General features: G+C 71.2%; 34 protein-coding genes and 1 pseudogene. 16 read left to right on the top strand and 19 right to left on the bottom strand.

Translation table 11 applies throughout. The features are described 5' to 3' along the window. The 3 genes from ACFW2Y_RS15830 to ACFW2Y_RS15820 all read right to left on the bottom strand — a co-directional run. On the bottom strand, positions 1 to 798 hold a 798-nt coding region (locus ACFW2Y_RS15830), incomplete at its 3' end, for a transposase (protein WP_384878570.1). Between the two features lie 202 nt (positions 799 to 1,000). Next, a complete protein-coding gene (locus tag ACFW2Y_RS15825) occupies positions 1,001 to 1,528 on the bottom strand; it encodes a flavoprotein (RefSeq protein ID WP_384878567.1) in 528 nt (175 codons plus the stop codon). Then, entirely contained in the window at positions 1,525 to 2,811 is a 1,287-nt protein-coding gene (locus ACFW2Y_RS15820) for a helix-turn-helix domain-containing protein (RefSeq protein WP_384878573.1), read from the bottom strand. The genes ACFW2Y_RS15825 and ACFW2Y_RS15820 overlap by 4 nt, the downstream gene beginning before the upstream one ends. A 170-nt stretch (positions 2,812 to 2,981) precedes the next feature. On the opposite strand from ACFW2Y_RS15820, the gene ACFW2Y_RS15815 reads away from it, so the two are divergent. From ACFW2Y_RS15815 to ACFW2Y_RS15785, 7 genes and pseudogenes are all read left to right on the top strand, one after another. Beyond that, positions 2,982 to 3,434: an ATP-binding protein gene (locus ACFW2Y_RS15815; protein ID WP_384878565.1), complete on the top strand. Its 453-nt coding sequence runs from the start codon at positions 2,982 to 2,984 to the stop codon at positions 3,432 to 3,434. Beyond that, a complete protein-coding gene (locus tag ACFW2Y_RS15810; protein ID WP_384878563.1) occupies positions 3,431 to 4,750 on the top strand; it encodes a UDP-N-acetylglucosamine 1-carboxyvinyltransferase in 1,320 nt (439 codons plus the stop codon). Before ACFW2Y_RS15815 ends, ACFW2Y_RS15810 begins: the two co-directional genes overlap by 4 nt. Continuing rightward, positions 4,747 to 5,961, top strand: a complete 1,215-nt coding sequence (locus ACFW2Y_RS15805; RefSeq protein ID WP_384878561.1) for a bifunctional metallophosphatase/5'-nucleotidase — start codon at positions 4,747 to 4,749, stop codon at positions 5,959 to 5,961. The genes ACFW2Y_RS15810 and ACFW2Y_RS15805 overlap by 4 nt, the downstream gene beginning before the upstream one ends. Then, positions 5,958 to 6,497 (top strand): dCTP deaminase, encoded by a 540-nt coding sequence (gene dcd, locus ACFW2Y_RS15800; RefSeq protein WP_384878559.1) that lies wholly within the window; start codon positions 5,958 to 5,960, stop codon positions 6,495 to 6,497. The genes ACFW2Y_RS15805 and dcd overlap by 4 nt, the downstream gene beginning before the upstream one ends. Further along, entirely contained in the window at positions 6,494 to 7,030 is a 537-nt protein-coding gene (locus ACFW2Y_RS15795; RefSeq protein ID WP_384878556.1) for a deoxycytidine triphosphate deaminase, read from the top strand. Before dcd ends, ACFW2Y_RS15795 begins: the two co-directional genes overlap by 4 nt. After that, positions 7,027 to 8,131 (top strand): annotated as a pseudogene (locus tag ACFW2Y_RS15790) (glycosyltransferase family 4 protein). The gene ACFW2Y_RS15795 and the pseudogene ACFW2Y_RS15790 overlap by 4 nt, the downstream one beginning before the upstream one ends. Before the next feature lie 54 nt (positions 8,132 to 8,185). Beyond that, positions 8,186 to 9,217: a serine hydrolase domain-containing protein gene (locus ACFW2Y_RS15785; RefSeq protein ID WP_384878553.1), complete on the top strand. Its 1,032-nt coding sequence runs from the start codon at positions 8,186 to 8,188 to the stop codon at positions 9,215 to 9,217. A gap of 117 nt (positions 9,218 to 9,334) precedes the next feature. On the opposite strand, the gene ACFW2Y_RS15780 is transcribed toward ACFW2Y_RS15785, so the two are convergent. From ACFW2Y_RS15780 to ACFW2Y_RS15765, 4 genes are all read right to left on the bottom strand, one after another. Then, on the bottom strand, positions 9,335 to 10,861 hold the full coding sequence (locus tag ACFW2Y_RS15780) for a hypothetical protein (protein WP_384878550.1): 1,527 nt from the start codon (positions 10,859 to 10,861) through the stop codon (positions 9,335 to 9,337). A gap of 168 nt (positions 10,862 to 11,029) precedes the next feature. Next, positions 11,030 to 11,509 (bottom strand): ASCH domain-containing protein, encoded by a 480-nt coding sequence (locus tag ACFW2Y_RS15775; protein WP_383435731.1) that lies wholly within the window; start codon positions 11,507 to 11,509, stop codon positions 11,030 to 11,032. Next, positions 11,506 to 13,587, bottom strand: a complete 2,082-nt coding sequence (locus tag ACFW2Y_RS15770) for a GNAT family N-acetyltransferase (RefSeq protein WP_384878547.1) — start codon at positions 13,585 to 13,587, stop codon at positions 11,506 to 11,508. Before ACFW2Y_RS15770 ends, ACFW2Y_RS15775 begins: the two co-directional genes overlap by 4 nt. Positions 13,588 to 13,678: 91 nt before the next feature. Continuing rightward, positions 13,679 to 14,464, bottom strand: a complete 786-nt coding sequence (locus ACFW2Y_RS15765; RefSeq protein WP_384878544.1) for a hypothetical protein — start codon at positions 14,462 to 14,464, stop codon at positions 13,679 to 13,681. 60 nt (positions 14,465 to 14,524) lie between these two features. Here ACFW2Y_RS15765 and ACFW2Y_RS15760 point away from each other — a divergent pair, with 60 nt between their 5' ends. Next, on the top strand, positions 14,525 to 15,010 hold the full coding sequence (locus ACFW2Y_RS15760) for a DUF4265 domain-containing protein (protein ID WP_384878541.1): 486 nt from the start codon (positions 14,525 to 14,527) through the stop codon (positions 15,008 to 15,010). A 73-nt stretch (positions 15,011 to 15,083) separates the two neighbouring features. On the opposite strand, the gene ACFW2Y_RS15755 is transcribed toward ACFW2Y_RS15760, so the two are convergent. From ACFW2Y_RS15755 to ACFW2Y_RS15745, 3 genes are all read right to left on the bottom strand, one after another. Continuing rightward, positions 15,084 to 15,536: a hypothetical protein gene (locus tag ACFW2Y_RS15755; RefSeq protein ID WP_384878538.1), complete on the bottom strand. Its 453-nt coding sequence runs from the start codon at positions 15,534 to 15,536 to the stop codon at positions 15,084 to 15,086. 14 nt (positions 15,537 to 15,550) lie between these two features. Further along, positions 15,551 to 17,200 (bottom strand): restriction endonuclease fold toxin-2 domain-containing protein, encoded by a 1,650-nt coding sequence (locus ACFW2Y_RS15750; RefSeq protein ID WP_384878536.1) that lies wholly within the window; start codon positions 17,198 to 17,200, stop codon positions 15,551 to 15,553. A gap of 66 nt (positions 17,201 to 17,266) precedes the next feature. Continuing rightward, a complete protein-coding gene (locus ACFW2Y_RS15745) occupies positions 17,267 to 17,920 on the bottom strand; it encodes a DUF6928 family protein (protein WP_384878533.1) in 654 nt (217 codons plus the stop codon). Positions 17,921 to 18,652: 732 nt separating this feature from the next. Between ACFW2Y_RS15745 and ACFW2Y_RS15740 the strand changes: the two genes are divergently transcribed. Both ACFW2Y_RS15740 and ACFW2Y_RS15735 read left to right on the top strand, forming a co-directional pair. Next, positions 18,653 to 18,988 (top strand): hypothetical protein, encoded by a 336-nt coding sequence (locus tag ACFW2Y_RS15740; protein WP_384878531.1) that lies wholly within the window; start codon positions 18,653 to 18,655, stop codon positions 18,986 to 18,988. A gap of 40 nt (positions 18,989 to 19,028) precedes the next feature. Then, a complete protein-coding gene (locus ACFW2Y_RS15735) occupies positions 19,029 to 19,565 on the top strand; it encodes a hypothetical protein (protein WP_384878528.1) in 537 nt (178 codons plus the stop codon). Positions 19,566 to 19,626: 61 nt separating this feature from the next. Here the strand turns inward: ACFW2Y_RS15735 and ACFW2Y_RS15730 are convergent, their stop codons facing one another. Then, the gene (locus tag ACFW2Y_RS15730; RefSeq protein ID WP_384878525.1) at positions 19,627 to 20,370 is read right to left on the bottom strand and encodes a helix-turn-helix domain-containing protein; all 744 of its coding nucleotides are present in this window, start codon (positions 20,368 to 20,370) and stop codon (positions 19,627 to 19,629) included. Between the two features lie 380 nt (positions 20,371 to 20,750). Here ACFW2Y_RS15730 and ACFW2Y_RS15725 point away from each other — a divergent pair, with 380 nt between their 5' ends. After that, a complete protein-coding gene (locus ACFW2Y_RS15725; RefSeq protein WP_384878523.1) occupies positions 20,751 to 21,746 on the top strand; it encodes a PhzF family phenazine biosynthesis protein in 996 nt (331 codons plus the stop codon). A gap of 169 nt (positions 21,747 to 21,915) precedes the next feature. Here ACFW2Y_RS15725 and ACFW2Y_RS15720 read toward each other — a convergent pair whose 3' ends face one another. Then, on the bottom strand, positions 21,916 to 23,652 hold the full coding sequence (locus tag ACFW2Y_RS15720) for an IucA/IucC family protein (RefSeq protein ID WP_384878520.1): 1,737 nt from the start codon (positions 23,650 to 23,652) through the stop codon (positions 21,916 to 21,918). 100 nt (positions 23,653 to 23,752) lie between these two features. Between ACFW2Y_RS15720 and ACFW2Y_RS15715 the strand changes: the two genes are divergently transcribed. The 3 genes from ACFW2Y_RS15715 (at position 23,753) to pucL (ending at position 27,812) form a co-directional block, all read left to right on the top strand. Further along, a complete protein-coding gene (locus tag ACFW2Y_RS15715) occupies positions 23,753 to 25,348 on the top strand; it encodes an IucA/IucC family protein (RefSeq protein ID WP_384878517.1) in 1,596 nt (531 codons plus the stop codon). A gap of 70 nt (positions 25,349 to 25,418) precedes the next feature. After that, positions 25,419 to 26,573, top strand: a complete 1,155-nt coding sequence (locus ACFW2Y_RS15710) for a winged helix DNA-binding domain-containing protein (RefSeq protein WP_384878514.1) — start codon at positions 25,419 to 25,421, stop codon at positions 26,571 to 26,573. 321 nt (positions 26,574 to 26,894) lie between these two features. Continuing rightward, a complete protein-coding gene (gene pucL, locus ACFW2Y_RS15705; RefSeq protein WP_384878512.1) occupies positions 26,895 to 27,812 on the top strand; it encodes a factor-independent urate hydroxylase in 918 nt (305 codons plus the stop codon). Positions 27,813 to 27,827: 15 nt separating this feature from the next. On the opposite strand, the gene crcB is transcribed toward pucL, so the two are convergent. Both crcB and ACFW2Y_RS15695 read right to left on the bottom strand, forming a co-directional pair. After that, complete coding sequence (gene crcB, locus ACFW2Y_RS15700) at positions 27,828 to 28,184, bottom strand: fluoride efflux transporter CrcB (protein WP_384878509.1); 357 nt, start codon at positions 28,182 to 28,184, stop codon at positions 27,828 to 27,830. Continuing rightward, positions 28,181 to 28,597 (bottom strand): fluoride efflux transporter FluC, encoded by a 417-nt coding sequence (locus ACFW2Y_RS15695; RefSeq protein WP_384878506.1) that lies wholly within the window; start codon positions 28,595 to 28,597, stop codon positions 28,181 to 28,183. The genes crcB and ACFW2Y_RS15695 overlap by 4 nt, the downstream gene beginning before the upstream one ends. A 442-nt stretch (positions 28,598 to 29,039) precedes the next feature. Between ACFW2Y_RS15695 and ACFW2Y_RS15690 the strand changes: the two genes are divergently transcribed. Next, positions 29,040 to 30,290 carry an IS701 family transposase gene (locus ACFW2Y_RS15690; RefSeq protein WP_384878503.1) on the top strand — a complete coding sequence of 417 codons (1,251 nt, stop codon included), beginning with the start codon at positions 29,040 to 29,042 and terminating at the stop codon, positions 30,288 to 30,290. Between the two features lie 187 nt (positions 30,291 to 30,477). Here ACFW2Y_RS15690 and ACFW2Y_RS15685 read toward each other — a convergent pair whose 3' ends face one another. The 3 genes from ACFW2Y_RS15685 to ACFW2Y_RS15675 all read right to left on the bottom strand — a co-directional run bounded on the left by ACFW2Y_RS15685 (position 30,478) and on the right by ACFW2Y_RS15675 (position 35,887). Beyond that, positions 30,478 to 32,517 carry a helix-turn-helix domain-containing protein gene (locus ACFW2Y_RS15685; RefSeq protein WP_384878500.1) on the bottom strand — a complete coding sequence of 680 codons (2,040 nt, stop codon included), beginning with the start codon at positions 32,515 to 32,517 and terminating at the stop codon, positions 30,478 to 30,480. Between the two features lie 145 nt (positions 32,518 to 32,662). Beyond that, positions 32,663 to 33,604, bottom strand: a complete 942-nt coding sequence (locus ACFW2Y_RS15680) for a BTAD domain-containing putative transcriptional regulator (protein WP_384878498.1) — start codon at positions 33,602 to 33,604, stop codon at positions 32,663 to 32,665. Positions 33,605 to 34,291: 687 nt separating this feature from the next. Further along, a complete protein-coding gene (locus tag ACFW2Y_RS15675; RefSeq protein ID WP_384878495.1) occupies positions 34,292 to 35,887 on the bottom strand; it encodes a von Willebrand factor type A domain-containing protein in 1,596 nt (531 codons plus the stop codon). Between the two features lie 215 nt (positions 35,888 to 36,102). Here ACFW2Y_RS15675 and ACFW2Y_RS15670 point away from each other — a divergent pair, with 215 nt between their 5' ends. Beyond that, positions 36,103 to 36,822, top strand: coding sequence for a DNA-binding response regulator (locus tag ACFW2Y_RS15670; protein ID WP_384878492.1), 720 nt, complete (start codon positions 36,103 to 36,105; stop codon positions 36,820 to 36,822). Positions 36,823 to 36,832: 10 nt separating this feature from the next. Here the strand turns inward: ACFW2Y_RS15670 and ACFW2Y_RS15665 are convergent, their stop codons facing one another. Together ACFW2Y_RS15665 and ACFW2Y_RS15660 are read right to left on the bottom strand one after the other, a co-directional pair. Beyond that, positions 36,833 to 37,711: an ABC transporter permease gene (locus ACFW2Y_RS15665; RefSeq protein ID WP_384878489.1), complete on the bottom strand. Its 879-nt coding sequence runs from the start codon at positions 37,709 to 37,711 to the stop codon at positions 36,833 to 36,835. Continuing rightward, the gene (locus ACFW2Y_RS15660) at positions 37,708 to 40,404 is read right to left on the bottom strand and encodes an alpha/beta fold hydrolase (protein ID WP_384878486.1); all 2,697 of its coding nucleotides are present in this window, start codon (positions 40,402 to 40,404) and stop codon (positions 37,708 to 37,710) included. The genes ACFW2Y_RS15665 and ACFW2Y_RS15660 overlap by 4 nt, the downstream gene beginning before the upstream one ends. Positions 40,405 to 40,450 lie beyond the last annotated feature (46 nt).

The raw sequence follows: 40,450 nt of genomic DNA, 5'->3' as shown, positions 1-40,450 counted from the left end.
CCCCGCTACGACGTCGGCAAAACCGTCAAACGCCCCGAGACCCTCAAGGCCATCGGCAAGCCCGGAAGATCTTGGTAGATAAAGAACAAGCTGAGCTCCGGTCCCGGCGATCTCGGCCAGCAGCCTGCCATCGTCGAACCCGCGGTCGGCCAGGACCAGCATGTCCGGCCGCAGCCGGCGCAGCAGCTGCCTGGCGTAGTGGGACTCGCCACGGGTCTTCGGCCCGAAGGCGGCTCCCAGCAGCCCGCGGCTTCCGGTCTCGATCAGCGTCATCAGCCGCAGCGTCGGATATCCGCCCCACCCCAGCCGGAGCCGGGGCCTGCCCAGCCACCCACGGTTGCGTTCCACGTCGGGCACTTTGAATGAACTGCAGCCGTCGAACGCGACGGTGCGCCATCGCCGGTACCGTGTCCCGGGTGTCCGCGGCTGGGCCAAGGGACCGGCCACCACCTCGAACAGAGCCTTCATCGGAGCAGGCCCCAAGCGCCGCCGCAGGTCGCGCAGAGCCTTCTCCGAAGGGGTGGGCGCCTTCTCTCCGGCCAGGCCGGCAACGAGCTTGCTCCAGACCTTGGCATAGCCCAGGTGCGGGAAGAGCCCCAGTGCCAGCAGGAAGTACACGCCGACCCGCGAGGGCAGCGCCCGCAGCCGGCGCTGCACCGTTCCGGTCTCCGCCAGCACCGCGTCGACGAGCTCGAACGGTAGGCACGCGGTGAGCCCGCCCAGGTGGCCCGGGGCGAAAACCCCGTCGGCAACCGAGGCGGCAGGGGCAACGACACTGGTAGCAGGCTTACAGCGCAAGAGAACCTCGAACTCGAAACGGCCTTCTCGGACCGTCCCTGGTTACCCCTGCCCCACCAGCGCGAAGGTCAGAATCGCCAATCCCGGGAAACCGGTTGACCTGCACTGATAACGCCTAACTTCGCGGCATTGTCGGAACAACGAACCTGTTCCGATTCGGAACACGCTCGCCACGATGGTGAGAAGGTAGGCCGGATCGCGTTCAGTCGATCTTGCCCTCCAGCAGCTCCAACGCCTCCTCCCAACGGAAGCGGTCCGCTCCCCCGCCCGCCTTCGGCCGGTGCGGCTCGTACGACCCGACCATCACGCCCATCTCCCGCAGCTGCTCCAGGCTCCGCCCGTACGCCGGGTGGGCGGCCATGGCGGCGTTCACGTATGGCAGGACCGCGGTCGGGATCCCCATCCCATACGCCTCGCACAGAATCCCCAGCGCAAGGGTGTCGGCGATGCCGGCGGCCCACTTGTTGACGGTGTTGAACGTGGCCGGCGCGACAGCGATGGCATCGGCGGGCGGGAGCGGACGCGAGTCGCCCGGTCTGCGCCAAGCCGAACGGATCGGAAAGCCGGTCTGGGCCTCGATCGCCTCGGTGTCGAGGAAGCCGAGTCCCTGCGGTGTCGCGACGACTCCGACGCCCCAGCCCCGCTCCTGCGCCGCGGTGATCAGCTTGTGGGCGTCGCCCGCGATGCCGGCGGCGCAGACGACGACGTACAGGAACGGCTGTGCGGTCACGCGGGGACTCCCAGTCGGCGGCTGAAGTGGTGGAGCTCGGGCAGCGTACGTCGCCTGTCTCGGGCGGCCATGTCGGCGACCAGGTCGCGGACGGCGGGGCGGCGTACGTCCTGGGCGGCACAGGTCTCGGCGATGCGGAGGGCCTGATAGCCCTCGGCGAGGCGGCCCTGCTGGCTGTAGGCGCGGGCGGCTTCGACCCAGAGCGCTGCCCTGCGTTCGGGGGCGGGGATGTGCCGGCGCATGAGAGGCGCTGCGGCATTCAAAGCGATGCCTGCGTCGCCGAATGACACCGAGGCGCTGACGGCGTGGATCGCAACGTTGGTCGGGCTGAAGTTGGCCCAGGCGTCGGGCTGGTCGAGTGCGACGTACCGGGCGACCTCCCGTGCCTCGTCGAGGAACTCCCGGGTTGCTGCACGGTCGCCGCCGCGGCTGGCCGCAGTCGCTCCTCGTAGGAGCAACAGGCCGACGGCGGCGAGGTATCGGGACGAGTGCCGATCGTAGGAGCCGGCGAGCTGGCCTGCCGTGTGGCGGACGAGGGTAACGGCCTGGGCGGTGTGCTTCTCACGGGTCAGAACGTGAGCGTGAAGGCGGACGCTGGAGGCGAGGACGACGGGATCGCCGGAGCGCTCGGCCTCCGCCATGGCGCGTCCCACCGCCAACCAGGCGTTGCCCTGGTCGCCTTGCTTGAGCAGCAGACTCGTCGAGGTCCGGTACGCGGTGGCCAGAAGCCCGGCCGTCTGCTCGGCGTTGCGATGGTCGCCGGCTGCCTGCCGCAGATCGGTGATGAGACCGGGCAGCATCGCCTCCAGCTCCGCGTAGTCGCAGGTGCAGAAGAGGCGGCGGGCGGCGGTGAGCCTGTCCCGCAGGGGTTGGATCTCTCCGTCCCACGAAGAGGCAGTGGCGGCTCTGGGGCCGGGGAGAAGCGAGCTTACGAGGTCGTCATGGGCGGCGGTAGCGGGCGTGGCCGGGGTCGTGAGGGAGGCGATGCTCGCGGCCAGGAAGGTGCGGCGGCGCATGTCTTCTGTCTCGGGATCGTCGGGATGTGGTGCGGCGGACACGTCGGCGTAGCTCAGGCCGAGGAGGTGTGGCGGAATGCGGAGTTCGGCGGCGACGGCGCGTAAGACGCGGATGTCGTCCGTGCCTCGTCCACCTTCCAGGCGGCTGAGCTTGGACTGGTGGTAGCCCAGGGCGGCAGCTACGTCCTTCTGCGAGCGTCCGCTGAGTTGGCGGGCGCGCTTGATCGTCTCGCCGATCTTCTCGGCTTCGGTCTTCACGTCGGCCATCCATGCCCTTCCGTCCGTGTCGAGCATGCCCGTGCGGGCGAGCGTATGCGAGCCGTACGGGGTCGACATGCAGCTTCTGCATACGCGATGCACCACGGGCACAGGCCATCGCGAACACATCGTGTTCCACGGTTCCTTGGGCTGGTCGATCCCACCCCTGGAGGCCGCTCGTGGAAGCGCACCAGATCACTTTCTCCGTCCTGCCGACGCCGGCCGCCGTGCCCACGGCACGTCAGCGGGTTCGGGACACCATCCAGGACTGGGCGGAGACCCCACCGGATTCCGACGTCGTCCACACGGCCGAAGTGGTGTTCAGCGAGCTCGCGACAAACGCGATCCGGTACGCCGGGCACCACACGATCCTTGTGGATGTCCGTCTGTCCGGCGCGGTGCTGCGAGTAGAGGTCCGCGACCGCGGTCCCGCGTTGCCCGCCCCGACGCTGCCGGAGGACGACAGCGAGGGCGGACGCGGCCTCTTCCTGGTCGGCGTGCTCGCCGACCGCTTCGGTACGACGCCCACGGACTCCGGCAAGTCCTGCTGGGCCGAGATCGACATGGCCGAGCCCTCATCCGTCGCGGCCACGGCCGCCGCGTCCCTTCCCGTACAGAGGAGTTACACGTGAGCACCCGCGTCCCCGCCGTCACATCCCAGGTGATCGCCATCCGGCCCGGCCGGCCCCTCGCCGGTGCAGTGACGGTCGACGGTTCGAAGAACGCCGCGCTCCCGCTCGTCGCCGCTGCGGCTGCCCTCCTTCGCCCCGTACGTCTCGACAACGTCCCCGCCAGCTCGGATGTCCAGACGCTGCTGGGCCTGCTGCACCAGGCGGGCTGGAACACCTCCCACCCCGTGGGTGACAGCCACACCATCCTCGTCCTCCCCGGCGAGGCGACCCCGACGCCCGACGGCCTGGGCGAGGCCGCTTCCAGCATCCGCGCCTCGTACTACCTCGTCCCCGCTCTGATCGCCCTGTGCGGCCGTGCCCGGCTCCCCTGGCCGGGCGGATGCCGGATCGGCGACCGCGGGATGGAGCAGCACTTCAAGGTGTACGAAGCCTTCGGCGACCGCGTCCGCGTGGACGATCGCGGGTACGTGGTCGAAGCCGGCAAGGCTGTTCGTGGCACGGTGTCGCTGGTCCTGCCGTTCCGCTCGCGCGGGGCGACGATCGCCGCGGTGCTGCGCGCCGTGGTCGCGGGTACACCGCTTCGACTCGGGCAGCCGAACCTCTCCCCGGAGGTCCTCTGCGTTCTGGACGCTCTGACGACCGTGGGGTACGCGTACCGTGCCGGCGAGCGCATCCTCACCCTCGCACCGCCGTCTTCCGCCTCTGAGGACGTACCCGCCTGGAAGGTGCCGGGAGACAAGATCGAGGCCGGGACCCTGGCCTGTGCCGTGGCCGCCACCGGTGGCACGGCACGGATCGAGGGCATCCACGCACCCGACATCGCACCATTGGTTGTCGCCCTGAACCGGATGGGCATCCCCACGGCCGATGAAGCCGAGGCACTCGTCGTTCACGGCCGGAACACCCAGCCGACCGGCCGCCCCCTGCGCGCCATGGCCACCCTCGCCCCCAACGGCCTCGACGCCGACTTCGAACCGCCGCTCCTCGGCCTCGCCCTGGGCTTCCCCGGCACGCACCTGTTCTCGGATCCGATCAACCCCGGGCGCCACAGCAACCTCGTCCCGCAGCTCGTCCGCATGGGCGGGGAGATCACCGAACTGTCCTCCACCGAGTGCCGGTTCACCGGACCCCAGCGGCTGACGGGTGCCGGAGTGGAGGCGACCGACATCCGCACGGGTTCGGCGCTGATGGTCGCAGGGCTCACCGCCCGTGGCGTCACCACGCTCGGCGGGGTCGACCAGATCCGTCGCGGGCACGCCGACCTGCCCGGCAAGCTCCTCGCCCTCGGCGCCGACATCTGCGAGGTCACCCCATGACCGCAGCCAGGCACCTCCAGCGAATCATCGCCACCACCGACTTCCACTCGGCCTTCGACGACGCCGTACCGATGCTCGCGCACCTGCACGCCATGAGACACGACAGCTTCGTCGTCGACTCCGGGGACTTCTTCGAGGGCACGGGCTACTACCGGCTCGGTCAAGGCCGGATCGAGCGGGACATCCTGGTCCGTCTCTACGACGCCGTGGCTCCGGGCAACCACGGCTGGGGCCACTACTTCCGACCGGACCTCCAAGCCATCGCAGTGTGCGCGAACGCCGTCGACGCCGAGACCGGCAATCCGCTCTTTCGTCCTGCCCGCCTCGTGCGTGTCGGCACCCGCCGCGTCGCCGTCACGGGTGTCATCGGCCCCCAGGCGTTCAATGCCATCCCCGCCGACCAGCGCGCTGGACACCGTGTCACCGAACCGGTCCAGGCACTGCGCGAGCTGATGCTGACCCACCACCACCGGGCAGACTCCTGGGTGGTGCTCAGCCACTCCGGGTTCGACGAGGACCTCAAGCTGGCCGCTGCCTGCCCGTTCCTGGACATCGTCTTCGCCGGGCACTGTCACAGCGAGCGTCCGAAGCCGGTGTCCGTCGGGGACACACTCGTCCTCAAGGGGCGTGAACTCGCGACCGGGTACGCGCTGGCTGAACCCGTGGGCGCGTGCTGGGCCGCCCAGGTGGGCTCCTTCCCGCCGGCAGCCGCCCTCCCCCACGAACTCGGTCGTACACGGGAGGCCATCGACGCCATCCGCGAGGAACTGCGCGCACCGCTCGGTTTGCTCAGGCCCCCGTACGCGAACGGTCCACTCGACCGTCGCGCCCTACTCTCCAACGTCGCCGACCGCCTCCACAACGGTCTGGGCGCCAAAGCCGTGCTGCTGAACGAGACCGCACTTCGGTCTCCCCGGTTGGGGACCGTACTTACGCAGGGCGATCTCCTGGCCATCGAGCCCTTCGACAACCAGCTCGTACACGCCCACGTGCCGGAGCGCTTCCTCGCAGACCCTGCGGCCCTCCTCGCCCACCTCACCGAGCAGGTGGGCCCGGTCGTGTCCACGCCCCGCCCCCTGCCCGACCGCCTGCCGAGCGTACTGACCACCGGCTATCTCGCCGACTCGTACCTCGGGGGCCGCACCCGGCAGGCCGGCATCCGTCTCAGCCAGGCCGTACAGCGCACGCTCACCGATGGAGACTCCCGATGATCCTCACCGGCCCCGAGATCACCCAGGCCACGGCCGACGGCCGCATCCGCATCTCCCCGTTCGAGCCGGCGCAGGTGAACCCGAACAGCTACAACGTCCGTCTCGGCGGGACCCTGCTCACGTACACCGGACACGCCCTGGACGCCCACCGCCCGAACGCCACCGAGTCGATCGAGATCGGGCCGGACGGCTTCGAGCTCCAGCCCGGCCAGCTCTACCTCGGCCACACGATCGAGGAGGTCGGCTCGGACACCTTCGTTCCTCTGCTGTTCGGCCGCTCCTCGGTCGGCCGCCTCGGCCTGTTCGTCGAGATCACCGCTCCCATCGGGGACATCGGCTTCCACGGCCAGTGGACGCTCATGCTCTCCCCGATCCGGCCGCTGCGCGTCTACCCGGGCATGCGGATCGGCCAGATCATGTTCTTCGTATCGGTCGGCCCGGTGGCCCTCTACGCGGGTAAGTACCAGTCCTCCGCCGGCCCCCAGCCCTCCGCGTACTGGCGCGACCTCGCCGCACTCGGGGCGGTGGCCTCGTGATCCTCACCGGCCCCGCCATCGCCGCCGCCAGAGCCGCCGGCGAGATCACCATCGAGCCGTACGAGCCGCGGAGGATCTCCCCCAACGCCTACGACTGGCGTCTCGGCGACACCCTGCGCTTCCACGGCGGTTCCTTGGACGCGGCGAGGCCGACCGACTTCCAGGAGGTGCCGATCCCCGAGTCCGGGTACGTGCTGCGGCCGGAGGTCCTCTACCTGGGGACGACGTACGAGCGGACCGGCTCGGAGGCGTACGCACAGTTCCTCAACGGCGACCGGACGATCGGCACGCTCGGCATCTGGGTCCACGTGTCCGCTCCCCTCGGGCACCAGGGCCACGCCATCCGATGGACCCTGGAAATCCGGGCGAGCCGGCCGGTCCGGGTCTACCCGCGCATGACGTTCGGCAAGTTGGTCTTCCTCCAGGCCCTCGGTGCCACGGCCAGCTACCAGAACCACGGCCTGAAGTACCGGGCCAGCGAGGGCATCGAAACGTCCCGCCTCTACGAGGAGAACCCGGGAGGCCCCGCGTGAACCCCACCGTCGTCACTGCCCTCGACCTGCCGTTCCCCAGCCCCGGCGGAAGCGTCGAGCTCTTCCTCGACCTGTACACCGGCCGCGCTCCCCTCCTGCCCGCCCGCGCTTTCATGCTCGCGCCCGAGCTCAGGGGGCTGCGACCGCCCATGCCGGCGGGGCTGGAGCTGGTGCAGGCACCGGGAAAGTGCCTGACCGGGTACGCCTTCCGCCGCTACGTCACCACCCTCCAGCGAGTCCTGGCCGAGGCGGTGGATCCGGTCGACGCCGGAGTCCTGCATCTGCAGCACCTGGGCTTCGGTGCCACACCGGCCCTGCTCAGAGCCTTCCCGAAGCTCCCACGGATCGCCCTGGTCCACGGGACCGACCTCCTCTTCGCCGAAACGCACCCCGAACAGTTGGCCACCCTGCGCGAGGCAGCCTGGGCCGCCGACGCGATCGTGGTGCCGACCGGCGCAATGGCGGACCGACTGCTCCTCCTCGCCCCCGACACCCACCGTCGCAAGATCGAGAAGATCCCCTGGGGCATCCCCGACCACCTCGTCGCCACCCCTCCCCCCACGGCGCCGGAACCAGCCCTCCAGCCACCTGCGGATCCTGTACGCCGGCCGCCTCACCCCCGAGAAGGGCTTCGACACCCTCCTCTCAGCCCTCCCCCTCACCCAGTCCGTCGAGCTGTCCATCGCCGCACCCCGAGCCGAATTCCACGCCCTTCGCCCCCGCCTCCACCAGCACGGAGTACACGTCCACTACCTCGGCTGGCTACGCCGGCCACAGCTCTGGAGGACCTTCGCCGACCACGACGTCCTCGTCATGCCTTCCACGACGCTGGAGGCCATGGGCCTCGTCGCGCTCGAAGCCCAGGCATGCGGCCTCCCCGTCCTCTACCAACCCGTTCCCGGTCTCACCGAGGCGCTGGGCGGCACCGGTCTCGCCACCGACTTCGCCGATCCGCACGCCGTCGCCCGCGAACTCGACCGCCTCCGCACCAGCCCCGGCCTCCTGCCGGCGCTCCGCGCGGCCGGCACCACCAACGCGGCCCGCTTCCCCCTGAGCGCCACCGCCGAAGCCCTCGCCGAGCTCGGCAGGCGACTCACCTGATCACCCGTGGCGCACCCCCACCATGACCGGCCGTCTCACTACGATCGGAACACCATGACGCTCGACATCCCGCGCATTGAGCAGCTCCTCCAGGACGGCGTCCGCGACCGGGTCTACCCGGGAGCCGTCTGGGCCGTCGGCAACTCCTCCGGTACGACGGCAAGCGGGGCGGTCGGCCTCCTCGACCCGACCCGCCCCGACGAGCCGATGCGGCTCGACACCGTCTTCGACATCGCCAGCCTCACCAAGATCGTCGCCGTGTGGTCCGTCATCGGCACCCTCGTCGAAGAGGGCAAGCTTCAGCTCCACAGCCCGCTGGGCACCTTCTGGCCCGAGGTCGTCGGCCACCCGCTCGCCCAGGTCACCACGCACGAACTCCTGACCCACACGGCCGGCCTGCCTCTACGCGCCAACCTCAAGAACCTGTACGGCACCGACCCTCAGGACATCCGCGACGGCGTCCTCCACGAGGCACTTCACCGCGCCCCGAGCGAGGCCGTCGAGTACACTGACCGAGCCGCCCTCATCCTCGGCTACCTCGCCGAGTACCTCGCCGGCCAGCCTCTCGACCTCCTAGCGACCACCCGCATCTGGGAGCCCCTTGGCATGGCCGAGACCCGCTTCGGCCCCCTACCGCCCGAACTGGTCGCCCGTTGCGCCCCCACCGAGCTCAACGAGGAGACCGGCACCCACCTCAAGGGCACCGCCCACGACTTCTCCGCGCGCCTGCTCGGCGGCACGTGCGGCATCGCCGGCGCTTTCTCCACCCTCGCCGACCTCAGCCGCTTCCTCCAGCACATGCTCGCCCCGACACAGGCCGCCTTCGGCCCAACCTGGATCGCCGACTCCCTCCGCATCCGCACCGGCGAACTGACACCTGCCCGCGGCCTCTTCTGGTACCCCGCACCTGGCACCGAGCGGCGGGAAGACATCTGGGTCCACTACGGCTTCACCGGCACCGCTATGTGGATCAGTCCAGCCCAACGCCTCTGGGCCGTCCTCCTGACCAACAAGCTCTTCTTCTCTCGCGATCGGGAACCGTTGACCTCTATCCGAGGCGCCTTCCGATCGGCCGCCTTCTCCTGATCCTGCCAACACCGGTACGGCCGACCAGATCGGGACTGCGCCTCGGAGTCGGCAGCCGGGTCTGTGCCCAGCGTGCATCCTGTTTCTGCGCGTGACCCGCAGGGTTCCGCGCTGGATCTACACCCTGCTCGACTCAGGCACCAGCTCCGCCATCACGGCCTGCGGCAGCGACGGGTTGGCGGCAGCCGCCTCCACCACTCGCCAGTCGTCGTCGGCGAGCAGTTCGACGATGACCTGCGGCGGCAGGGCCGGGTGCCCGGCAGCTATCGGCCGTGCCTGCCTGTCTGCCAAGCACGCGAGAAGTGCCGGGCTCGTCGCAGCGCGGTGCCGGGCGACCTCGCGCAGTGCCTTCTGAACCGGTGGTACGTGTCTGGTCAGGTCCTCAAGCAGCGCCGGCGACGCATCCGGGTTTGCCGCCACCTTGGCGACGACCCGGACTCCATGGCGGTCGACCATGGTCCGCAGCTGATCCTCCGAGAGGCCCGGGTGCGGCGCGATGGACTTGACCACCTTCGCGTCTAGGTCGGCGGCCAGCACGTCGCGGATCTCGGGTGGCAGATCGCGCCGCTCGGCCAGGAGCATCCGCACCACCGGATTCGACGACCTCGACAGCTCCTCGACCTCGACGGGAGAAGCAGCGGCAATACGCGGCAGCAGGGCCGAACCGATCTTGACGGTGGCGGCCAGGCCGGCGAGCACGTCGAGCGGCACACGGACGTTGTGCGCGAGCCTGCGCTGTACGTCGTGGCCACGGTCTGCAGCCAGCACCCCGATCAGGGCGTCGTCGATCGTAGGGTTCTCCGCGAGTTCGGCTCGAACGCTGGGAACGGAATCACCGGCGAGCCTCACCCCCACCAGCGGCGGCAGATCTGGGCGGGCGGCGAGCCGACAACGCAGCAGCGTCGACGGGTGCTCGACGAACCGGAGAAGAGCCTCGACAGGCGTGGCGGGGTTCCGCAGCGCCTGCTCCGCCATCTCATGGACGGTGGACTCGTGGGAGCCGTCGCATGAGGCACCAGGCCACAGTTCGCAGTCGAGCCGAGGGCACTGAGGATCGTGTACGAAGGGCGTCTCCTCGGTGTCGCAGACCAGGCACCGCTCTGCCGGAGGCAGCCCCTCGCCAGTGATCAGCATCGCAAGCACCTCTGGTGGCGTCGCCTCGTTGGCCGCCACCGCGCGGCGGACCTCAGCATGCGGATGCCACGCAAGTCGGGCGGCCACGTCCGCCGTCGTCCACAACGCGAGTTCCGCGACGACCCGGACATCCGGGTCGGCGGCAAGCGTCTCCTGCACTTCGGCCGGAAGTCCGGGGCAGGCAGCTAGCTTCTCCCGGCGCTCGACGTCCGAGTCCTCGGCGAAGAGTCGTGCCCACTCCAGGTCGCCAGAGTGCTCGTCGAGCAGGGCGAGCGCGGCTTGCGGCTGTGTGACGGGGTCGACGTCTGCGGCGGTCAGCCGGCCCTCGTACGCAAGTCGCACAGCGCTCTCTTCGACCCGCGCGGCCAGGTCGACTGCCTGCTCATGGCTGAGGTCCGGGCGACTGGCTAGGCCCTCGGCGATGTCCGCGTCCGCGACCGCGATCAGGCGCCCGACCAACTCGAAGGGCAGGGCCGCATTGACGGCGAGCCCGCACAGTGCATGGTTCACAGGAAGACATACTGCCCGGACCGTGGTCGAACGTCCGGTGGATTTCGACATCGGCAAGCTGGCGCCACCAGCCCTGAGGGCTCCACTTGACCGTTGGGTAGCACCCGCCGACTGTCCAACCGAGCTTGCCGTACCCCCTGCCCACCGACACAGAGGCACTCCCTCAAACTAGACGGGCGCGAGGTCGTTCAGAGCACCGCGGAGTGCCGTGCCAGCACCAGGTGCTGCCGCAGCCACTTTCCTCAGGTCTTCGCCGGTCAAGTACCTGTAGCTCTGGGGCGGATGGAATGGTCCGGAGGCCCGAAGGGCGGCCAACGGTACGGGGTCCTCGAAGGTAATCGGCTCTTCGAGTGACAGACCGCTGGCCCGGGTCGCGCCGCTCATGTACTCGTCGTACTCGCGCCGGCTGATTCCGGCGCTCGTACGGCTGGCCGACCAGACCTCGCGGGGGGAAGCGACCTGCACGGAGGTGATCCGAGCCATGCCCACGATGGCCATCGTGGGCGCGGTCGCGTAGAGGAGTACTGGGGTTCCAGGTGGGGCGGCGACGCGTTGACGACGCACCTCGACCGTCTTGGTCCCGGCCAGGATCGCCGTGGCGAACCGAGGGTGGACGGACAGCAGCATCGCGCGCTCCGGATCGCTCACGTCTTTCGGTGCCCCTCTTCGTACACGGCCTGGAACAGCACGTTACTGATCTTCGACAGCGACATCAGCGACAACGGTAGCCCCAGCCCCTTGGCCAACGCGGTCAGTCGCGAATGCGTCACCTGTACGGGAAAGATCTCCGTGTCCGAGAACCTCAACGCCATGACCTTGCCCGCCGGTTCGGCTTTCGCCCGCACTTCGGCACGACCATATACGCCCAGGTGTTCGAATCGCGAGAAGAGGGTGTCCGGATCGCCGACGACCACCTCGTCCAGCCGCGAACAGCCGATCACCATCTTGCCCTGCTGCCCGGCGGTCCCTCCGCTGACGTACCAAAGGATCCGGCCCGGGACGCTCTCCCCACGGCGACCGGCGGACCGGTAGTAGACGTGCTCACGACTGATGCCGATCACTTCGTCGCGCGGCACGAGCATGGCCGGCACATTGAACAGCTCCGTGGACCAGCGGGGCTGTACGGGGGCGATGAAGGAAGGCAGTGCCGTGTCGACGAGCTTCGCCGGCCACCACACTCGTTCGGCCACGCTCGCGATCTCAGGCGACACTTGAGCCGGCAGGCGCGGTGTCGTACGCCCGGCGCGTGCCGCGATGGCTCCTGCCGCCTCGGAGACGGCCTCGGCCGGTCCGCACAGGTCGACGATGAGGGCCGTGAAGCCGCTCTCGTCCTCGGTGAATCCGTCGGCGCCCGCAGCTGACATGGCAGCCTGGGAAAGGTACGGATCGGCGATGCGGACGACCTGCGCGCCTCGTTCCCGCCCCAGCCGCTTCAGCATGAAGAGCAGCTGTCGGGCGAGCGTCTCCTCCAGTGGGTGTGCCGCGGTCCGCAGGAAGGCGACGTTCAATGTACGGCCGTCCATGACCCAGGCGTACAGGGCGACCGGCTGTCCGTCACCGTCCCGGAGCAGCTCCCTTCGCCACAACACTCCATCGGCGCCAAGGGCCTTCAGCCGTTCCGCGAAGGCGGTACCGCTGTCGCCGTCGGCCTGCTCGAAGAAGGCGACCAGCTCCCCTTCGCTTCCGGACGCGACCTCCTCGGCGGAGAACGCCGTGCCCATGAGATCCGCCGGGCGATAGACCTGGGCTTGGCGGAGCTCGTCCACATGAAGGGTCACCATGGCCGGCGAGACGACCCTGACGCGTGCTACTTCCCAGGCGATGTCGGCCAGCCGCTCCAGCTCAGGATCACGCGTCACCAGCACTTGCAGACCCGCGCAGGATGTCTCGGCCACGTACCGCAGTCGAGCACGCAGCTCGCTGTCGACCGGCACCTCCGGCAGTTCCTTGCTGACTGCCGTGGTCAGCTCCTGCTGACGGGCTGTTACCGAAGCCGTATCAGGGGACGCGGATCGAAGCTGGGGCAGACCGTTGCGCTGGTGCTTCCTCTCCTCTCGGTCCTCGATCTCGTGCACGTCGAGAAGGAGCTGCGGTGTGTACGTGAGCTCGATCAGGTCTGCGAGCCATCCGGCCTCAAGGGCCCTCGACTCCTCGACAGCCCGCTCGGCACCCGCGCCACGAAGCCCGGAGAAGACGCTGTAGTCGACCGTCACGACCAGCAGGGCATCGCTCTGTGCCTCGGTGAACAGATCCTCGTGACCGAGATCAAGCCACCAGGTATCGAGGGTCTCTTGATCACCACCCCGTCCGAGTCCCTCGCCCTTCGGTACGAAGCCGAGACCGCTCCACATGGAACTGAGCCCATAGTCCCGCCGGCATCTGGCCCGGATGCCGAGCCGGTGTCCTTGACGACGGCGAAGCTCCGCGATCAAGAGCCCAGCGATCCCGTTCCCTCGGCGTTCCTCTGCTACACACAGATGCACGAGACGCACGTACTGACTACGCTTGGGCAACCCGAAAAGCGCATAGCCGACGAGCTCGTCCCCCTCCAGCGCGACCAGCAGCCCACCGTCGTCCGCGTACTTTCGGTAAGCGGGTGGCGTGAGCAGGCCCAGACGCTTTGTGTACCGGTCGCCCAGGGCGATGGCGGCACTGAGTAGGTCCGGCTGGTCTCCCGTCACTGGCAGCACTTTGATCGCCATCTTCATCCCCTCCGGTTCGATCACCGCCCCAAGCGCATACTGCCTAAACCGGAGCGGCCAAGCCACTGATTGATCAGAACCGGCTAGTGGCGGGAAACACGCGGTGCGGGCCTCGTCACCAGCCTCCAGCGGGTACGGGCCCGTCAGATGAGTGGTGGGGTTCGTTCTCGGCCGCGTACTGGTCCCCGATGACGAAAGTGCTCGCGCATTCGGGGCATTCGGCACGGCCGAACAGCCAGGTGATCCCCTCTGCCAACTGGGCAAAGCCGAGGTCACGGGCTGTTTCGTGCATCCATGCGGCCAAGCCGTCGAGGTCGCTCGGGTCGGCTTGCTGGAGAGGGCGGCGGCGAATGTCTCCCTGGTCCCAGTCGCGATGGGCCGAGTAGCGGCCGTAGATACCGATCGCGATGGTGACGCTGTGGTGGCAGTGAGGGCAGCCGACCCCGTAGAAGCCGTCTTCGAAGTCGTACTCGGCCAGGCTCCACACGCTCGCCCCGGCGAATGCGAGATGAGCGCGGAAGAGGGCCATCGCGGTCGCCGTTGACAGGTCATTGTCGTTGAGGCGCCGGGAGACCATCTGTTTCAGTTCAACGATCACCGGAGCCAAGGCCCTGATGAGATCGTCGGCGCCGTGGTCCTGATGGACTCCCGCCATGATCGCTCCGGCCAGGTCCAACGCCCGGTCCACGGCAGTCGTCTCACCGGCGCGGGCGATATCCCGCAGATACGGGAGCGCGGCAAAGCTCGCTGCCGAGACGGCAAGCCCCTCGGTAGCCAGGAGGTGCCAGAGTTTCTGCCATGCCTCCTCATCGCTGGACGGCGATCGCAGAACCCGCTCAAGAACGGGCGGAACCTCGTCGTACGGCCCGCGCCCGTACCTCGGCAACTGCCATTCGATCATTCGCCGATTCAAGCACGGGCCGCACAGGTCCGAATCGGAGAGATCGTGCATCCTGACCGGATGACGCAGACCGGAGTCGAACATGTGAAGGTGCACTTCCGCCTTGAGACGGACGGTGATTGGCCGCCCGCCTCAGTGGAGAGTCTGTGGGCTCTCGACCAAGGCGATGGCACCGTGCGACTCGACAACACTCCTTGGTTCGTACGCGGCGTGGCGTGCGGAGACGTCCTCACCACCCACCCCGACGAGGACGGCGTTCACTGGGCGGGCCAGGTGGTCTCGCCGTCGCAGAACTGCACGATCCGGCTGATCGTGCTGCGTGACAAGGGATCTGGCGCGGCGCGGCAAAGCGTTCTGAACGCCTTCGCGGAACTGGGAGTGGGTGGAGAGGGGATCGAGCGGTTCGGCATGGTCGCTCTCGATGTGCCGCCGGAGGCAGACCTCGCAAAGGTCCAGCGGCTCCTCGATCACGGCGTAGCCCAGGAATGGTGGGACATGGAAGAGGGCTGCATCACCGACGCCTGGCGGGCAGCACGGGCCAAATAGATGCGCGCGCTACGGTCACCACCGACGTGGGAAGCAGCGTCACACGGGCGGCAGTCCGCTTGAAGCTCGCCGGTCAGTAGTCGAATGCGTCGAGGTGCCGGCGCAGCAGGTCACCGATGTCTTCGCGGCCCCCTTCGACTGGCAGCAACGAGGGGGTGTCCTCACCGTTCGCCATGGCGAGGCTGCTGGCGAAGCGCACGAGGTTGGGCGCCGGAGCGAAGGAGTCGCGCAGCCAGACGGCGAAGGTGCCGGCTTCGTCCGCGGTCGCATCGGTGAGGGTGATGTAGGCGTAGTCGGGCTCGGTGATGGCCGCGGTGCCGTCCAGCCACACGTCCGGCGCCAGCTCGATCTCGAAGTCCAGCACGGTCATCTCGTGGACGCCGGACCTCCGGTGCCCGATGGTGGGGTCGGGAAATGCCTCTCGCAGCGCCCGCTCCAGGGAGTCCAGCGTGGCGTGCCAGGCTCCGCCGTCGCCCTCGGGGGGATAGAAGGCGAAGTTCGTCCGGATGTTTCGTTCCGTGGCCATGGTCTTCCTTGTGCTCAGGGGACGTACCGCGTCGAGCCGGGCGTGCCCGTCATCGCCATCATGGACTGCCAGTAGACGGCGTTGTCCCGTCCGTTCGTCACGATCTCCAAGCCCCTGATCTCGTTGTTCGCGGGGTTGGCCATGGCCTGCTTGTAGCGGACGAGTTCCTTCTCGTCACCCGCGTACATGGAGTCGACGACGGGGTCCCATGAGATCTTCCCCTGGTTGTTGATCTTGACGGGCTTCGTCAGAGTCTCTTCGACTCGGTCGAGGGTGCGGAAGCTCTTCTTCGTGCAGTCCGGGTCCCGTACGTGCTTCGCCTCGACGAGATGGCCGTCGAGGGGGCGTATGCCGTCCACCATGAGTCCGCGCTTGCTCCCGAGCAACGGCACTTCCCGCTCGGGGTAGCCGGCCACGCGGAGCTGGTAGGCGTTGTCCGGGGCCGCCGGGCCACCGCCGCCGGCCAGGCCGCCGGGTCGGAGGGTATTCGTCCACGCGCGGAACTGTTGCTGCTCTGCCGCGGTGAGCAGACGGGTCGTCCCAGGGACCGGCGGAATCGGGTCGGCGAAGGAGATGCCCGGGTCGACTGGGTTGATCATCGGAGCCAGCGCCGGGACCTGCCCGGTGTACGACGCGAGGACGACCGGGACGGGTACGGGAATCGGCGCGGGGATGAGGGGCGGCAGGAACGGGAGTCCGGGGATGGCGGGCGCCGCCGGCGGATCGGCCGCGGGGAGCTTGATGCGTGCGGCGGACGAGTCCAGTGCATGTCCCACGGAGCCGAGGTCCCGGATCCAGGAGTCCCCGAGCACGGCATCGAGCAGTCCGCCGTCGTATCCGTTGCCCCCGAACATCGGCTGGTCCCAGGGCATGTCGACCGCGAAGAGGTCCATCTTGCGCTCGGCGATCTTCCCCTTGGCAGCCTCCACGTGCTCGGCGTACCGGTCGCATGCCTTGGCTATCTGCGTGCAGGCGGCGACGAGATTCGTCACCAGCGGCTCGCCTTCCTCCGCCTTCGCCGGAGGGCAGGTAAGACCGACGCTGTACTTGACGTACGTCTGGAAGGCGTCGGCGGCCTCGCCGGAGTGTGCCTTGCTCGCGGTGAGGGCGTAGGTCTGCGCGTCTTCCAGGAAGCGTTGCATGAGCACCCCGGCGTGACGCCAGGAGCCGGCGACGTCCCGGATCTTCTCCGGCGAGCCACGGAAGCGGTCACTGCCGCCGCTGGGGGCGTACTGCTCGTACCAGGCGGTCTCCCCCACCACTTCGGGGAGCTCCTGGCCCAGCCCGAGGTAGTTCTCGGTGCAGTCGGCACCGGGGTCGCCCATTCCCGCCGTGAGGTCGGCCTGCCGGCCCAGGAAGGCAGAGACTTGTCGGCTTTCCTCGGCCATGAACTCACGGGCGTTGCGCATCAGCCCCTTGCTCGTCTCGCCAAGGACGTACGAGCTGAAGCCCATCTTGTCGAGCGTCGCGGAGGCTGCCGAGACGTACACCTTGGCGAAGGCTCGCCCGGCTTCGTCGTCTCCTGCCATCCCGTGTTGCCGCGCCAGTTCGTGGCCGACGGCGATAGCCGTGTCACGCGCTCCCCGCATCGTGTCGAGAAGCCCCATGGACCCGCGGATCATTCCCTCCGCGATGAACTTGACGTCCGGAGCAAGACCGGCCACCGTCGCACCCCCTTGCAGACGTGAATCGTCAACCTATCTCAGGCGGATGGCATCGTCTGGGCAGTGTCAGCTGCTCGGCTCATTGCTGTCGGCGAAGAGGCGGAAACCGAGCAGTGGCACCACGTCAGGGTCGACATCGTCGGGTGCGGGCCGGCCTTCCAGGAGGAAGCCGAAGAAGGCGCGCAGGGCTTCGTTGCCCAAGTCCAGGGGATGGAAGGGCAGCGCGTAGGGCTCCTCATCCCAGTTCGGGTTGAACTCCACGGGACGGTCACCCGCCCAGTAGGGCGTCTCGAAGGCGAACGGGTCGCCGATGTTCTCCACGATGCCGCCGTCCGGGGAGAGGCTCAGCCAGCGGCAGAGACGGCCGTCCTCCCAGACCGCGAAGGCGAGCCAGTCCGAGACGCTGTGCATCGCGTGCAGGATCACGCGGTGTCCTGCTGTCGCTTCCAGGAGGTGCGCCGGCAACTCCGACGGGCGGTCGAACATCAAGCGCCGGTCGCAGACCATGTCCACGCCCGTGAAGCTCGCCGCGTACGTGAGGCCGTCCGGCGGGTACGTCGCCTCTCCCAGGACCTCACCCTCCGTCAGCTCCGCACGACAGCCCGGGAAGACCCGGGCGATCAGCGCCGCCGTGTCCTCGGCTGTCGGCTCACTGGCCGCTTTCAGCACCGAGGCCACGTCTCCGTCCGCGTACGCCAGTAGCGCCGTCTTCGCTCCCATGCGCCGCACGCTATCCGGAGCCACCGACAGTCCAGCCGTCCCGAAAACGCCCGAAGTTTTCGGCGGCGCCCAGCTACTGGTCGCATCCGCCCAGGTCAGAGCCACCCCACTCCCCCATCCACCAAGTCTCTTCTAAGCACTTGGCCGCAGGTTCGAGTCCTGCCGGGGGCGCTCCGCACAAGACCCTCCTTCGGGAGGGTCTTTTTGCTGGTCAGGGGCGATTTTCAGTCGGTGGCGGGGGCGTCAGGGGGACGGCCTCGGATGGCTCGTTCTGTCCGGCTGCAACCTGCCAGGAGGGACCTTCGCCGACCGTCCGGCCCGAAAACGGCCCGAAGTTTTGGGCCGCCCACCGCCCGCCTCACTGCGATCCGCGCGCTCCTCTGTGCCGATCAGCCGTGGTCGAATGACCGTAAGCCGCCCTTCCGACCACGGGCTCGGCACACGCATGTACGCGTTCCACTCCGGCAGGGCCCCGGCGGGATGCGACCGGGCGGAGATCTGCCAGGCCACCGGCAGGTCGCCCCGCTCGAACGAACAAGCTGCGCGCACCCACTCTGCGCCGCACAGCTTGTTCGGGCTCACGTAGAGAAGGGTGTTTCGGGCGGTCGGCCACATCCTCCAGCCGACGGTCGAAGGGGCCGCGCCCACGTGGTCGGCAATCGCGTCATCGTCGCCTGCCAGGTGGCGGGGGGTGACCCAGTACACCGGGTTCGGGAGGGAGGAATCGTCGTGATGCTGCAGGTACAGGGCACCTCCATGCGGTTGAGGTTCTGGGAGGTCGGCTACGTTGACATGGCCGCACGGCCGTATCCGGTGCCCTGGGCTTCTTTGCCGTCTGCCTCCGGCGAACTGCCTCAGCAGCGCGGCCCGGCCACGGCCGAGCCCCGATACCTCCGCGCCGACGCCGCCTACGAAGCCGACAGGACTCTCGACTCCCCGCGGGATGCACGGCGGTCGGCGGAGGCACTTCGCGTCAAGCTGCCGCCCGGCCGCTACCGCGTCCAGTCGCTGGCCATCGAGCCCGCCCCGGACACGCGGTTCATGCTGGACCGGCTGCTGCCCGAATGATCGTTGGACCCGTCGGGTCGCCCCGTGATGGGATGCGGCCGTGTACTACGCCGACCTCAGTCCCTACGCCTACCCCGTCACCGAGGACGGGGACGTGTTCACCGAGGTCAGCACCGGCGTGCGGTTCGTCACCGTGCGGAACGCCTACCGGCGGCTCAGCATCGGCTGGTTGGAGGTCGGGCGGCCCTGGACCGCGGAGCCGGCCCCCGCGGAGTTCAGGTCCAAGCTGCTGGTGGTACTGGAGGAGCAGGCCGTGAACCAGACCCTGGGCCTGCACGGGTGCGACCTGTGCCCCGAGCCGCTCGACGGTGCCCGCCCCTGGCACGAACCCCGACCGGGGCACCGGTGTGCAAGCGCCGGTACGGGTGAGATCCGGGTGCCCGGGACGCCGGGGACCGCCTATGCGGCACCTTCCCTGATCGGGCACTACGTGGTTGACCACGGCTACCTTCCGCCTCGGGAGTTCGTCGACGCCGTCCTCGCCTTCGACCTCCGGGACCGGTCGACCGCGTACCCCTGGATCGCCTTTCCCTGGATCCCCGAGGACGCCGAACCGTACGACGCCTCGGACGGGTGACGCCCCTCGCCGGCACGGCGCACGCCTTCCGCCGGGAGGGCGCGGTGCCGGTGGAGCGCTCCTACGGACGGTCGGCGGCCGGTGGGGCGGGTGGGACGGATTTCGCGTGGAGAACCTCCCGGGCCTGCTCCGCTGCCCGCACGATGCTTTCGGAGACGAAGTCCAGGAAGCGTGCGATGTTTTCGAGGCGGACGGCGGCCGGGGTGTGGGGGCCGAGGACGTGGACGCCCTGGCGGGCGGTCTCGACGATCTGGTCGGTGGAGCGGACGCTGGCCATCATCGCCTGGTACCAGACGTCGTCGTCGACGACGTAGCGCTCGCGGCGGCGGTCGTCGCGCTCCCGACGGACGAGGCCCTGGCTGTCGAGGAAGGCGATCGATTTGGAGACCGAGGCGGGACTGACCTGGAGCTGCTGGACGAGTTCGGACGCGGTGAGGCTACCGCTGTCGGTGAGGGTGAGGCAGGCCATCACCCGGGCCGTCATCCTGGGCATGCCCGAAGCCATGACGACGTCGGTGAACAGCTCTTCGTACGCGCGGACGGCCTCGGCGTCGCGTCCGTGCGGCTGAGGTGCTTCCCCTGCGCCCCGGGGGCCGGGCTTCCTGCGCCGTTGCGCCCGGTGCTCGGTGGCCCGGTGGGCGAGATCGGCGCGGTAGGCGGTGGGGCCGCCGTTGCGCATGACCTCGCGCGTGACGGTGGAGGTGGGACGGTCGAGGCGCCGGGCGATCTCCGCGTACGCGAGGCCGTCGGCCAAGCCCAGCGCGATCTGCTGTCGTTCGGGCTGGGTGAGCCTGCCTCCCGGCATCGTGACCTCCTTCACGGTCCGTGACGTCCCAGCCTAGCCTCCCGATTCAGCTCATTGCAACGAATGATCCTTCACCCCCTCCAAAGGGAGGGGCCCCTCGGCGAATTGCCGCATCCATTCATCATGTGGAATTTTGAAGCGATGAACGCCCCCACCGAGGGTGCGAGTGCAACACATATTTTCCAAAACAAGAAAAATGATGCACGGTCGGGCGACGGGCAGTTCCCCGACGCTCCGGCATCCCGACCGCACGGCCGGGACCGCCCGTGGCGCCGCGTCCGGACCGGGCCGCACACGGGGTTCCCCGTGAGCGCGCCGCTGGTTGACGGCGGGGGCCAGCGGGGTACGGACGGCGTGTGGCGTTCGATGAAGAAGGAACCGTGACGGTCGTACACGCGTGCGTGCGGGACGGACGGGGCGGCAGTCCGACGGCCGTCCTCGACGACGGGCCGTTCGACGAGGACGCACGTCGGCGGATCCCCGGGGCCATGGGCACCTCGCACGCCGTCTTCGTCTCGCGCCGCGGCGGAAGCGACGACCGCTCCACCACCACCTCGCTCCGGTTCTTCACCTCCGAAGGGGAGTTGCCCTCCTGCGGGCACGGGACGATCGCCGCGCTGGGGTATCTCGCCGCGCGGGCGGGTGGTGATACACACCGGTTCTCCCTCCGGACGGCGGAGCGCACGTTCACCGGCTGGGCCGTGCGCCAAAGAGCGTGCCTCCGGGTCGGATTCGAGGCGGGGGCCGTGGAGCTGCGCGAGCCGACGGGGGACGAGTCGGCGCTCCTCCTCCCCGCCCTCGGAATCGCCCCGGACGGGCCCGGGGCCCCACCGGACCGGCACGGGAACGGCCTCGGCAGGCACACGACCACCCCGCACTCCGCCGGGGCCACCGGGAGCTTCCACCGGACCGGGATGCGGGCCGGGATGCGGGCCGGGACACGGGCCGGGACACGGGCCGGGACACGGGCCGGGATGCGGATCGCCTCCGTCGGACGACCCCGGCTCCTGGTGCCCGTGGCCACTCCGGGTGAACTCGCCTCCCTCGCACCCGACATGGAGCGCCTGCGCACCGCATGCGATCGCCTCGGGCTCCTGGGCTGCTACGCGTACTCCGTGCCGACGTCCTCCGGCCGGGTGGCCGCCCGGATGTTCGCCCCGTCGATCGGCGTGCCCGAGGACGTCGCCAACGCCAACAGCACGTCCTGTCTCGCCGCCCACCTGGCGGGCCGGGGCATCGACCGGATCTCCGTCGACATGGGAGACGGCCTGGGCAACCCCTCCACCATCACCGCCGCCACGCGCCCCGGGGGCGCCGGTGTGCTGGTGGAACTGGGCGGCGCCGTCCTGGTCACCCCTGCCCGGCCGCTGCCGTAGGCCCTCCCGCCTCCTCCGCCCGGCGTTCGCTCCGGGACTCCAGCGGGGCCGACAGCGACCACCGCCGCGCCCCCGGCCGCGGTGGGGGGCCGCTTCCCCCGGGCCCTGGGGTCGGCTCCGTGCACCGCTTCCGGACCGGGGCGGGACGCACCCCGGTCCGGAAGCGGTGCTAGCAATGGCTCTTGCCTCGGTGCGCCGTGTCCGCGAGGGGGTTGGGCAGGGAGGTCCAGGCGTCCTGGTCCACGCCCCGCAAGCGCATCAGGGTGAGGGCCTTCACCTTCAGTTCCGGGGCGAAGAGGGCCGCGCGGTCGGCCCGGTTCTCCGGAGTGGCGGGGAGGTCGTCGTAGGCGCGGCGGGCGGCGGTGGCGACGAGGGACCAGAGCCGGGACTCAGCGGCCCGGTCCCGGTCGGCGAGGGCGGAGACCAGGGCGCCGAGGGCGGTGCCGAAGAGGTGGCCGAACAACATGGTGCGCAGGACATCCGGATCGTCGTTGACGACCCGCCCCCCGACCGGTGAGGCGTCGAAGCCGTACCGGGCGAGACGGCGCGGGCTCAACCGGACGTCGGCGAGGTCGCGGTAGACGAGCCGACGGGGTCGGGCGCCCGGACCCAGCACGACGAGCAGGTTCTGCCCGTGGGCCGCGGTTGCGACCCCGCGGGTCAACAGCCGTGCCAACGGGGGGATCACGAGGTCGCAGAAGGCGGCCAGCCAGTCGGCGGTCGCGTCCGGAGCCCCGGCCGACGCCAGAAGCGTACGGATCAGGGGCGGCCCGTCCCCGGCGGGGCGTGCGGCGAGGGCCGCCACCGGCACCACGGTCTCCCCCGGCCGGAGGCGTGCGGCGGCGGACGGTGACTCGCGGAGCAGGACGGCGAGGTCGGCGCTGGGCTCGCCGTCCACCACGGCGGAGACGGCGGCGAGGTTGCGGGTGATCCGCAGGGGGCTCCCCGAGCCGTTCCGGCCGTGGGGACCGCCTCGTTCCGCCAGGTCGGCCACGACCCGGGCGAGGAGGTGTGAGAGCGGTGCGCTGTTCTCGACGCCGCTCGCCGAGATGTCGCGGATCGCACTGGTCATCCGGGTGGTCAGCGCCGTCTTGAGGTGCGGTCCGCCGTCGAGCGGGGCGAGGGTCCGCAGGCTCATCAGGGGGTGTGCCGGTATCGCGCCGACGATGGCCGGCCGGTGTCCGAGCCCCGGCAGCACGTGCTCGCTCTGCCAGGGGTGCACGGGCAGCAGCAGCCGGTCGCCGTCCCGCAGCCGGTCCGGCCAGGCACCCGCGACACGGCACTGCCGGGTCGGGACCGCGACCAGGTCGAGCCCCACGACGGGGCGGTGCTCGGGTGCGTATGCGAGCTGTTCGGCCACCGAGAGGCCGGGGCGGCTGCGGCAGCACGGGTGGTACGGGTGGCCGTCGACGACGTCCTGCTCGATCTGGGCCGGCGGCCGGGTGCCGTCCCACCGGGCGGGGGCGGCCCGGTTCGCTCCCGCCCGGGACAGGGCCAGGGAGGGGACGCCGTGGTCGAGTTCGGCGACGAGGGCGTCGGCGCCCGGCAGTCCGAGCGCGGCCAGGAGGGCGGCCGGATGGTCGTGGGCGTGGCCGTCGAGCCGTACGGTCGTGTCCTCACCGGGGAGCGGCAGGTCGTGCGGGAGTCGGGGCGGTCCGATGAGGACCCGGCCGTCGGCGAACTCCACCCGGCCGGTGTCCCCGCGGCGCGCCGTCACCCCCGGCAGCGGCTCGTGGAGCAGTGCGCGCCACAGCCGGCCGAGGACCGCCGCCCGGGCCGGTGGTAGCTCCTGGTGGTAGCCGGCGAGGAGGTGGGGGGCCACGGCGGCCAGGTCGGTGGCGAAGGCCGCCTCGGGGGCGCGCAACATCTGATGGGCGCTCTTGGCGCGATCCGGATCGCGGTGCATGAAGCCTCACTACCCTGCGCAGGATGTCCCCATCGGGAGCCGCCCACCGACGGCGCGAACTGCGCGCGGCGGCACGGACGTACCGCGAGGGGGCGCTGTCGTGACGGAAGCCAAGGGCCGGGCGGATGCCCTGTCGGCCACCGCCCTCCTGAACTGTCTGGTCCGGGAAGTGGCCGAGCCCGCTCCGTGCCCGGATGCGGACCATGTCGTCCACCGGCTTCCGGCGACCGGCCGTCTGCTGCGGGTCCGGGCCGGTCGACGGCCCACCGAGCCCTGTGTGCGCACCGACGGCGGGTGGCTCCCGCTGACCTTCGAGGCCCTCGTGGCGCTGGCCTCCGACGAGCTCGGCCGGCGCACCGGCGTCACCAACCGGACCGTCGTCACCGAGATGACCGACAGCAGGGACGTGATCGCGGCGCTCCAGGACGCGCGCACGTCCGCGTGTCCGCCGGACGATCCCTATCTACGGTCCGAACAGGCGCTGCTCGCGGGACACCGGTACCACCCGGCGCCGAAGGCGCGTGGGACGGGGGGCCCCGAAAACTGGCTCCCGTACGCTCCGGAGGCGTACGCCCGCTTCCCCCTGCAGCTCCTCGGCGTTCGGGCCGACGTCCTCGCGGAGGACGGCGATCTGTCCCTCCTCGCCCCGCTCGCCGCGGGCGACGTGCCCGACGGTTACCTACCGCTGCCCATCCACCCGTGGGAGCTGGAACTGCTCGGCGAACTGCCGGCCTTCCGTGACGGGCGGCTGGTGCGGCTCGGTGCCAGTGCCCCGCACCCGGGGCGCGCCGTGCCGACCTCCTCGGTGCGGACGGTGTACCTGCCGGAGGCCGACTTCTTCTGCAAGATGAGCCTGGACGTGCGGATCACCAACGGCAACCGTCGGCTGGAGCTGCGCGACCTGTTGTGGCTGCGGACCATCGGTGACCTCCTCGCGCCGGTCTTCGATTCCCTGCCGTCGGCGGCCTTCCTCGCCGACCGGGGCTACCGCACCGCCGACCTCGGCGGGCAACACGCCTACGAGGGCTTCGCGGTGATCGCGCGCGAAGGGCTGCGGGCCCGTCTCGGCACCGGTGTGACGCCCCTCCTCGCGGCCGGCATCGGCGAGGGCTTTCCGGGCAATCCGCTCGACGGGCTGACCCCGGAGCGGGCCCTCGTCTGGTGGCGGTGCTACCTCGACCAGGTGGTGCCGCCGGTGTTGCACGCCTGGCAGCGGCACGGGCTGGTCCTGGAGTGCCACCTGCAGAACGTCCTGGTCGGCGTGGACGGCACCGGCCTGCCCGTGCAGGCGCTCTTCCGGGACCACGAGGGGGTGCGGCTGGTCGCCGAGCGGCACCTCGGCCTGCTGGACCGGCACGGGCCGCGGGCGCCCGCTCCGGCGCTGGGCGCGGTGCACGGCTGGCAGCGGCTCGCGTACTGCCTGGTGACGAACAACCTCTCCGAGATCGCCGGCGCGGTCACCGACCGCCATCCGGAGCTCGCCGGTGAACTCTGGCCCCTGGCCCGGGCGGTGTTCGCCAGGCACGCGGCGGAGCACGGTTGTTCCGCGGAGGTCGATGCGCTCCTCGACTCACCGCACGTGCCGGCCAAGACGAACCTGTTGTTGCGCTGGCTCGACGTGGACGGGGCCGAGGCCCGCTATGCGCCCGTGCCCAATCCGCTGCGGAGCACGGGGCGGGGGCGCCCTCCGGTGTGAGGCCGTGCGGCGCCCCCCGGCCGCGGTGCCGTGGTGTGCACGCCGGGTCCCGGGGCGGCAGAATCACACCATGGTGATCACCGCACGGGCTCTCAACCGGTCCACTCTGGCACGGCAGTTGCTGCTGGAGCGGGCCCCGATCGACGTCGCGGAAGCGGTGCGACGGGTGGTGGGGCTGCAGGCACAGCACCCCGGCTCGCCCTACGTGGCGCTGTGGAACCGGGTCGCGGACTTCGCCCCGGAGCACCTGGACGGTGCCGTGGAGGGGTTCCGGGTGGTCAGGTCGACGCTGATGCGGATCACCCTGCACCTCGTGCACACCGAGGACTACCGGGCGTTCCGGGAGGGCATGGAACCGACTCTGCGGGGGTCGCGGTTGCACGATCCGCGGTTCACGACGGCCGGTTTCACGGCCGCCGACGCCGACGCGCTGCTGCCCGACCTCCTCGCGTACGCGGGGAGCGCGCGCACCGGGACCGAGCTGCGGGAGCGCCTCGAAGCGGGCCGCGGCGGGCCGGTGGAGTCCGTGGTCTGGCGGATGGTGCGGCAGTACGCGCCGCTGTGGCACGCGCCGACCGGGCCGCCGTGGTCGTTCGGTGCGGCACAGGCCTTCGTGACGGCGGACGAACTGCCGGTGCTCAGAGACCCGGAGGCGTCCGCGGCGGGCCTGACCGTGCTGCTCCGACGCTACCTGGAGGGCTTCGGGCCCGCGTCCGTGCCGGACATGGCGCAGTTCACGACGGTGCCGCGGCGTTTGGTGCGCGGGGCGGTGCAGGCGCTGGAAAGGGAAGGGGAACTGGACCGGTTCGAGGGGGCCGACGGAACGGTGCTGTACGACGTGCGCGGGGCGGTGCGGCCCGACGAGGAGGTGGTGGCGCCGCCCCGGCTGATGGCGATGTGGGACAGCACGTTGCTGGCGTACGCGGACCGCGGCCGGATCCTTCCGGCCGCGTACCGCAAGCAGGTCATCCGGATGAACGGGGACACCTTGCCGACGCTCCTCGTGGACGGATACGTCGCCGGGGTGTGGCGTCCGGTCGACGGCGGGATCGAAGCCTCGGCCTTCCATCCGCTCCCGGCCGGGGTCTGGGAGGCCCTCGCGGCCGAGGCCGAGTCCCTGGGGCGGTTGCTCGCGGCCCGGGATCCGGACGTCTACCGGCGCTTCGGGCACTGGTGGGCCAAGGGTCTCCCGGCGGTCGAGTGCCGGGTGCTGCCGACCCGGTGACACCGCTCCGCGCGGTCGGCCGCCCCCGGGGCGGTCGCGGGTGTCCGTCGCTCGTCCCGCTGCTGCCGTTGGCGGGACCGTCCCGCCGGGGGGGGCGCCCCTCGTGCACGGGGCCCGTGACCGGCCCCCATTGCCAGCCGCGGGAAACGGACCTATCTTCGAGCCGACACCTACGGACCGGGATGCTCGTCAGTCCCGGGGCGGTCCGCCGTTCACGGGCCGGACGGCGGGGAGCGCACCTCCAGGACGACGGGGGGGGCGCGCTGGACGCCGGGCGTACGGGATATCCGTATCCACGTACCCGCAGGAGCTGAGCAGCACATGAGCAAGCACGTCCTCGCGCAGAACCAGTACGGCAAGGCCGAGAACCGCATCGTCAAGATCAACCGTCAGGGCAGCGACGGTTCCTGGCACGAGATCCGCGATCTGAACGTGTCGGTGGCGCTGCGCGGCGAGTACCGCGACGTCCATCTGACCGGCGACAACGCCAACTGCCTGCCGACCGACACCACCAAGAACACGGTCTACGCCTTCGCCAAGGAGCACGGCGTCACCTCCCCCGAGGCCTTCGGCATCCTCCTGGCGAAGCACTTCGTGAACTCGCAGACGGTGATCCGCGAGGCGCAGGTCCGGATCGAGGAGTACGCCTGGGAACGGATCTCGGTGCCGAAGCGCAAGGAGCAGCACTCCTTCGTGCGCAAGGGGCAGGAGGTCCGCACGGCACAGATCACCTACTCGGAGAACACCGGTCTGCAGGTCCTCTCGGGTCTCAAGGAACTGACGGTGATGAACTCGACGAACTCCGAGTTCCACGGCTTCCTCAAGGACCGGTACACCACGCTCCGGGAGGCGTACGACCGGATCCTGGCCACCGAGGTGACCGCCCGCTGGGCGAACTCGGCTGCTGCGGCGACGGATGCGGGCCACGACTGGGACGCCTCGTACGCGAAGGTGCGGCGCCACATGCTGGAGGCGTTCGCGGAGACGTACAGCTACTCGCTGCAGCAGACCCTGCACGCCATGGCGGACCGGGTCCTGGACCACGTCTCCACGGTCAACGAGGTCCGGCTCAACCTGCCGAACAAGCACCACTTCCTGGTGGATCTGGAGCCGTTCGGGATGAAGAACGACAACGAGGTGTACTTCGCGGCGGACCGGATGTACGGCCTGATCGAGGGCACCGTCCACCGCGACGGGGTGCAGCCGGTGATCGCGACCAGCGACTGGATCACCGCCTGAGGCGTCCGAACCGGGTCAGCCGAGCCCGGCCGCCGCTTCGACCCCGAGCCACACGGCTCCGAGGCCGGCGGTCAGGCTCCCGGCCGCGTTCAGCGCCGCATAGCCCTTCGCTCCGTCCTCGTAGAGCCGGAAGGTCTCGTAGGAGAAGGTGGAGTACGTGGTCAGGGCTCCGCACAGGCCGGTGCCGAGCAGCAGGTGCAGGCGGGCCGAGGCGACCCCGGTGAGGAGTCCGAGGGCGAACGAGCCCAGGACGTTGACGGCGAAGGTGCCCCAGGGGAAGACCGAGTCGTGGCGCGCCCGGACGGCGCGGTCGGTGAGGTAGCGCAGGGGCGCGCCGACGGCGCCCCCGACGAGGACGAACAGCCAGGTCACGCGCGCACCACCCGGCCCCGGGCGACGGCCCGGGTGAGGCTGACGCCCGCCCAGACGGCGGCGAGGGCGGTGAGCAGGGTCCCTCCCAGGTAGAGCAGGCCTCGGGCCGGGTCGCCCGCGGCCAGCAGCCGTTGGGCGTCGAGGCCGGCCGTCGAGAAGGTGGTGAACCCGCCGCAGACTCCGGTGCCGAGGAAGGGCCGGAGCAACGGGTGCGGTGCGGTGGTGGTTTCGGTGAGCAGCACCATCAGGGCGCCGAGCAGTGCGCAGCCGGCCGCGTTGACCACGAGGACCGTCCAGGGGAAGGCCCCGTCCGGGGTCGGCCAGGCGAGGGTGGCGCCGTGGCGTGCGACCGCGCCGAGGGCGCCGCCGGCGGCGACCGCGCCGACGACCGGCAGATCCTTGCGCAGCGCCATGCGCCCAAGACTACGAGACGGGTGGGCGGGCACCGCGCGGGCCCGTGCGGAAGCGAGGCGCACGGGCGCGTGTCCCGGCCTGGGGCATTAACCGGGTCCGGCCCGTGCAGCCTCGCTCTGCGATGGTCCGGCCACGCCGTGCGACGGGTCAAAGCGGGGGCGGAGAGTCTGTCAGATCCCCCCTCGGGGTATCGCCGGGCTCCGGACGGGAGCGGCCCGAGGGCTGATGCGCCTCCGGTCCGGGGAGTTTCCCGGCATCGTGGCAATGACCGGAAGCAGGGCTTCGATGACGGCTCTGACCTGCAGAAACCGGCGGGTAGGTGGTCCGGCCACCATCTGGCGGCCGATTCGGGTGCCGGGTACACCTCGCCCCTGCAAGGGGGGCGGCGCGAGGCTGGCGGAGCAGCGGGAGGGAGCTGCGCAACCTTCGGGCAGGAGTGTCGTGAGTACATCCGTCGCAACCAAGCGCAGGACCGTCACCAGGTCGGTTCCACAGGCCGCGGCGCTGGGCGCCGCCAGGTCGTCCGGCGGCGCGGGGACTTCGCGCGAGGCCGTCTACGCCGAGCTGTGTGCCGCGTTGTTCTCCGGCTTCTCCCGCCGCGACCAGCGCCTGAAGGCCGAGCAGTACCTGCACGGCCTGCTGACCGCGCAGGGCCGGAAGTCGATCCGCAACATCGCCGCGCAGATCGGCGGGCCCGCGGCCGAGCAGAGCCTGCACCACTTCGTCTCCAGCTCCACCTGGGACTGGCAGCCGATGCGGGCCGCGCTCGCCCAGTACCTGGAGCGGAACGGCTGCCCGCAGGCCTGGGTGGTCCGACCGATGCCGATCCCGAAGGCCGGCGAACACTCCGTGGGGGTGGACCGGCGCTTCGACCCGGAGCGCGGCCAGGTCTTCCACGGGCAGCAGGCGTTCGGGGTGTGGTTCGCGAGCGACGAGTTGAGCGTGCCGGTGAACTGGCGGCTCTTCCTGCCGGACCCCTGGGTGAACGACCGCACCCGGCGTGACCGCGCGGAGGTCCCCCAGGAGGCCGGCGAGGAGACCCTGGAGGAGTGCGCGGTGGCGGCGGCCCTCGACACGGCACGCTGGCCCGAGGTCACCCGCAAGCCGGTGCTGCTCGACATCCGGGGCGGTGCGGGGCGGGCGGCCTTGACGCGGCTCGCCGGGGCCGGGGTGCCGGTGGTGGCCCGGATCGGTGCGGGGGCGCGGCTCGCGATCGCCGATCGCGCGCTGCCCGGCTTCGGTGCGGGCCCGATGTCGGCGGTACAGATACTGGAGTCGCTCAAGGGGCTGCGCAGGCCGGTGAGCTGGGTGGACACGGTGGCCGGGGTGCAGACCTCGCGGACCTCGCTCGCGACGGCCGTCCGGGTGGCGCTGCCCGTGCCGGGCGGGGAGCGGATGCGGCCCCTGGTGCTGGTCGGCGAGTGGGACGACCCGCGGCGGACGCCCGCCCGGGTGTGGATCAGCGACCTGACGAACTCTCCGGTCGGCTCCCTGGTGCGGATCACCAAGCTGGGGCGTCGGGTGGAGCGGGACTTCGCCGAGGTCGGCGAAGAAGCGGGGCTGAGGGACTTCGTGGGCCGTTCGTTCCGCGGCTGGCACCGACACATCACGCTGGCCTCGGCGGCCCACGCGGCGACGATCATGGCGGGCGGCTGGGACGCCGGGTACGAAGCACGGCGCTCGGCGAGCTGAGGGCCGTCCCCCGGCCCGCGGTGGCCGGCGCGTCGGATGCGGGGCACCGCACGGCGGACGGGCGTCCTCGTACCCGGTTCGCCCGGGTGGTTCGACCGCTCGGCAGGGCGCCGTGGCCAGCCTGGTGCGCCCGTCGGGGAACGCAGGACGGCCCTGACGTTCGGGGTGCCGGGGGGCATCCCGAAGGTCAGGCCGTGCGTTCCGGTGGACCCGACTGACGCGCCGGGTCCGACGTCACGCGGCCCCGGGCCAGGACCTCGCGGGTGCGTTGGAGGCGCAGCGCCAGCTGGACCTCCAGTACCTGGCCGGGTTTCTGCCACGCGGGGCCGAGGAGTTCGCCGATGCGCTCCAGTCGGCGGGAGACGGTGTTGGGGTGGACGTGGAGCGCCTCGGCGGCGTTGGTGGGGCTGCCGCCGGAGGCGAAGTACGCCTCCAGGGTGTGGGTGAGGTCGGTGAACCGCTCGGCGTCGTAGTCCAGGACGGGACCGATCGCCGCATCGACGAAGCCGTCGACGTCGTTGTCGTCGGAGAGCAACAGTCCCAGGAATCCGAGGTCCTGCATCGAAGCGGCCGAGCCGGTGCCGCCGAGCGCGCTCATCGCGTCCAGGCATCGTCCGGCCTCCTGGTGCATCCGTCCGACGCCGTCCGGGCTCTGGGCGGGCCCGGCGCCGGCCACGGAAACGGGGTGTCCGAGCAGCGGGGACAGTTCGGCGGCGACCGCCTTGGCGGCGGCCGAGGCGTCGATGCCGGGAAGCAGAAGCACGATGCAGCCGCCCTGCACGGTCTTCAGGCCGGAGAGGCGGTACGCGTAGGAGGACGCCCACACCACCGCCCGGCCCTGTTCGCCGCCTTCCGGCCGGGCGAGCACGAGGACGTGCGGTCGGCGCAGGTCGACACCGAGCCGGCGGGCCCGCTGGGCGATCTGCTGCGGGGCGTGCGGGGGGTCGGCGATGAGGTCGTCGAGGAGCTCGTCGCGGACGGGGCCTTCGGCGACGGCGGTGGAGCGGCGCATCAGGAGGAGGAAGGCGACGGACTGGGCGGCGAGTTCGAGGAGGCGTTCGTCCTCGCCGGTGAGTCCGCCGGCGGCGTGGACGACGAGGACGCCGAGGTCTTCGGAGCCCGCGATGACCGGTGCGACCCAGGTGACGTCGTCGGCGAGGACGGGGCGGCGGTGTGCGTGGGCGTCGAGGGAGGCCTTGGCGACGGCCTCCTCGTCGAGGCTGGGGGTGTCTCCTGCAGCGGCGAGGCACCGTCCGCCGGGGTCGCGGATCAGCACGGTCGCGTCGAGGGCGTCGGCCGCCGCCTTGGCCACGTTGCGCAGGTCGCCACCGGCGAGGACCAGGTTCATGATGCGGCCGTGGGCCTCGCTGACGTGCCGCATCCGGGTGAGTCGGGAGCGTGCTCGGGCTCCGTCCCGTTCCAGTTCGGAGACTTCGGCACGGGTGCGGTCGAGGAGGCCGGCCTTCTCGACGGCGAGCGAGGCGAGGTCGGCGAGCGCGGCGAGGAGCGCGATCTCCTCGGCGGTGTGGTGGCGGACGCGCCGGTCCCCGCCGTGGAGGGCTCCGATGACGGTGTCGCCGCTGCGCAGCGGCACGGCCACGATCGCGTGGAGCCCCTCGGCCCGCAGGGCGGACTCGGCGGACTCGTCGAAGGCCGGGGCGTGGACGCCGGCGTCCAGGGAGCCGGAGGGGGCGAAGCGTTCGTCGGCGAGGTAGTCGGCGGTCCAGACGGGCTCGCCGTGCAGCTGGACCGCACCGCCGAGTCCGTACCCCTCGGCGATCCGGAGCCCCGGGGCGAGGTGCGGGCCGTCGCCCCGGCCGGTTCCGGTCGTGGCGCGGGAGCCTTCGGTGGTGTGGACGTAGCAGGCGCCGTGCGGGCCGCGGAGGGTGACGTAGGCGAGGTCGAGGCCGAGGAGTCGCCGGGCGCGGCGGGTGATGACGCGCAGCAGGCCGTCGAGGTCGTAGGAGAGGGTGAGGTCGCGGGCGGTGTCGGCAAGGGCGGCGAGGCCGGCCTCGCGGCGCTTGTCGTGGGCGCGTCCGGCATCGATCGTGCCGGCCAGTTCCACGGCCCGCTCCAGGCGGTGGAGTTCGCCGTCGCCGAGTCCGCTGCGACGGGCCTCGTCGACGAGGGCCTCGAAGCGGGCGGGGGGCGCCTGCCGGGCGAGGAGTTCGAGGACGGTGAGCAGCGCGTCGGCGCCATCAGCTCCGTCCGCGCCGTGCAAGGTCATGGCCCCTACCCCCGTAGTCAAGCGAAATCGGGCACCTCGGAGGAAACCCGTACTGCTCGCCGAAAATAATTCGGCTTCGGGAGTCGGTCAACGGTGACGTGCCGCACTTCGTTCCCCATGGCTGACCTGCCACTCCGTCAGCAGGTCAGCCGACGGATCCGGCCGGGACGAGACGGTCGCGCGCGGAGGCGTACGGCGCGGGGACGTAGGGGGTCGGAGCGTATTGCGCGGGGACGGACGGGGCGGGGGCATACGGGGCGGGGGTGCGGCCGCCGTACGGAAGGCGACCCGTGGTGTCCCGCACGGCGATGACCGAGCGGTGGAGCCGACGGAGTCGCGCCGAGGGTTCCATGCCGCTCTGGTCCTTGAGGGCGACGCGCAGCCGTTCGTACACGGCGAGGGCTTGATCGGGCTGTCCGCAGCGCAGCAGGGCGACCATGAGGTGGGCGTGGAGGGGCTCGTTGGTGCGGTACCGGGAGACGAGGCCGGTCAGTTCGGAGATGAGTTCGGCGTGCCGACCGAGGCCCAACTGCGCTTCCATCCACTGGTCCAGCACGCTCAGCCGGGAGGTTTCGAGGCGCTCGATCTCCCTGCGGAGCCGGGGGCCGGCGGCCACGCCCGCGTAGGGGTCACCGCGCCACAGGGCGAGCGCCTCACCGAGGCGGAGCGCGGCCCGGGACAGGTCGCCGGCCTCCATGGCCCGGTAGCCGGCTCCGGCGGCGCGCTCGAACTGCCAGACGTCATGGACGCCTCCGCCCGTGTCGAGCCGGTAGCCGCCGGGCTGGGAGACGAGGATCGCCTCGGCGCTGGGCCGGTCCGCCCAACCCTGGCGGAGCTCCGCCGGATCGGCGCTGCGCAGGGCGCCCGCGATGAGGGTCCGCAGCTCCGCTATGTGCGCCTGGAGTTCGGCCCGGGCGCCGCGCGGTGCGCCGGACGGCCACAGCTCCTCGGTCAGGACCGTCACCGGGACGAGTTGGTCGGCGCTGGCCGTGAGCAGGGCGAGCAACTGCCGGGGCGCGGCTGCCGTCGGGGTGATCGACACCCCGTTCTCCCGTACCGACAGTCCCCCCAGGATCCGGACGTCCACCTTGCCCCCTCAGTGCCTGTGCGGTGTCTGCGCGCGGGATGACCCTCGTTGATTAGAAAAGACCCCCGTAGCCATGTCAATAAGAAACCGGAGGGTACGGAATCACAGCCCGGGATATCGGGGTGATCCACCCTCTTTGTCCCGTTTTAAAGGAGTCGACTTCCCGTCAGTGGCGCAGATCATACGCATACCGAAAGACTGTTTCAGGACTCGGGGGTACGCTTTCACGGGGTCCTTGCGGATGCCGGAAGGACTTGCAGTCGTCACTTCACGCCAAAAACAGCCAGTGGAGTATGTTTCTCCGGATTACTCCGGGCGGGGCCCTCGGGGGCTCCGGGGCGCCGTGAACGCCGCGAGGGGCGAGGGAGAAGGGGACCCGGGGGCGCGCACACCACGGATCCGGCGACGGCGCTCGTCGCACACGACTCGAACCGCCGCCGGCCCGTCGGGCGGGCGTGCACCGGCGCCGGGGCCGTGACGCACCCGGGCTCCGCGGGGCGGCGGGCACGGGGAGGGTGCCGCTCGGGAAGGTGGGCGGAAATCCGGCGCAGGAAGGCAACGCGGGCGCCGGGGCAGGAGCCGGCGCGGGAGCCGGCGAGGGTGGGGCTGGTGCTCATGACGACGGGGCGAGCAGCAGGGCGGCTCCGCGCCCGCCGTCCTGCTGCTCCCCGATGTCGTCAGCCGTCGTCAGCTGTACGGGTCGCCCGACCGCAGCTCCCCCTCCCCGGAGGGGTCCTCGGGCTCCTGGGGACCGCGCAGGGCGGAAGCCTGCCGCATGGATTCGGCCAGCTCGCGGACGACGGCCGAACCCGACCGCGCGGCGATCCCCTCGGCGCTGCGGACGAGCGCCGGAAGCCCCGGATGGCCCGGCAGGTCTCCGCCGCGCAGGGCCTCGGCGAAGTAGGCGGCGATCGCGGTCAACTGCAGGCTGTCGTGGCCGCCGCCCCAGACGTCACCGGTCAACGCGGCCGTCCCCACCGTGCCGGAGCGCTCGTGCGGGGCACGGGTGGCCGGATCGAGCCAGCGGACCGTGGCCGTGGCGACCGGCCCCGCCGCTCCCGGCCTGGTCTTGACGGCGTAGAGCGCCGTGACGGTGTGTCCGGCCCCGACCTCACCGCCGTCCACCCGGTCGTTCCGGAAGTCCTCGTCGGCGACCGCGCGGTTCTCGTACCCGACGAGCCGGAACTTCTCCACGGTCCCCCGGTCGAAGGCGACCTGCGCCTTGGCGTCGCGGGCCCGCAGTTCGACGTGGCTGGGCAGCTGGTCGACGAAGACCTTCCGGGCCTGCGCCGAGGTGGCGACGTACGTCGTCTGCCCGTCCCCCCGGTCGGCGAGCCGCTCCATGAACGCGTCGCCGAATTCGCTGCCCACTCCGACGCCGAAGAGGGTGATGCCGTACTGCCGGCGCTCCTCCTCGATGCGGGCGAGGATGGTCTCGGCCTCCGTGGCCCCGGTGTTGGCGAGCGCGTCGGAGAGCAGCACCACCCGGTTGGTGGCGCCCCGACGGTGACCGGCGACGGCGACGTCGTAGCCGGTACGGACACCTGCCTCCACGTTCGTGGAGGCACTCGTCCCGAGGGCGGAGACCACCTCGTGGATCCGGTCGCGGGCGCCTCCGACGCGGGTCATGGGCAGCCGGGTCTCGGCCTCGGTGCTGAAGGTCACGAGCGCGATCGAGTCGTCGTCGCGGAGCTGGTCGGCGAGCAGCCCGAGCGACTCCTTGACCAGGTCGAGCCGCCCGGGCTCGTCCATCGAGCCGGACACGTCGACGACGAAGGTGAGCGCGGCGGGCGGACGTTCGGCGTTCCGGTCGGCCCCCCGGGTGGCGAGCCCGACCCGGACCAGGGACCACCCGTCCCGACCGGTGCGGGCCCCGTCGAGGGTCACGCTGAAGCCGTTGTCCTCCGGGCGCGGGTAGTCGGGGCGGAAGCTGTTGATGAACTCCTCCGGCCGCACGCTCGCCGGCGCGGGAAGCCGTCCTTCGGCGAGCGTGCGCCGGGCGTAGCCGTAGGAAGCGGTGTCCACGTCGAGCGCGAAGGTGGACAGGTAATCGGGAGCGGGGGCCGGAGAACGCTGCTCGCCCTCCCGGGGCTGCACGGCGTCGTCCCGTGCGCCGTCCGGGGCGACGGGCGCGTTTCCGCCCCCCTCCGCGAACCCCCGGTCGCCGCCGCCCCCGTCTCCGTCCGCGCCGCAGCCGGCGAGCGCCAGGCCGGCGGCGAGCAGGACCGCGACCGCAGCGCGGGACCCGCGCCCTCCGCCCGCCCGTGGATTTCGGTGTGCCATGTCATCTCCCCCTACTGATGAGGCTCTTGTGAAGATGACGGACGGACGGCGCACGAGGAGCCACCGGAGGCGTTGCGAATGCGTCTCGATGCGGCAACGGCGACAGGGGTGGACCTTGATGGCATGGATTCGCCATCCTTCTCAACAGGGCTTGTCACCGTGCGCAGTCACATGCGTACATGGAGTGGACGTCGATCGGGCGGGGGTGGTCAACGGTGGCAGAGAGCGCGGGCTCCGTGATGCTCGCCCGTTCGGCAATGAACCGGGCCGCGGCCGAAGGGCAGCGTGCCATCGGCCGGCCGGTCCGGGGTGCACGGCGGATCAGTGCCGCACTGGCCGGACTGGCAGCCTCCACCCGGCACGAGTTACTCACCTTCGACGACCCGGTCACTTCCGCGGGCTGCGCGATCCCCGAGCCGTTCCTGCAATTGGCAGGAGCGTGCATGCGGGCCGCGGCGGAACGGGCCGACGAGGTCAGGCGCATCGTGCCGCGGCACGCACTGCCCCATCTGCTGGGAGGGCTCCGGCCCCCCGGGCGGGCCCGCCTCATGGAGGCCATTCCGTTCAAGATGATCCTCGTCGACCGGACGGTGGCCGCGATCCCGCTCGATCTGGAACTGCTGTACAACGGGCTGCTGCTGATCCGCGACCCGGTGGTCGTACAGGCCCTCGTCCGCGCCCATCACGTCTGCTGGACGGCGGCCGAGGAGCTGATGTGCGCGCCGCCGCCGGCGCCACCCCCACAGGACCTGCCGGCGCAGTTGCGCCCGGTGCTGGATGCCCTTCTGTCGGGGGTGACGGACGAGACCGCAGCGGCCAGGCTCGGCATGTCCGCCCGGACGTACAGCCGCAGGGTGGGCGACCTGATGGCCGCCCTCGGTACGACCAGCCGCTTCCGTGCGGGCGCGGAAGCGGCACGACGGGGGTGGGTATGACCGGAAGTCGCTAGGACACGATGTCCTTGCGGGCGAAGCCGCGGAAGGCGAGTGCGAAGAGGACCAGGGCGTAGGTCACGGAGATCGCCGTTCCCCTCACCATGCCGCCCCACTCAAGTTGGGGTTGGAGCGCGTCGATCCAGGCGAACTGCCAGTGTGCGGGAAGGAACTGACGCCAGTCACCGAGGGCCGTGACGGCATCCAGCACATTGCCGACGATCGTCAGGCCGACGGCCCCGCCGACCGCCCCGAGCGGGGCATCGGTGCGGGTGGACAGCCAGAAGGCGAGTCCCGCGGTGACGAGTTGGGAGGCGAAGACGAAGGCAACGGCGATCGCGATCCGGAGCAGGGCGTCTCCTGCGGGCACCGATCCACCGGTCGGCAGCCGGAGCGGCCCCCAGCCGTAGGCGACGGTGCCCGCGGCCAGGGCGACCAGCGGGAGGAGAACCATGGCCGCCGCGCTGTAGCCGAGCGCCACGACCAGTTTGGACACCAGCAACCGGGAGCGTGGCACGGGCGCGGCGAGCAGGTACCTCAGCGAGGACCAGCTCGCCTCGGAAGCAACCGTGTCCCCGCAGAACAGCGCCACCGGAATGACGAGGAGGAAGCCGGCCGAGACGAAGAGACAGGTGGCCGCGAAGTTGGCGCCGGAAGCCGTCGCCGTGTCGATCAGGGTGATGCGGCCGTTGCGGTTGCCGTCCCCCGAACCGCCGATCGCGAAGGCCGCGATCAGCACGAACGGCAGGGCGGCGAGGATGCCGCCCATGACGAGGGTGCGGCGGCGCTTCCACTGCCGAAGGGCTTCGACGCGCAGGGGCAGGGTGCGTCCGGGGCGGTAGCCGGAGGCGGACGCCTCGGGCGGGGCCGGGCGGGTGGTCGGCGCGCTCATGCGGCTCCTCCGATCAGGGTCAGGAACGCGTCCTCCAGACGCCGGTGCGGGCCCACCCCGGTCAGCGGCACGTCCAGGCGGACGAGTTCCCCGATGAGGGCGGTCGCGTCGGAGCCGTCGAGGCGGACCAGGAGTCCGCCGTCGGCGCGGGCGACGGAGCCGACGCCCGGCAGGGCACCGACCTTCTCGACCAGGGCGTCGGGGACGGGCTCCCCGAGCGTGACGAGCAGGGCGGAACCGGAGCCGGTGATCTCGGCGACCGGCCCGGCCTGTACGAGCTGGCCCCGGTCCATGACGACCAGGTGGGTGCAGGACTGTTCCACTTCGGCCAGCAAGTGGCTGGAGACGATGACGGTACGGCCACCGGCCGCGTACCGGATCATCACCTCCCGCATCTCGCGGATCTGCGGCGGGTCAAGCCCGTTGGTCGGCTCGTCGAGGATCAGCAGGTCCGGCAGTCCGAGCATGGCCTGGGCCAGGGCGAGGCGCTGGCGCATGCCCTGCGAGTAGGTGCGCACGGCGCGTTCGAGGGCGCTCCCCAGGTTCGCGATCCGCAGGGCCTCGTCGACGTGGGCGTCCTCGGCGGGACGGCCGGTGGCCTTCCAGTACAGGTCCAGGTTCTCCCGGCCCGACAGGTGCGGCAGGAAACCGGCGCCTTCCACGAAGGCGCCGACGCGGGAGAGCACCGGGGCACCCGGACCGATGGCCTGGCCGAAGACCCGGATCTCGCCCTCGTCGGGGGTGATGAGTCCCATCAGCATGCGCAGGGTGGTGGTTTTGCCCGCGCCGTTCGGCCCGAGAAGCCCGAGGACCTGCCCCTGTTCGACGCGGAAGGAGAGGTCCCGGACGCTGTACCGCTCGCCGCCCCGGTACTTCTTGGAGAGTCCGGTGATCTGGAGCGGCACGGAGGAGAGTGTGGGGTCGGGCGCGGGGACGGTGGTCCTGCGTCGGGCGGTGAGCAGCAGGGCGGCGGCCCCGGCGAGGGCCAGCAGCGGCAGTCCCCACACCCACCGGGGAAGGCTGGTGGCCTGGGCGGCGAGACCGGGCGCGGTGGGCACGGCCAGCGGGCCCTCGACGGCGACGGTGTAACCGGCGGGGACCGTCGGGGAGGCGTAGCCGAGGTCGGTGGCGGCGATCACGAGCCGCAGCCGGTGTCCGGTCTCGACCTCGTGGTCGATCGCGGGGAGGGTCAGGGTGAGGCTGCGTCCGGCCGTGGCGTTCTCGACCCGCACCGGGGCGACCAGTTGGGCGGGCAGCACCTGCTGGCGACCGTCGGGCCCCACGTCGTAGAGCTTGCCGAAGAGCACTGCGGAGCCGTCGGCGGCGGTGGAGGTGACCTTGACGCGGACGGTCGGGGTGCCGGTGATCCGCAGGGGTGCGGCCTGCGGATCGGCGTCGAACCGGGCGTGCTGGCCCGGGAAGTCGAGGGAGAGGCCGACGCCGAGGGAGGAGAGGCCGGAGAAGCCGCCGCCGAGCCCGGGAACGGCCGAGACGGCGGGTGGTGCGGCGCCCGGCGGGTTGGTGAAGGTCTGTGGTGGTCCGGCGAGGAGGGCGGTGACGGTGTGGGAGGCGAGCCCCGGGTAGTGGTCGGCGGTCGCGGCGCGCAGCGTGGCCCGCCCGTCGGTGGAGTCGACGCCGCCGGTACGGCTGACGCGGAAGGCGGGGCCCGTGTCGACGGTGGCCTCGCGCTTCAGCCAGCGGTCGAACCAGTTCGTGATGCGGCGCTCGACGCGCTCGGTCTCCCGGTCGCCGCCGTCGTGGCCGCCGGCGATCCAGTCGACGGCGACGGGGGCGCCGTTGGCCGTGAGGGTGCGGGCCATGGCGTCGGACTGGGCCAGGGTGAAGAGGGAGTCGGACTGGCCTTGTACGAGGAGCGCGGGCGCTTTGATGCGGGTGCCGACGGCGGAGGGGCTGCGGGCTTCGAGGACGGCGCGGGCCGCCGGATCGGGCTTTCCGGCGACGGCGACGCGCTGGTAGAGGGCACACAGTTCGGCGGTGAACCGGCCGCAGGCGGCCGGCCGGGCGGCTCCGGGCCGCTCCCCGTCGGTCCGGCCCTCCGGCACCCGGGCTCCGGATGTCTGGTTTCCGGGAGCCTGGTTTCCGGCGGAGAAGAAGATGCCGGCCCAGAGCTTCTTGAAGACGCCGTTCGGGAAGAGGGCGTCGGCGAGGTTCCAGTAGGTGATCTGGGGGGCGATCGCGTCGACGCGCGGATCGTTTCCGGCCGCCAGCAGGGAGATCGCGCCGCCGTAGGACGCGCCGGTGATGCCGACGCGCGGGTCTCCGGGCCCGTCGAGGAGCACCTCGGGGCGTCCCGCGAGCCAGTCGACCAGCTTCCGGACGTCCTTGACCTCGTGGTCGGGGTCGTTGAGGCCGATCTCGCCGGTGGAGGCGCCGAAGCCGCGGGCGGACCAGGTGAGCACGGCGTAGCCGTTGCGGGCGAGGTCCTCCGCCTGGGCGCGGACGTCGTCCTTGGAGCCGCCGAAGCCGTGGCCGAGCAGGACGGCGGGGCGCCGGCCGGTGGAGTCATCGGTGAAGTACGAGGTGTCGATGCGCACCCCGTTGATGTCGAGGGCCCGGTCCGCGCGGCGCACGGGCGGCGCTTCGTCCGTGGCGACGGCGGTCCAGGTGCCGGCGCCCGCGAGGACGGCGAGCGCGGCGGTGACCGCGGCCCACCGGGGAAGTCGGAGTCGCATGGTGTCGAGCGTAGGGGGTGGCCGGTGGGTCGGGCCGGATCAGGGG

The sequence above is a fragment of the Streptomyces sp. NPDC058877 genome, assembly GCF_042742855.1.
In the GTDB taxonomy this organism is placed as follows: Bacteria; Actinomycetota; Actinomycetes; order Streptomycetales; family Streptomycetaceae; genus Streptomyces.
The sequence above is the reverse complement of the archived record's forward strand: the minus strand, read 5'-3'. Positions and strand labels throughout refer to the sequence as shown.

What these genes read in the sequence shown, in the direction of transcription:
- ACFW2Y_RS15660 (WP_384878486.1), bottom strand. Translation starts at nt 40,404, where the DNA reads ATGCGACTCCGACTTCCCCGGTGGGCCGCGGTCACCGCCGCGCTCGCC.
- ACFW2Y_RS15765 (WP_384878544.1), bottom strand. Translation starts at nt 14,464, where the DNA reads ATGATCGAATGGCAGTTGCCGAGGTACGGGCGCGGGCCGTACGACGAG.
- ACFW2Y_RS15785 (WP_384878553.1), top strand. Translation starts at nt 8,186, where the DNA reads ATGACGCTCGACATCCCGCGCATTGAGCAGCTCCTCCAGGACGGCGTC.
- pucL (WP_384878512.1), top strand. Translation starts at nt 26,895, where the DNA reads ATGAGCAAGCACGTCCTCGCGCAGAACCAGTACGGCAAGGCCGAGAAC.
- ACFW2Y_RS15665 (WP_384878489.1), bottom strand. Translation starts at nt 37,711, where the DNA reads ATGAGCGCGCCGACCACCCGCCCGGCCCCGCCCGAGGCGTCCGCCTCC.
- ACFW2Y_RS15675 (WP_384878495.1), bottom strand. Translation starts at nt 35,887, where the DNA reads ATGGCACACCGAAATCCACGGGCGGGCGGAGGGCGCGGGTCCCGCGCT.
- ACFW2Y_RS15710 (WP_384878514.1), top strand. Translation starts at nt 25,419, where the DNA reads ATGGTGATCACCGCACGGGCTCTCAACCGGTCCACTCTGGCACGGCAG.
- ACFW2Y_RS15755 (WP_384878538.1), bottom strand. Translation starts at nt 15,536, where the DNA reads ATGGCCACGGAACGAAACATCCGGACGAACTTCGCCTTCTATCCCCCC.
- ACFW2Y_RS15820 (WP_384878573.1), bottom strand. Translation starts at nt 2,811, where the DNA reads ATGGCCGACGTGAAGACCGAAGCCGAGAAGATCGGCGAGACGATCAAG.
- ACFW2Y_RS15720 (WP_384878520.1), bottom strand. Translation starts at nt 23,652, where the DNA reads ATGCACCGCGATCCGGATCGCGCCAAGAGCGCCCATCAGATGTTGCGC.
- ACFW2Y_RS15695 (WP_384878506.1), bottom strand. Translation starts at nt 28,597, where the DNA reads ATGGCGCTGCGCAAGGATCTGCCGGTCGTCGGCGCGGTCGCCGCCGGC.
- ACFW2Y_RS15760 (WP_384878541.1), top strand. Translation starts at nt 14,525, where the DNA reads ATGACGCAGACCGGAGTCGAACATGTGAAGGTGCACTTCCGCCTTGAG.
- ACFW2Y_RS15740 (WP_384878531.1), top strand. Translation starts at nt 18,653, where the DNA reads ATGCTGCAGGTACAGGGCACCTCCATGCGGTTGAGGTTCTGGGAGGTC.
- ACFW2Y_RS15805 (WP_384878561.1), top strand. Translation starts at nt 4,747, where the DNA reads ATGACCGCAGCCAGGCACCTCCAGCGAATCATCGCCACCACCGACTTC.
- dcd (WP_384878559.1), top strand. Translation starts at nt 5,958, where the DNA reads ATGATCCTCACCGGCCCCGAGATCACCCAGGCCACGGCCGACGGCCGC.
- ACFW2Y_RS15745 (WP_384878533.1), bottom strand. Translation starts at nt 17,920, where the DNA reads ATGGGAGCGAAGACGGCGCTACTGGCGTACGCGGACGGAGACGTGGCC.
- ACFW2Y_RS15730 (WP_384878525.1), bottom strand. Translation starts at nt 20,370, where the DNA reads ATGCCGGGAGGCAGGCTCACCCAGCCCGAACGACAGCAGATCGCGCTG.
- ACFW2Y_RS15685 (WP_384878500.1), bottom strand. Translation starts at nt 32,517, where the DNA reads ATGACCTTGCACGGCGCGGACGGAGCTGATGGCGCCGACGCGCTGCTC.